Here is a 55,345-nt window from a genome sequence, read left to right as displayed (position 1 = left end):
CGCGGCAGCTTCTCCACCGGGACCTGCGGGGAATCCGCCAGCACCCAGGTGTCCTTGGATCCGCCGCCCTGGCTGGAGTTCACGATCAGTGAACCTTCCTTCAGGGCAACGCGGGTGAGGCCGCCGGGAAGGACCCAGACGTCGTCGCCGTCGTTGATGGCAAACGGCCGGAGGTCGACGTGGCGGGGGCCGAACTTGTCGCCGCTGAGCGTGGGCACCGTGGACAGCTGCAGGACGGGCTGGGCAATCCAGCCGCGGGGGTCGGCGATGACCCGCTTGCGCAGGGCCTCGAGTTCGTCCTTGGACGCGTCCGGGCCGATCACGAGGCCCTTTCCGCCTGAGCCGTCCACGGGCTTGACCACGAGTTCGTCCAGCCGGTCGAGGACGTGCTCGCGGGCTTCTTTTTCCTCAAGGCGGAAGGTGTCGACGTTGGCGATGACGGGCTCTTCGCCGAGGTAGTAGCGGATCAGGTCAGGGACGTAGCTGTAGACCAGCTTGTCGTCGGCCACGCCGTTCCCCACGGCGTTGGCGATGGTCACGCCGCCGGCGCGGGCGGCGTTGACCAGGCCAGGGCAGCCGAGCATGGAGTCCGAGCGGAATTGCAGCGGGTCCAGGAAGTCGTCGTCGATCCGCTTGTAGATGACGTCGACGCGCTGCTCGCCGTCAGTGGTGCGCATGTACACGCGGTTGCCGCGGCAGATGAGGTCGCGGCCCTCGACGAGCTCCACGCCCATGAGGCCGGCGAGGAGGGTGTGCTCGAAGTAGGCGCTGTTGAAGACGCCCGGGGTGAGCACCACAACCGTGGGGTCATCGACGCCGGAGGGCGCTGTCTTGCGCAGGGCGGACAACAGCCGGCGCGGGTATTCCTCCACCGGACGGATAAGTTGCTGGCCGAAAGCCTCCGGCAGGCCCTTCGCCATGGCCCGCCGGTTTTCCAGCACGTAGCTGACGCCGGACGGCACGCGGACGTTGTCCTCAAGGACCCTGAACGTCCCTGCGGCATCGCGGACCACGTCGATGCCGGAGATATGCACACGGACGCCGCCGGCCGGTTCGAAGCCGTGGACCGCGCGGTGGAAGTGCGCGCTGGTTGTGACAAGCTGCCTGGGGATCACGCCGTCGGACACGACCGTCATTTTGTCGTAGACGTCGTTGAGGAACGCCTCCAGTGCCCGCACACGCTGGGCCACGCCGCGTTCCAGGACGTCCCACTCGTCAACCGGGATCACGCGCGGAACGATGTCCAGGGGGAAGGGACGCTCCTCCCCCGCGAAGTCAAAAGTCACGCCGCGGTCCAGGAACGTCCGCGCCATCGAGTCAGCGCGCGCGCTGACATCGGCAAGCGAAAGCTCCCGGAGGGCGCCGGCGACCTGCCCGTAGGATTTGCGGGCCAGTTGCCCGGGGGCAAACATCTCGTCATAGGCACCCGTGCGGGCAGCCGCCTCGGAGTAATCCTGGAATAGGTCAGACATGCTCATTAGCCAACCACCTTTTTGTCGCAAATTCATTTCCGGACCCGTCCTGGCGTGTTGGCGGGCCCTCCGGTTGGTCTTTTACCGCCACTGTCCGGCATGGTTGGGACGTGCCAGACTTCCGATCCCCGACGACGCCGCTGCCGCGGCCGCGCAGGGTGGTGCACCAGAACCTTACCCGGAATCTTCCCGGCCTGCTGACCGCGGTGGTGGCGCTCGCCGCTGCCTTCCTGATCCATGCCGCCATTCCTGCCCTTCCGGCAATGACGTTGGCCGTGGTCCTCGGCCTGCTGGCGGCCAATCTGCCGTTCGCTGCGGTATGGACGGCCGGCCGGGCCAGGCCCGGACTGGACTTCGCAGGGAAGCACCTGATGCGCGGCGGCATCGTGCTCCTTGGACTCAAGGTCGGCATCGCAGACGTGCTGGGACTCGGCTGGACCTCCCTGCTGCTCATTACGGCCGTGGTGCTGGCCAGCTTTGCGGGCACCTATGGGATATCGCGCCTCTTCAGGCTTCCGCGGGAGGCCTCCCTCCTGATAGCCACAGGGTTTTCCATCTGCGGTGCCTCGGCGATCGGCGCCATGGCGGCGGTGAGGCGGATCAGGCACCCGGACACCGTCCTGCCGGTGGCGCTCGTGACCCTCTGCGGCACGCTGGCCATCGGGGTGCTGCCGCTGCTCGTCCATCCGCTGCGCCTCAGCCCCGAGGTTTTCGGCGCGTGGACCGGCGCCTCGGTCCACGACGTCGGCCAGGTCGTGGCCACAGCGCAGACCGCGGGCCCCGCGGCACTGGCGATCGCCGTCGTCGTTAAACTGACGCGCGTCATCCTGCTGGCTCCCATGGTGGCGGCAGCGGGAGTGGAACAGCGGATCGTTTCCCTGCGCCGGGCTCGCCGCACGGCGCAAGCACAGATCGGCAATAAGGCAGGAACCGACGCCGGGACACTGCGCGTGGTACCTGAGGCGCTGCCGCCCGTGGTCCCCTTGTTCGTCGTCGGATTCGTGGCGATGGTGGCGCTGCGGTCCACCGGATGGATTACTGAAGGCTGGCTTGACGCGGCGGCCGGGCTGCAGGACATCCTGCTGGGGGCTGCGCTCTTCGGGCTCGGATCCGCCGTCCGCATCCACACTCTGCTGCACACCGGACTCCGGGCCGTGATGGCGGCGCTCGCATCGTGGCTGCTGATAGGCGTTCTTGGCCTGGCCGCAGCGGTCCTCATGATTCAATAGCGGAGTGTCGAATAAGAACCTCCAGCGTCATGAAGCGGCAGCACGGTCGGCCCTGGTCACGACGCACGCGTACGACGTCTCCCTCGACGTCCGCAACGCGCCCGATCCGGAGGCTCCCGGCTACACCAGCCGGAGCACCATCACCTTCTCCGCGAACGAACCCGGAGCGTCGACATTCCTGGACTTCATCGGGGAGGTCGAGAGCGTGGTCCTCAACGGCGTTCAGCTGCCCGTCCCGGAGGCCGTGGCGGGTTCACGCATCCGCCTGGACAACCTGCAGGCGGAGAACGCCGTCACGGTCACTGGCACCGCCTTCTACAGCCGGTCCGGCGAGGGCATGCACCGGTTCTTCGATCCGGCAGACGGACAGTGCTACCTCTACACCCAGTACGAGCCCGCCGATGCCCGCCGCGTGTTCGCCAATTTTGAACAGCCCGACCTCAAGGCCTCCTTCACCTTCCACGTCACCGCCCCCTCGGGGTGGCACGTGGCCTCCAACGGGGCGGAGGCCCGGCGGACCGCGCTGGCGGAGGATCCGGCGGCGAGCCGCTGGGACTTCGTTCCCACGCTGCCGATGTCCACCTACATCACCACCGTACTGGCGGGACCCTACTTCAAGGCGCAGGATCTGTGGAGCAGGGAGTCCGACGACGGCACGGGGCTTGACGTCCCACTGGCACTGTATTGCCGCGCCTCCATGGCGGATTCCTTCGACACCGCCGAACTCTTCAAACTCACCAAGCAGGGGCTGGAGTTCTTCAACCGGCTCTTTGACTACCCGTACCCGTGGGGGAAATACGACCAGGCCTTCGTGCCCGAATACAACCTGGGCGCCATGGAGAACCCCGGCCTGGTCACCTTCACGGAAAACTATGTCTTCACCTCCCGTGCCGCCGATTCGCAGTACCAGGCCCGCGCCAACACACTCATGCACGAGATGGCCCACATGTGGTTCGGCGATCTAGTCACCATGCAGTGGTGGGACGACCTGTGGCTGAAGGAGTCCTTCGCGGACTACATGGGAACGCTCGGCGTGGACCGCGCCACGGGCTGGGACACGGCCTGGGTCAACTTCGCGAACAACCGGAAGGCCTGGGCCTACGTCCAGGACCAGCTGCCCACCACCCACCCGATCGTGGCGGACATCCCCGACCTCGAGGCAGCCAAGCAGAACTTCGACGGCATCACCTACGCCAAGGGCGCCTCCGTCCTGAAGCAGCTCGTGGCGTATGTCGGCTTTGACGCCTTCATCGCCGGGTCCCGGCAGTATTTCAGGGACCACGAGTATGCCAACACCAGCCTTGCCGACCTCCTCGGCGCCCTCAGCCGCGCGTCCGGCAGGGACCTTGCGGCATGGGCCCGGCAGTGGCTCCAGACTTCCGGCATCTCCACGCTCAGCATCGAGCTGGACGTCGCTGAAAAGGTACCGGGCCGGCCCACTCTGGAGCGGGTCATCCTCAGGCAGGATGCCCCGGACCCCGCGACCGGCCGGCAGGAACTGCGCCCGCACCGCCTGCGGATCGGGCTCTACAACTTCAACGACACCGGCATGCTGGTCCGCACCGACTCAGTGGAGACGGACCTGTCCGGGGCAGAGGAGCTGGTGACCGAGCTGGCCGGCAGGGCCCGGCCGGCCCTCCTGCTGGTGAATGATGAGGACCTTAGCTACGCCAAAGTCCGGCTGGATCCCGTCTCTGAAGCCACGGTGCGCGGTTCGCTGGACAGGATCAGCGACCCCATGGCCCGCGCCCTGTGCTGGAGCGCACTGTGGAACTCCGCCCGGGACGGCGAGACCCCTGCCGCACTGTACGTGGAGGCCGTGCAGCGCTTCGCCCCGGCCGAACCGGGGATCGGCGTGCTGCTGAATATTTTGGGGAATGCCTCCACCGCGCTGGAACACTACGTCCCGGCGGACGAACGCGATGACCTCCGGGAGGCGTTTGCCACCGCTGCTGCCGGGGAGTTGCGCGCGGCTGAGGCAGCCTCGGACCAGCAGCTTGCCTGGGCGCGCACCCTTGCCACGCTCAGCCGGACAGACGGCAGCCAGTTGCCGCTGCTCCGCGGCCTGCTTGAAGGCACGGCCGAGATCCCGGGACTGGCCGTGGACGCGGAGCTCCGCTGGAGCCTGTGGCATTCCCTCGCCGCTCATGGCCAGGCCAGCGAGGCCGAGCTCCACGCCGAGCTGGCGCGGGACACCACCGCATCGGGACGGGCAGGGCATGCCACGGCGCTCGCGGCCCGGCCGGAAGCCGCTGTGAAGGCAGCAGCGTGGGATGCGGCGGTGCGCGGCACGGAGCTGAGCAACCAGCTGCTCAGCGCGACCATCGCCGGCTTCAACACCGGCCCGGCAGAACTGCTGGATCCCTTTGTGGAGCCGTACTTCGACTGCCTGGAGACGGTCTGGGCCGAACGGAGCATCGAAATCGCCACCCGGATTGTCCGAGGGCTGTACCCCGGTTCGCGCGACCTGACGCCTGGCGACGGCTCCGCTGACCAACACCCGGTTATCGCCCGGACCGACGCCTGGCTGCAGTCCCACGAGGGCGCGCCGCGGGCATTGCGCCGGATCATCATCGAGCAGCGGAGCCACCTGCACCGTGCGCTCACGGCCCAGTCCGCCTCGCTTAGAACACCATCGACTGCTCCATAACTGCCTTTATGACCCGTCAAAACGGCGTTTAAGCAGCAATCGATGAGTTTCTACGGCAGTCGTTTCTACGGCACGCGGTGTAGCCACTCTTCCGTGCCGAACTTCGCGGCGATCCGTTCACGTGCCGTCTCGAATTCCTTTGCCGTGACTTCTGAGGGAGTGGCTCCGTACCGTCCGGCGAACACGTCCATCATGGCGGCGACGATGTCGGTGCGCGCCAGTCCGGTTTGGCGCCGTAGCGGGTCCACCCGCTTCTTGGCGCTCGTGGTTCCCTTGTCCGAGAGCTTCTCCTTGCCGATCCGGAGCACGTCCACCATCTTGTCAGCGTCGATGTCGTAGCTCATGGTGACGTGGTGCAGCATCCCTCCGTTGGCGAGCCGCTTCTGGGCGGCCCCGCCGATCTTGCCCTGGTCCGTGGCGATGTCATTGAGTGGTACGTAGAACGCGGTGATGCCGAGCTGTTTCAGGGCTGCCATCGCCCACGCATCCAGGAAGGCGTAGGAGTCGGCGAAGCTGACGCCATCCACCAGCGTCTGGGGCAGATACAGCGAGTAGGTGATGCAGTTGCCCGCTTCCATGAACATCGCTCCCCCGCCGCTGATCCGGCGTACCACGGTGATGCCGTGCCTTGCCACGCCGGCAGGATCCACCTCGTTGCGGTAGGACTGGAAGCTGCCGATGATCACCGAGGGCTCCTCCCAGTCCCAGAAGCGTATGGTCGGGTTGCGGCGGCCTGCCCCGACTTCCTCCGTGAGGACCTCGTCCAGTGCCACGTTCAGGTGCGTTGGCAGCACCGTGGGGGCAATGATGTTCCAGTGGTGGTCGTACCAGGCCGTGGCTTTGGACAATGCCCTGCGGACGGCGACCGCCACGGCGTCCGCCGAGAAGCCGAACATCACGGCGTCCGGCGGCAGGCACGACTCCACGGCGGCGGCGATATCGGCCGCCGTCGAACTTTCCGGAAGTCCCTCCAGCGCCGCGTTGATATCCAGCAGCGCCTCATCGGGTTCGAGGAAGAAATCACCGCTGACGGAAACGCCGGTGAAGGTGCCGTCGTGGACATGGAGGTCCACGACCACGAGCTTGCCGCCCGGCACCTTGTACTCCCCGTGAAGGCGGGGAGCGCCGTCGTCGTCTGCGGAAAATGGCGTGGCGGTCATGCCTTCCATCCTGCCCCACAAACGCAAAAAGCCCGCACCGTTGCCGGTGCGGGCTTTTCCAAAGAACCTTGGGGAGAAGTGAATTACTTCTTGCCGCCGAAGCCCTTGAAGCGAGCGTTGAAGCGCTCGACGCGGCCTGCGGAGTCCATGATGCGCTGCTTGCCCGTGTAGAACGGGTGGGACTCGGAGGAGATTTCGACGTCGATAACCGGGTAGGTGTTGCCGTCTTCCCACTCGATGGTCTTCTTGGAAGACACGGTGGACTTGGTCAGGAACTTGACGCCGGAAGCCAGGTCGTTGAATACAACAGCTTCGTACTTCGGGTGGATATCAGACTTCATAATGGGACCTTTGTTCGCAGCGCTGGATTTTGCCAGCTGCCAGGTATGAATGGGATGGCCGCTCTCTGCCTCAAGGCAAGCCAAAAGCGCAGTGCAACCAGCTATCAATAATAGCCGATCTGCCGGACGGTGACGAACAGCGGCCGGTGCCGGCTGCTTCAGGCGGATGCCGCCAGCTGGCCGTACTCGACGGCGGCACGGGTCTCGTCGGCGATGAGGTCGGCGTTGATCGCCGCTGCGGCAGTGGACCCGGAAGCTGCGGCAAGCATGACCTGCGCCATGAGGTTCGTAACGTTGCCGGCCGCCCAGACGCCGGGTACTGCGGTGGCGCCGGTTGCATCTGCTGGAACTGCCGTCCCGATCAGGAGGTCACCGAGGTACTGCTCAGCTGCCTCCAGTCCGAGGCCGGAGAGGAATCCAGCACGGGCTGCCATGCGGGTCCTGACCACGAGTACCTGTCGATCAATTGTCTTGCCGCTTGCCAGCAGGACTGCCTTCAGCCCGTCCTCAGCGGCCTCCACAGCAATCACTTCCCCCGTCACGACGACTATGCCCCGCGCGTCCAGCTGTGCCCGCTGTTCTTTGCTGGGGTCCTGGACTGTGTGCTGGAAGACGACTACGTCATCGCTCCACTGCCGCCACAGTAGCGCCTGATGCGCGGCTGTCGCGGCGTCGTCGGTGGCCAGGATCCCGATGGCCTGCCCCCGAACTTCCCAGCCGTGGCAGTACGGGCAGTGCAGCACGTCTTTACCCCACCGTCCGGGCAGCCCCTCGATCGCCGGCAGTTCATCGGTAACGCCGGTTGCCACCAGTAGCCGGCGAGCACGCACCCTGAGTCCGGTTGCCGTCTCCACTTGGAAATTTCCGTCAATGTCGCGGAATGCCGCCGTCACCGTCCCGTCCGCAAAGTGCCCGCCGTAGCCTGCCACTTCCGTCCGACCCGCGGAATATAGGTCCGAGGGTGGCGTACCATCGCGTCCGAGGAAGTTGTGCAGGTGGGCAGAGGGTGCGTTGCGGGCAGCGCCCGAATCGATGACCAGCACCGAGCGGCAGGCCCGTACCAGGGCGAGGGCCCCGCTGAGTCCGGCGGCACTGCCGCCGATGACCACCACGTCATACGTAGCATCGCTGTCGTTCAAATCTCCAGGTTCCATTGCCGTTCTCCCTGTCCGTCGAATGTTCCCTGCAGCCGGTGGCAGCAGGAAGTCATTCGAGTGTCGGACCGGGGCGCAGCAGGCTGCAATTTATTTTGCCGAACTGGCAAACAGTGGATGGTGGCCGTTGGCGCTGAGCTCTCCACGTGAGCAGGGCCCTGCCTGCAGGCGCCGCCCGGATTCTTACCCTTCCGGGCGGGATTTCTGAGGATCGGCGCCGCCAGCGCCCAGCGGGCGTGCCCGCAGATGGGCACGCTGCCCCTCAGGACTGAACAGTGCGAGAAACTCGACCGGTTCTGTATCCGCATTTCCCATCCAGTGCGGGGTCCGTGTGTCGAATTCTGCCGACTCTCCGGGCAGGAGCACCAGCTCCCGGTCTCCCAGCACCAGCCGCAGCCGGCCGCTCAGGACGTGGAGCCACTCGTAGCCCCGGTGTATTTGCGGATCCGGCTCCGGCGGCCTCCTGACCGCCGGCAGGATGTGCTTGTATGCCCGCAGTCCGCCGGTGCGCTGGGTCAGCGGAATGATGGTCGCACCGTTGAACCGTACCGGACGCAGATGGACCCGCGGGTCGCCGGTGGACGGCGCATCCACCAGTTCGTCCAGCGGGACACCATGGGCCCGGGCAAGTGGCAACAGCAGCTCCAAAGTAGGGCGTCGACCGCCGGACTCCAGCCGCGACAGGGTACTGACGGAGATTCCGGTGGCTGCGGAAAGTGCTGACAGTGTGGTGCCGTTCGCGGTGCGCAGCTCGCGCAGGCGCCGTCCCACACCCTCCAGCGCCGTGCCCAGATCGTCTTCCATGGCGACTACTTTCCCGGCCCGCCGGACGCCGCCAGCTGGCTAGCCGCGCTCAAGCTTCGGCCCGCTTCGACGTCCAGCCTTGGGTGTGAAGCCGCTCAAAACCGTCGAGGAGCAGGTCGAGCGCGAACTCGAACTCGAACTGGTCGTCGCAGCCGTGTCCCACCACAGATTGGTCGTCGTGGGCGGCTGAGGCAGCAATCGCCACGATGTTCGGGTACCGATCAGCCATCTGCCGGAGCATGGCTGCCGGTGCCTGGGGCGGAATCTCGGCCGGCACGCTCCCATTCGGGCTGCGCGAGTCGTCGAACAGCTCCTGGGTGAACCCCCACATGCGGCCCCCGAGGGCGTGCATGACGTGATGCGTGAGATCCACGGACAAGCCGCCGGCCAGGAACATCCCGGTGAATGAGTCCATGTAATCAAGGACTGCCGGCGTCTTGTTGGTGCGGGATTCGAGTGCTTGCCGGGCCCAGGGATGACGCTGCAGGGCCTGCCGCGCAGAAAGAACCCGCAACCGGACCGCGTTCTTCCAGTCGCTGCCCGGGAGCGGAGGATCGATCTCGCCAACGATGACCTCGACCATCCCGTCGAGAAGTTCCTCCTTGTTTGCCACGTGCTTGTAGAGCGCCATCGGAACCACACCGAGTTCCTGGGCAAGCCGGCGCATGCTGAATGACTCGATCCCAGCTTCGTCGGCGAGTGAAACGGCGGCCTCCAGCACCCGCTCCCGGCTCAGAGGGATCCGCCGCGCGGCCTGCACCTGCCGAGCCATCCGGACCGCCTTTCGTCGAGGAACTTTCCGTTGACAAGTGTACAACGTACACCTATCGTCAGACCCCAGAGGTGTACGCCGTACACCATTTGAGCGAAGGATCCGAGATGCCAACGGTAACAATCACCGCCCCGTCCCCCGTCCGGCACTCCCGACCCCACTGGCCGGTCCCCACGGCATTGATCCTCCTCAGCCTCATCCCGGTAATCGCCGGAGCGTCGCGCCTGACAGAACTAACGGGCGGTGCCGCCATCACACCGCAGAATGCCCGATTCTTTGCATCGCCAATCCCCGTCGTGATCCACATTGTCAGTGTCACCATTTACAGCCTGCTCGGCGCGTTCCAGTTCCTTCCCTCACTCCGGGGCAGGCGCCGCTGGCACCGCGTTGCCGGAGGCATCCTCATCCCGGCCGGCCTGCTCGCCGCCCTCTCCGGCCTGTGGATGTCCGCGTTTTACCCCCTCCCGGATGGCACCACCGATGTCCCGATTCGGCTGTTCTTCGGCTCTGCCATGCTGGTGAGCATCATCCTGGGCATCCTGGCAATTCAGCGCCGCGACTTCGTCCAGCACGGTGCATGGATGACCCGCGCATACGCCATCGGCGTGGCCGCCGGCACCCAGGCCTTCGTGATCCTCCCCTGGATAGTTCTTGCGGGCCCTCCCAACGAGCTGACCCGCGCCCTCCTGATGGGGGCCGCATGGGTGATCAACCTGGCAGTTGCCGAGTATGTCATCCGTCGCCGCGCTCGGCTGTCCGGCCGAACATCCCGCCCTTCTCGCCGACCCGTACGGCCGCAGTTGCTGTGACTGCTTCCTGCATCAGGCCACGGGGCTTTCCGCGGGCCTTTGAATGCTCCCCTCAGTTGCAGGCCATTGCGCCTGTTGATGCCCGGTTATGACCCGGCGGCCCCTGATCAAGAGCCAGAAAATGAGCGCTGTTTCCCCGACGAAAACGAATTGGGCGAAGCTGAATGAGTAGTCCGACACCAGGACAACGGCGAATCCGTCCGCGATGTAACCGATTCCGTTTATCACGAGCAGCATGCCGAAGATCGATGCCATAAACCTGGACCGGTACGCCAGATATCCGATCAGCATCAGATGGAAGCCGAAGAGAATGAGGCCTACCTTCCAAACGGTGTTGAATCCATCGACTGCATGCAGCACGCGCTCCCCATCGTCCAGCAGTGCGGGAACCTCCAGGAGCCGGCAGATCGCGACCAGGAAAACAGCTGAGTATGCGAGCCTGAACCAGGCAGCCATCATCGAAAGACTACGGTTCACGGAGGCGAAAACCTCGAACAGCGCCGCGGCGATGACGGCGTCGAGAACGACGGCGGCCACCAGGGCAGCAATGCCCATACGGAACAGCATCCCGGAACCGGAAATTTCTGCCGCTGTTCCGGCTCCATCCCCCTGGCTAATGAGGTTTTCCAAGACAGCGAAGTTGCCAAAGACGGAAAGTGCGACCAAAAACAGCAGGGCGGATCCGGCAATCAGACTCGGTGTACGCAGGGATCTGGCTGCTTCATTCCCGACGGCCTGAAAGGATCCGTTCGGCGTTGTTAGTGACATGGATTGCTTCCTTAACGACTAGAGACGCGTAGCTTGCTGGATGGGCGTTGCGTGGGCAGTCCGGGGTTCAGATGGTGACGGCGATTTTCCCCCGGGCTTTTCCGGCGTCGAAGTAGCGCATGGCTTCCTGACCCTGCTCGAGGGGAAAGGCCCGGTCGATGGCCGGGTTGAGGGTTCCTGCTTCGATGAGTCCGGCGAGGTGCTCGAGGTCTTCGCTGCCCTCGTGGTTGACGAGCATGGTAAACCGCTGGCTGATGAACGGGGACAGGGCCAGCGCCCGGAACGCCCGGTCAATGCTGCCGGTCAAGGACCCGCCTTCCTCCCCGCCCGCGATGACAGCCGTGCCGGAGGGTGCGAGCGCCCGGCGCAGGCGTCCCAGGGTGGGGTTCCCGGCGATATCCAGGATGAGGTCGTAGTGTCGACCGGCGTCAGCGAAGTCCTCGCGGGTGTAGTCGATAACGTGGTCGGCCCCGAGCGAGCGCACCAGATCGATCTTGGAGCTGCTGCAGGACGCGGTGACCTCCACCCCGGCTGCCTTCGCCAGTTGCACCGCGAAACTGCCGACACCTCCGGAAGCTCCCAGGATCAGCACCTTCTGCCCGGGCTTGATGCCCCCGGCGCGCAGGCCCTGCAGCGCGGTGCTCGCCGAGACCGGAACCGCCGATGCTTCCGTAAAGGAGACATTTCCAGGCTTGCGGGCGATCTTGTCCTGTCGCGCCACTGTGAACTCCGCGAACGTACCCTGTCCGAATCCGTAGACGTCATCCCCGGCACGGAATCGGGTAACTGCCGAACCGACAGATGCGACAGTGCCGGCAAAGTCCAGCCCGGGGACGAGATTCTTTGGTTTGCGGAGTCCGAAGATAAGGCGGAGCAGGTATGGCCGCCCTGTTGTCAGATGCCATGTGCCCCTGTCCAGGCCGGCCGCACGGACTCGGATCAGCACTTCGTTATCTTTCGGCTGCGGCCTGGGGATGCGGGCCAGCTGCAGGACGTCGTCGGACGAACCGTAGGCCTCCTGCACGATGGCCCGCATCAACTCCTGGCCCGCCGCAGTATTACCCACCGGCGTACCTTCCCCGGATGGAGCCTCAATGGATGGAGCCTCAGCAGCACGCTGGCCTTCAGATGTCATGGCCTGTTCCTTATCTAGGGGGATGTCCAGCTACAGAATTTCGTACACTGTACGAGAACCGTAGCGTACTATGTACGAAACAGCCATAGCCGGGAGTGCCGTTGCCGACCACCACCAAGGACCATCCGTCCAAACGCCCACAGCTCAGCCGGGAAAGGGTGCTCGGCTGCGCCCTGGACCTCGCCGACGAGTCGGGAATCGCGGCACTGACGATTCGTTCCCTGGCCGAGGCCATGGGAACCAAACCGATGTCGCTCTACCACTACGTTGCCAACAAGGATGAAATTCTGGATGGCATCGTGGACCTGGTTTTCAGCGAAATTAGCTTGCCGTCGCCCGGGGGTGACTGGCGGGCGGAAATGCTTCGGCGGGGACATGCTGTGCGCAGCGCCCTCAAGCGCCACCCGTGGGCGGTGGGACTGCTCGAATCCCGCACCTCCCCCGGCCCCGCGACATTGCGCCATCATGAGGCGACTCTTGCCACCCTGCGCGCCGCCGGATTCTCAATACAGCTGACGGCCCACGCGTACGCCCTGCTCGACAGCTATATCTACGGATTTGCACTACAGGAGGCCGCACTGCCCTTCGATGGCCCGGACACCGCCGCCGAGATCACAACGCCCATCGTTCAGCTGTTTTCCACCGGCCAGTACCCCTCCATGGTGGAAATCGCGACCGAGCACGTCCTCAAGCCCGGCTACGACTTCGGTGATGAGTTCGACTTCGGACTGGACCTCATCCTCGACGGCCTTGCCCAACGACTCGCCGGGGCCGGCGGGTAACTACCCGGACGGCAATGTCCTGATGAACCAGGAGGCTGCCCGATGCGAGACCTCTTCGAGTGTTCCTGGTTCCTCGAACAGGTGTGTGGCCCCGGGAACGATGGAGAGCTCATGTTCGACGGTCAATCGGTTTGCAGCTTGCCGATTAAGCTCGATGACATGCCTGTCGTTCTCGCCGACGAGCAGCAGAACGGGCGCCTGAACAGCCGCGAGGCGCTTCTCGGCCAGGTCAGGGCGTCCGCCACGGGATACCACTGAACGCACCAGCTCGGGACGGTTCGCCGCCGCGCCCAGGGCTGCCGCCGCCCCGGTGCTCGCCCCGAACAGCCCGATCGGCAGTTCGGATGTTGCGGTCCGCTCTGCAACGTCATCCACGACTGCCGTTAGTCGCTCCGTCAACATTTCGATGTCGAAGCGCAGGGAGGCATCGAGGGCGTCGCGGCTTTCCTCCGACGCAGTCAGCAGATCAAGCAGTAGTGTTGCGAGCCCGACGTACTGCAACGACTGGGCCACCTGTCGATTCCGGGGACTTTTTCTGCTGCTTCCGCTGCCGTGTGCGAAAACCACGATGCCTTGGGCGTCTTCGGGGACGCTCAAGTCTGCGGCGAGGTCCGCGCCTCCGTGGCTGATTGTGATGTGACTGATGCCGGCCATCACGCGTGGACCTCGTCCATGAGCCATCTCGCCTTCGCTTGGAGGGGCGCAGGAAGCGGTGCCATCCTGCCTGTCCGGCACCAGCCTACGGCGGATTCTGTGGCCTGCCCATGGACCAGCGGGCACGCCGGCCGCCATGGTCGTCGACACCGTGAGCCCATACGGGTACCGTCAGTGAGGAAGATCTCATGCGTATCGTCGCGAAATTAGTGGCTGTTCCCCTGCTGCTGCTGTTGGCAATTGGCCTCCACCCACCAGCAGAAGCCTATCCGCGCAGCATTGCCGCGCTGGGGGACTCCATCAGCCGCGCCTTTGCCGTGTGCTGCCAGTCGGATGAACAGCCCCACCGGTCCTGGTCCACGGGCACCAGCCGGTCTGGCGGCGCCAACAGCCACCTCCAGCGTTTGCACGCGCTGCGGCCGGGAATTACCGGACTCAACCATGCCGTCAGCGGAGCAAGGGTGGACGACCTTCCCCGTCAGGCCTGGGCCGCCGTTGCCCAAAAAGCGGGTTACGTCACCATTCTCATTGGCGCGAATGACCTCTGCGCTTCGTCGGCATCAGCCATGACGAGCCCGGAGGCCTTCGAAGCGGATATCACGAGCTCGCTCGCCGTCCTGCAGCAGGGCCTGCCCAGGTCCCGGGTGTTCCTCAGCAGCATCCCGGACATCCATCATTTGTGGTCGGTCTTGCAGGGCACGGAGTCGGCCCGCAGCGCCTGGGCCAGTGCAAACACCTGCCCGTCCATGCTCAACGGATCCAACACGGAGGCGGAGCGTCAGCTGGTTGTTCAGCGGCTGCAGGTATTCAACGAGATATTGGCCCAAACCTGCTCCCGGTTCGACAACTGCCGCTGGGACGGAGGAGCCGTGTACGGCTACAAATACTCGGCAAGCGAGGTCAGCACCGTGGACTTCTTTCATCCAAGTCTGGGTGGGCAGGCGGCTCTGGCCGAGTTGACGTGGAACGCCTCGTACTGGGCGGGTGAGTGATAAGCATTCCGTACCCGCGGCCTCAAGAGTAGAGTGATTCGCACCCCGTTTTTCCACGTCCCGGACAGGCGGAAGCCTTATCCGAACCCGGTTCGCTGCGGCGGACCGAACACCTTGTGGTGCATACCTGCAGAACCGACAAAACCGGCACCCCCGGGATTCGTCCCGGCAGCTGGGGCCGGCATCATCTTGATGAGGAATGTGTGGGACCCCATGACGATCACAGCCCCCAGACCCCGCCGGCACAAGCTCCGGGAATCGATCCCGGCCCAGCCGCCTGCACAGCCCAGATGCAGTGCGTGCGGCACCGACGCCTACCTGGAATTTACCGATTATGTCCCGGCGTCCTACGCCCCGGACCGGGAAAGCCTCCGGCTCCCTCTCGTCAGCTACAGCTGCAAACACTGCGGCAGGCACTACTCCCACAAAGTCCCCGAAGACTGGGTACCGCCCGGCTGGCAGTGGTACGCCTGAGGGAAACGTACAGGCCGAAAGCCATGTGCGGCAGATATGTGATGTCCAGGGCCACCGGTGACCTGCTTGCTTACTTTGATGCCCGGAAGGTGGAGGGCACTCCGCCGCCTCCCAGCTGGAACGTGGCGCCGACTGACGATGTCCCGATCATCACGGAAAGGCCTGAGCAGGACTCATTCGAGCGCCGGGTCCTGATCGCCCGTTGGGGTCTTGTGCCGTCCTGGGCGAAGGACGTGAAGATCGGCTCAAAGCTGATCAACGCCAGGAGTGAAACAATCCTGGACAAGCCCGCCTTCCGGAAGGCGGCCGTCAAGCGGCGGGCCCTGGTGCCGGCGGAGGGCTATTACGAGTGGGAGAAGACGGCTGACGGGAAGAAGATCCCGAACTACCTTTACTCCGAGAAGGATGACCTGCTGGCGTTCGCCGGGCTGTACGAATTCTGGCCGGATCCGTCCCTGCCCGAGGATGATCCGCACCGGTGGCTGCTCAGCTGCACAGTCCTGACCACCTCGGCCCATGATTCGCTGGGGCACGTGCACGACCGGGCGCCCGTGATCATCCCGCCGGACATGTACGCCGATTGGCTCGACCCAGGCATCACAGACAAAACCGAGGTGCAGCAGCTGCTCGACTCTATCCCCGAACTGGCCCTGACGCCGCGCGTGGTCAGCGACCGCGTGAACTCCGTCCAAAACGACGGACCCGAGCTTGTCGAACCGGCAGGATAGGCAGTAACCCGCGGGCATCAGCTGAGCCCGAGATTACGCCCGGGGCCGCAACTCCCAGAAGGCCACGGCTGACGCCGCTGCCGCATTCAGCGAATCAACCCCGGCGCGCATGGGATCTTGACGGCGAGGTCGACGGCGAGTTTCAGCGCTCATGCCGGCACCTTCGGTGCCCAGCACCAGCGCGAGCCGGTCCGGATTCCGTGCGTGGTTGGGGGTCGTGATGCATTGCGAGTGCACGAAGAGCCCAATTTCCCCTGTTGACGACCCGGCAACAAGTTTCGTCACCATGCACATTCCGCGCGCCTACAAGGCATCGGAGTTGATTGTGGCAAAGTTGCATCACACTGCCGTGTTCAAAAAACTTATGCGGTTCGAGGCCGGAAAGTGCGACCGGACAATCCCGCCCGGTATCGTCGGATCTGGAATATAAACACGCTTCGTGGGCGGTGCAGATCACAGTGACTCTTGAGCGGCTAACGCGCCAGCCGGGTCTCCTCCTCCAAGTGGCCGAGCTTGTCGGGGTTCCGCATGGCGAAGATCCGTGCGATTCTGCCGCCCTCCACCACCAGGCTGATGAGTGACGGACCGCCTGCTTCGTCGTCGATCCGGATGCCGAGACCGCCGTTGAGCCAGAGCAGAGCGATTTTCGGGTTGAGCGCGGCCTCTGGGAAGGACCGCAGCAGATTTGTCACCTTCTTCGCACCGTACACCGGCACCCGAACGGCCCGGGCGACGCCGCCGCCGTCGGCGATGAGTACGACGTCGGGGGCCAGCACGTCCATCAAGCCCTGCACATCCCCGGTGGTGACCGCCGCCAGGAACCTTTCGACGACTTCCTGCTGCTCGCTGCGGTCCACGCGCATGTGGGGACGCCGGGCGGCCACATGAGAGCGCGCACGGCTGACGATCTGGCGCACGGCGGCCGCTGACTTGCCCACGGCCTCAGCAATTTCCTCGTAGGGCACGTCGAAAACTTCGCGCAGTACGAAGACCGCCCGCTCCATAGGGGTGAGCGATTCGAGAATCGTGAGCATGGCGATCGAGACGCTTTCGGCCAGTTCCACGTCCTCGGCGACATCCGGCACGGTGAGCAGGGGCTCGGGCAGCCATTCCCCGACGTAATCCTCCCGCCGTCGTGACAGCGTGCGGAGGCGGTTGAGCGCCTGGCGGGTGACGATGCGAACGAGGTAGGCCCGCGGGTCGCGGACGCCCGCGCGGACGTCGGGGCCCAGTTCAGCCCACCGGAGCCAGGCCTCCTGCACCACGTCCTCGGCATCCGCGGCGGAGCCGAGCATCTCGTAGGCGACAGTGAAGAGCAGGCTGCGGTTGGCGACGAACGGGTCCGGCCTGTCAGTGGCGCCGAGGCTGCTCATGCCGCTCAGGCTACTCCGTGGCCGCTGCGCGCTGCGAGCGGCTTCAGCTCACAGGAATCCGCGAATCCCTCGGATTCGATGCCGAGGGCCACGTTGCTGCGGGTCGTGAGGTTGGCGAAGCCGATGACGCTGGTCAGTTCGATTAGCGCCGGCGCGCCCAATTGCTCGAGCAGCCGGGCCGACAGTCCGTCGGTCACCGAGACGGGCGTGGCGCTCATGGCCTCGGCATACTCCAAGACGTCCTGCTCGAGCGTCGTGAAGACGTCGGACTCGCGCCAGCACGGGATCTGCCGGGCCTTCTCCAGGTCCAGGCCGTGGTTATGCGCCATGAAGTAGTTGTAGTCCAGGCACCAAGTGCAGCCGATGAAGGAGGCCACGGCCATGTGAGCGTAGGACTTCAGCGACTCATCGCAGCTGTTCCACTTCTGCAGCTTCTGTCCGAAGCCCATGGATGCCTTGAGAACGGGCTGGTTGTGCCACATGACCCCCAGCGATTCCGGGACCTTGCCGAACATCTTCGCGCTGAACTTCTTGATGAGTGCGCCATAGAAACCGGTGATTTCTGAGGCCGGGATCCTGGTGGTCATGTCTCCTCCTACGGGTCGGTATTGGGTCCTACGACATGAAGACACCGCCCGCGCCCGATCTGTGACAGCGACGCCGTGAAACTGCCTGGGAAACGCCTGTTTGGCCGCGACCTGGTGAACCGCTGGGCCTGGAGTCGTGAACCCCTTACACCGTGATGCATAGGCACAGCCTGAAGATCGTCAGAGTCCGCACCAACTAATAACTCAGGGGTGGGTGACGAAAGTCCCCGCTGAACAGCCACTTTACTCAGGCATGCATCGCGGCAGGGCTGCGACACCAACCCCCTAACTTTCGCGGGGGAACGCGGTGAGGTGGCTGACCATGCTGACCATCACTGCAGTGTCGAGGTCAGCGCTCACCACTCGCACGTCGCCCACGGCGAGCCCGGGCAGCAGCTCTGCGGGCCCGGGATCGCTGTACCGGTAAGGGCGGCGGGTCGTCCTCGAACACCAACAAAGCAGGCCCGGGAACTATCGGATCGTCATGACGGACAGTGGTGCTCTTCGTCCCATCAGCCACAGCATCGTTATAGCGCTTGTTGAACCGAACGATGCGTTGCGCGTTCGTGTTCGGAAAAAAGTAGCTGTGGGCAAGCAGCTTGCGGATTGGCTGCAACTCCGCCAGTGAAGTGATAGACGTTGACTGCCCTGTAAACGTGGTGTGCGTCCGTGGACGAGGATGTCAGCGCCAGTCATCGATCACATAGGCGTCGGAGTGGCTATAGCCAGACTCGTTGGGCCGGTGCATGGTCACGCCCTGCAACCCGGTACGGAAACCGCGGGCGACCATGCGTTGATAGGCATCCTGGCGAGCCAGGCTCATCCCGGCCTCAAGCTGACCCAGTCCGCGCTCGATGGCCAGTTGCTCGCAGGCGTCGAGTAGCCGTTCGAATCGGTCACCGGCTTGCCTGCCGGGGCGAACTGCGCCGAACTTGACGAAGCAAACATCCGACCCGGCCTCCGATCCCGGTCCGCAGTGACACACGGCCAGCCCGTCGAGCCCCGACTCGCCCGGCAGCAGCACGGTGTCGCCAAGTCCCTGCGCCTGAACGGACGCAATCTCGCGTTCCAGATCCAGACCCGCATACACGGAGTCGGTCAAGGAGCGACAGGCAGCGAGGTACTCGGCCTGGTCGGCGGCGGACAGCTCGGCATACAACAGCCGGGTGGGAACCGGGCCACGGGCCGCCACCGGTTTACGCATGACGGCGGTCAGGAACCGGGGCCAGAAACCATACCGGCGGTAGAGCTCGACGTGCTTAGGACTGTGCGAGAAGGTGAACAGGCCGAGGTGGCCATTCCCCCAGGACTCGAAGCAGCCCATGATCGGCTCCATCAGGCTTTTACCGACGCCCTGATCCCATAGGTCAGGACGCACAGTCAACGGGCCGAAGAACCCGACGCTGCCCCAATTGGTGGCGAAGTTCGATCCGACGAGCTCGCCGTCCACCATCGCGGCGAAGGCGGCATGCGGATCGGCGGCAAAGCGAGTCCTGACATAGTCGGCGGTCCCGAACAGATCGGGGATCCCGAGGAACGTCCCAAACGCCTCCCTGAGGATCTTGTCAGCACGATCAAGGTCTGCTTCGCCCAGCGGACGGACCGTTACAGGGCCCACAACACTCTTGGGTCCGGTTTCTTGTGCGCTCATGAGTTTCTGCCTCCATTACTTCTTGTGGCATCGAACGACCAGACGAACCCCATCGCGAAACAAATTCGACGCCCCCGGCAGAGCCCGTGGAGTGGGGCAAATCGTTGTGCACATTGCTTATGGTGTGACGCATTATCCTGTCAGGTGTTCCGTCCAGCAAGAGTCTGATCACGCCACGTGGATCCGACGAACAGAAAGCGCGAACGTGCCGGCGCGCGCTGTCATCGGTTCGCTCGTCGGATCGTTGCTATCCGGGGGATGGGGAATACCTACCGCTTCGAACAACGGACTCCGCCAGGTGCCTGCCTGAACTAATCCTCGATGACGTGCAACTCCCAGAGCACCTGTCCCGCTAGAAGGAGGCGGCCGAAGTCCCTCTGGAGCTCGGCGAGCCCGGCATGCCCTTCCGCATACATGGGGCCATGACTCAAACCACTGATGCCCCACATCCCGGCGCAGGCACGACCTTTTACGGCTACGTCCAGGCCGACTCCCGCAGCTTCCGAACAACCTCTAATGGGAGGGCGGTCTTCGAGCCGATCAACAGCTTCTACGGCACCGTCCACCCCACAGCCCAACCGGGGAGCGGTGACTTGGCAGTGGAGTTCGACTTGGTCGACGGCGAGTACTTCCAAGTCCGCGAGGAGATCGACAAATCCGAAGGCAGGATGGGCACACGGCCGGCCGGCAACTTTCTTGCGTCATCACTTGGAATGCCGACGAGATCCGTCCCTGGGTCACGGCGACGAATCCGGGCATTCTTGGCGACGGCTCGGACCGGAAGACTCTCTCCCACGATCTCGACCCGATAGTCGTAGAGGCTCTGAGGAGCCTGACGCTCACGATCAATCACAACAACACGGTTTCGGCCGGCTTTGAGAAGGATCAGGTCGTCGGGGTACTCCTGGCACTGCGCGACGCCAGGATCCCGATGGACGCTGACGCGATGCAAGGCTGGGCCCTTGCTCACGGGTGGGCCGGCAAGAACCCGGAGGGGCTCGCGCAGTACGTCCGGGACATCAACGGCGGGAAGCGCCCGCGAGCCCGGCACGTGCTCCGCTCCGACTACGTCGACTATCTGCGGCAGGGCTGGCATCGGGCGACGATCCAGACGCTAAGGACTAAGAACCGAAGTCAGCCGCGCGGTTCCGCTTACCTCGTTGCGTAGAACGCCACAGCCGACGACGCAGCAACGTTCAGCGAATCCACGCCGTTCATCATCGGAATCGTCACCCGGGCGTCGAGCAATCGATCAGTCTCGGGCTGCAGCCCGTCGCCTTCGGTACCGAAGACCAGCACCAGATTCTGATGATCCTGGGCCACCAGCTCATCAAGAGTGATGGCTCCCTCCCCCAGAGACATGCCCGCTACAAAATAGCCCGCCTCTTTCAGCTGTTCGATACTGGCTGGCCACGGGTCGATCCTCGTCCACGGAACCTGGAAGACGGTGCCCATACTGACCCTGATCGAACGGCGGTACAACGGATCAGCACATTGCGGCGTGACCAACACAGCATCGACACCGATCGCTGCGGCGCTGCGAAAAACCGCACCTACGTTCGTATGGTCGGTAAGGTTCTCAAGGACTGCGATTCTCGATCGTCCTCGCAGACGAGCGCGATCGGACTCTTGTACTTTGCAACCACTCACGTTCGTATGGTCCACGATGTCCTCCAGCACCGCCACCCTGCCGGCTCCGGCCAGCAGCTCGTGCAGCGGCACCGGCGCCGGGCGCTGCATGGCGGCCATGGCGCCGCGGTGCAGGTGGAAGCCGGTGATTTCCTCCAGGAGCGCCGAACTGCCGATGTATGCGGGGACATCCGGATGCTGCTCAAAGATGTCGGCAAGGTCCGGGAGCCATTTCTCCGCGAGGAAGAACGAACGGGGCTTGTGGCCCGCCGCGAGTGCCCGCCGGAGCACCCTGGAGGATTCCGCGATGTACATGCCCTCGGCAGGCTCGCGGACCTTACGCAGGTGCACGTCCGTCAGCTGCGTGTAATCCGAGACGCGCGGGTCTGCGGCGGATTCGAGATAGTGGAAAGTCACCGGCCGATTATTTCAGCAGATTGGCGATCAGGAAGCCCAGGGCGACCAGCCCGAGCGTAAAGATGACGCCCCTGAGGACGGGGGGCGAGAGCCTGCGGCCGACCTTGGCGCCGAAGAGTCCGCCAATGAGCGAGCTCACAGCGATGATTGCCACCACGATCCAGTCGATCCGGCCGAAGGCGAACAGCACATACGACGTTGCCGCGATCAGATTGACCCCGAGCACCAGGATGTTCTTCATCGCGTTGGCGTTCTGGATGGTGCCCGTCATGAAGACGCCGAGGATGCCCACCAGCAGGATCCCCTGTGCGGCAACGAAGTAACCGCCGTAAACGCCGGCAAGATAAACAAGCACCACCAGGAGAATCCTGTGGTGCTTGTCGCGCAGCGCATGTTCCGGGTTCTCTTCCCTGTTCCGTACCCAGCGCTGCAGCCGCGGCTGGAACACCACCATCAGCAGGGCCAGCACAATCAGGGCAGGCGCCGCGTAATGGAAGACCTTTTCGGGGAGATGAAGCAGGAGCCAAGCGCCGGAAATTCCCCCGAGGAGGGACGCGGGGAGCAGCTTCAGCAGCTGCCTGCCACGGCCTTTGAGTTCACGGCGGTACCCCCAGGCTCCGGCTGCACCACCTGCCACGAGCCCCATGGCATTGCTCATGGAAGCGGTCACCGGTGCGAGACCCAAAGCAATCAGCACCGGGAAGGTCACCAGGGTGCCTGAGCCGACCACGCTGTTGATGGTGCCGGCCCACAGGCCGGCGAAGAACACAAGGATGCCGCTGAAAAACTCCACGCTGTGCCGCTCGCCCCGCTAGCGGCGGGCGGTGGCTGTGTAACGCCCGGCGTTGACCATGACCTCCAGCGGCAGGCCGAAAGTCTCACTGAGGTTGCCGGAGGTGAGGACCTCGTCGACCGGACCCGAGGCGACGACTTCACCGTCGCGCATGAGCATGGCATGGGTAAAGCCCGGAGGAACTTCCTCGAGGTGGTGCGTGACAAGCACGATTGCAGGAGCGTCGTCGTCGCGGGCCAGCTCGCTGAGGCGGTGCACCAGGTCCTCACGGCCGCCGAGGTCGAGACCGGCGGCGGGCTCGTCCAGCAGCAGCAGCTCGGGGTCGGTCATCAGCGCGCGCGCGATCTGGACGCGCTTGCGCTCACCTTCGGACAGCGAGGCAAAGGGACGGTTCAGCAACGGGCCCATCCCCCACTCGTTGAGCAGTGCGAAGGCGCGGCGTTCATCGTCCCTCTCGTAGCCCTCGCGCCAGCGCCCAGTGACGCCATAGGCCGCGGTGACCACGACGTTGAGCACCTTCTCGTGCTCGGGGATCTGATTCGCCAGTGCGGCCGAGGAGAGCCCGATCCGCGGCCGCAGCTCGAAGACGTCTACAGAGCCGAGAATTTCCTCCAGGATGCCGGCCATGCCGCTGGTGGGGTGAAGCCTGGCGGCAGCGATTTGCAGCAGAGTGGTCTTGCCCGCGCCGTTGGGTCCGAGGATCACCCAGCGTTCGCCTTCCTTGACCTGCCAGTCAACCTTGCTCAGGAGCGTTTTGGCTCCGCGGACAACGCTGACGGCGGCCATTTCAAGAACATCACTCATAGGAGTAGACACTAGGACAAAACAGGGTGTGACTGATAACTGAAACGCCTGCCCCTTCCCCGCGCACACACCGTGCACTGAGGCGGCGAAACGAATTCGGGTGGCCACCCCTGCGCTGGCTAAGATTACAGCCATGACTTCGAACGTGACTGCGGTCAGCTACGGCGTGAAATTGTCCCCCTCGGAACCGGATAACCTCCGGTCCCTGCTGGCGGGCTCCGGCACCACTTTCGAAGCAGCTTCCAGCAGCGGCGACGGCCGTTATGACGTGTGTGCCGTTGACTTCGCTGTGCCCTCGGGTTCCAGCGCCGAGATCGCCGCCCTGCGGCACCGCATCGCAGCGTCGAAGCAGGCGGCGGAACGTGACGGCGTGGATACTGCCATCGTGCCCGCGGAGCTGAGGAAAGCGGAACGCAAGCTCCTCATCATGGATGTGGATTCGACGCTCATCCAGCAGGAGGTCATCGAACTTCTCGCTGCATACGCCGGCAAACGCGACGAAGTCGCTGCCGTCACTGAAGCCGCTATGCGCGGCGAACTGGACTTCGCCCAAAGCCTCCACGCACGGGTGGCGGTGCTCGCGGGGCTGCCGGCCGCCGTCGTCGACTCCGTGCGCGCTGAAGTGAAACTCAGCGAGGGCGCCGCGGATCTGGTGGCGGCGTTCAAGGCTGCCGGCCATGTGGTGGCTGTCGTGTCCGGCGGCTTCAACCAGATCCTCCGGCCCATCGCGGAGGACCTTGAGCTGGACTATTGGATTGCCAATGAGCTGGAAATTGTGGAGGGCGTCCTGACCGGCAAGGTGCTCGGAGCGGTCATCGACCGCGCCGCGAAGGAGAAATACCTGCGCGAATGGGCGGCCGCCGAAGGAATCGCGATGGAGCACACCATCGCCGTGGGTGACGGCGCCAACGACCTTGACATGCTCGGCGCGGCGGGTATCGGCGTTGCCTTCAACGCCAAGCCCGCCGTCCGCGCCGTGGCAGACGCCGCGGTCAACATGCCCTACCTGGACGCCGTACGGCACATCGCCGGGGTATGACGCGGCGACGGCGCGAATCCCGGTGCAGCCTCCTGGCTGAGGCCCGGCTATTCCCGGTCCGGTGCCCTGCCCGTCCCCCGAAGATAGGTCAGGACGGCCAGCACCCGCCGGTGGTCCTCCGGCTCAGGCCTCAACTCAAGCTTCAGGAAGATACTCCGGATGTGTGCCTCCACGGTCCGCTCGCCCAGGAACAGGGCCTTTCCTATTGCCTGATTCGTGCGCCCTTCCGCCATGAGCTCGAGCACGCTCTTCTCCCGGCTGGATAAATCATCGCCAAGCTGGTGGCCCTCGTGCGGGCGCGACACCAGCCGGGTGACAAGTTGCGGATCGATGGCTGTTCCGCCGGCAGCCACCCGGTGCAGCGCGTCAATGAATTCGTCAATATCGGAGACCCGTTCCTTCAGCAAATAGCCCAGGCCTTTGGCCCCGTTTCCCAGCAGGGCCATTGCGTTTTCGGTTTCGACGTACTGCGACAAGAGCAGCACGCCTGTCTCCGGATGCCTGCTCCGGATGGTCTCGGCGGCCTGGATCCCTTCAATCGTGAAGGTCGGCGGCATTCGGATGTCCACAACGGCAACATCTGCCCCCTGGCTGTCAATCATTTCCACGAGTTCAGAACCGTCAGACGCCTCGCCCACGACTTCCAGGCCTTCGGATTGCAGCAAGGCGGCCAGGCCCCGGCGCAGAAGCGCCGAGTCATCTGCAATCGCCACCCGCAGGTTCACGGGACGTCGCTTTCCGGATCGGTCTGGAACGGAAGCACGGCCCGTACGGCAGTCCCCCGTCCCTTAGGACTTTCAACAGACAGGGTCCCGCCAAGCGCTGCCGCACGGTCGGCAAGCCCGAGCAGCCCTCCGTCCGGTCCGGTCTGGGCCCCGCCAATCCCGTTGTCGGCTATTTCGAGCCGCAACTCCGTGCCGTTGCCGTCGATGCCGATCCGGGCATGTGACGCCCGCGCGTACTTGACGGCGTTGGTGACCGCTTCTGCACAGATGAAGTAGGCGGCCAGCTCCACCGGGGGTGGAGGCCTGTGGAGCATGGTGACCTTCAGCTCCAGCGGAAGCGGCGACCGTTCCGCCAGAGCCGTAAGGGACCCCTCGAGGCCCCTTTCCCGCAATGACGGCGGATACACACCCCGCGCCAGTTCACGCAGCTCGTCGAGCGCGACGGCCAGATCATCGCTGGCCTGTTCGAGGAGCTTCCGCGATTCCTGCGGATCCGCAGTTCGTCTGGCCCGGACCAGCTCCATCGACACGGCAACCAGGCGTTGCTGGGCGCCGTCATGAAGATCCCGCTCCAGCTGTCGCCGTCTGGAATCCCCCGCCGTCACTATCCGTTCCCGGGACCGGCGTACCTCGATGAGCTGCTCGCGAAGCTGTTGTTCCATCTGCTGGTTCTCCAATGCAAGTGAAGTAGCGCTGCGCACAGCGGCGAGCAGCTGCGGCTGGTCTTGGAGGGCCTCGTCAAATACCAGGGCGCCAACGGGCGTCCCATGGCGTTCCAGCACCATGGAAGCGCGGCCGCTGGAGCTGTCCGGCAGATTTCGTGGCGTGCCCGAATCGTCAACAAACTGCCCCTTGTCGCCCGACCAGCGCAGCAAGGCGAGGGTCGGGTCATGGACCGAACGGCGAAGTGCGCCAATGAGCCTGTCGCTCACCGGTGCAGCGCCGATTTCGACCATGAGCTCACCCAGCGCGCCGCGTGCGAAGCGGTACCGCCACAGCCCGAACAGTACGGCCAGCGGAACGATGGCTGTTGCTGGATACTGCCAGAGCAGGGCCTCGGAGGACAGCCTTCCCGACACCTCGATCACTGCCAGCGATACCCAGATGGTGGCCGCGGTCTTGATGATTACAGCAAGCCACAACGGGAGGATCGAGGAACGATAAGCCTTGGTTCCGGCGAGCCACCGGGCAAACAGGAACGCAACAATAGCGGCCCCTACCGAGATCTGAAATATCCGGATGGCGTTCCCGGTGGCGTGCATCAGGGGCGGGCTGTCCCACAGAAGCAGGAGGTTCCGGGAGGTGGACTCCCCCACTGCGATGTGCTGGCGCGGGTCGAAAAACGCCCAGCCGGCTGCTGCAGCAACCAGCCAGGAGACGAAGAAAAATGTTACGGCGCCCTTTTCTGCCCGGGTGCGCAGGACGCCTGAAGGAAAGCTAAGCGCCAACTGCAGTAGCGGTGGCTGGTACATCAGCGTCAGCGTTATGCCGATCGTAAACGCCACCGGGTCACTGGAGCGGCGGATCCCGGAGGCAAGCCACAACCATCCCGCCAGCACAAGCAGCAGGCCGGGGTTCCGGGTGGGCTGGCTCCGCCACGCTGCAATGCCAGCGAGAATGAACGACAAGCCCACGCCCAAAAAGAGTGTCAGTTCGAAGACTGAAAAGGGAAGCCGCTCCGGGTGCTCACCCCATCTGAGCACGCCTTGGGCATTGAGGCCCAGTGTCCGGGCCGGGTCCTGCAGGGCCACGGGTGACCAATCAATGCAGGCCACGACAACGGCCACCATGCCCGCCGTCACGGCCAGCACCAGAACCAGCTGTTTTGGAGTCATTCCATGTCCCCAACGATCCTCAAGGACCTTCTCGCGGCAGACTATGAAACCGTTCTAGCACCGTGCAGGACAAAAGCGAAAGGCCCGGTGCTGCTGCACCGGGCCACGCTGTGGCATTGGAGTTAAGACTAACCGGCGCTCTTGCCGAAGTAGTCGGCGCCGCCGGCGTACTCGGTGTGGCCGGACTCGACGTCCGCGGTGGCCATGGCGGCGACCACTTCAGCAAACTCTTCGACGGAGTACAGCTTGCCGGCCTCCGCACGGCGGGCCTCGATGGCGCCCGGGTTGGAGCGGTCCAGCAGGGTGGCCGTCACGGTGCCCTCGATCATGTCGCCGGACACGACGACCAGCGAGATGCCTTTTTCCGCCAGGTTCGGCAGCAGCTCCCGGAGTGCGTCCTCACCGGCGCGCTTGCTGCGGGCAACCGGCTCGTACTCCGGCATGGTGGGAACCGAGTTGATGAAGTGCGCCTGGTGGCTGGTCACGAACACCACGCGGGAGCCCTCCTTCATGAGGGGCACGGCGGCGTTGAGCATGTTCACCTGGGCGTCGCGGTTCAGCTTGAGGGCGTAACCCTCTTCCATGCCCGACTCCATGCCGCCCGATGCGTTGAGGACCAGGATGTCCAGGGAACCGAAGTTCTCCATGGCGGCGCTGGCCAGCGCGTGGACGCCCTCGGCGGTGGTGAGGTCGGCGCCGACCGCCACGGCGCGGCCGCCCGCCGCCTCAATTCCGGCCACCACCTTATTGGCGCGCGGCGCCTTCTGGCGGTAGTTAACGACGACGGCGGCACCCTCGCCAGCGAGGATCTTCGCCACTTCGGCACCGATTCCCCGCGAGGATCCGGTCACGATGGCGGTCTTGTTGTCCAGCAGGCCCATACGAGCTCCTTTTGTTCGAAACGTCTAAATCGCTGTAGGTCTGCAGTCCATCATGCCAGCGCAGACTCCCGATCCCGTTGTTTGACTTCCACAAAGAAGCCCGGGCCCGATAGTTCAGCAGACGGCCTGTTGGCTGCCAGCGGCGGGCGTAATCTCCCGCGTGAGTGGTAGGCGCTAGTGGCCCATGCCAAGGCCGCCATCGACGGGAATGACGGCACCCGAAATGTAGGAGGCCTCTTCGCTGGAAATCCAGCGGACAACGTTGGCCACCTCGGAGGCGTCAGCGAACCGGCCCGCGGGCACCTTGGCAAGGTAGTCCTTCTGGGTTGTCTCGGGCAGCTCGGCCGTCATGTCGGTATTGATGAACCCCGGGGCTACGACATTCGCGGTGATGCCGCGGGAGCCGAGTTCCCGGGTGAGCGAACGCGCGATGCCAACGAGCCCGGCTTTGGAGGCGGAGTAGTTGATCTGGCCCGGCGCGCCGTAGAGGCCGGAAACCGAGGAGATGAGGACCACGCGGCCCTTGCGGAGCCGGATCATGCCCTTGGAGGCGCGCTTGATGACCCGGAATGCGCCCGTGAGGTTGGTGTCGATGACGGACGTGAAGTCGTCCTCACTCATGCGCAGCAGGAGGGTGTCCTTGGTGATCCCGGCGTTGGCCACCAGCACCTCAACGGGACCGTGGACATTCTCGACCTCGGTGAACGCGGCGTCGACGGAGGCTTCATCCGTCACGTCTGCCTTGACCCCGAGGATGCCGTCGGGCAGCTCGGATTCGCTCCGGTAGGTCACAGCCACCTTGTCCCCGTTGGCCAGGAAGGCCTCTGCAATGGCGAGGCCGATGCCGCGGTTTCCGCCGGTGATGAGGACACTTCGGGCATGGGTGGCTGCTTCAGACATGAGTTCTCCGGATTTCTGCGGAGCCTGGCTCCGCGGTGGTGACTGGATTTTTACTGCCTCCGATCTTAGCGCCCGTTTGGGCGGCTCCCCTGGATGGTGAGAGAATTAGATGAGCCATTGGAGCGTGATGAGATAGCCGTGACACCCCACCACCAGCCCGGACAGCCGATGCCCGAGAAGCCTGGCACCGCATCCGGTCATTCGGAGGTGCACAGCATCACGGACGCCGCTGCAGCGCACTCCGAGGACATGCGGGAGCGCATGATCAAGTACGCGCTGGCCATGGGAATCCGCATGGTCTGCCTGATCCTGATCTTCGTGGTGGACGGCTGGCTCAAGCTTGTCGCTGTTGCGGGGGCTGTGTTCCTGCCGTGGATCGCCGTAGTGATCGCCAACGGTTCGGACAAAGCCGAGGTCCACAGCGACTCGCTCCTTGACTATGCGCCATATGCCGAACTTGAAGCATCTGATGACCTGGGTTCCGGGGACGCCGAGAGCCAACCGCCGACGGTGCTGCAGGGCGAGCTAATCAACGATGACGAAGACGACGACGGCCGGGAACAGAAAGCTTCATGAACATTTTCAACCTGGGCGGCGGCGCGGGCGAGACCACCGGCCCGGCGTCCACTGCCATGTGCTCACGCAAGGCCTGCAGGGCGGATGCGTCCTGGCAGCTGCTCTGGAATAACCCAAAGATCCACACGCCAGACCGCCGTAAGGTGTGGCTGGCGTGTGGCGAGCACAAGGAATGGCTCGAAGATTACCTGCAGACCCGCGGGCTGTGGAAGGAAACTGTTCCGCTCGATGCCGCCGCGACACCAGGCGGGACCCGCTGAATGTACCGTTTCCTGTTCTCCAGCAAGTGGCTGGGTTACCTCCTGCTTGCCGCAATCTTTGCCACCGGCTGCGTTTTCCTGGGCCGCTGGCAAATGGACCGCCGTGCGGAAACGCTGGCTGAGATCCAGCGGGTCACGTCCAATTACTCGGCCACGCCGATCAGCTTTTCGACAGCAAGGGATGAGTTCGTGCAGCTTGATCCTGCGCGGGAGTGGACGCAGGTGGAACTGCGGGGCAGCTATGACGTCGCCGGGCAACGGATCGTCCGCAACCGCCCCCTCAACGGCCAGCCCGGCTACGAGATCGTGGTCCCGTTCAGGCTGGTCTCCGGCGAAACCGTGGTGATTGACCGCGGCTGGCTGCCGATCGGCAACAACAACCCCGGCCGCCCCGACTACATACCGGCGCCCCCGTCCGGGCAGGTCACGGCCGTGGTCCGGCTCAAGCACAGTGAACCGACCCTGCAGCGCGGCGCTCCGGAGGGTCAGCTTGCATCCATCGACCTGCCGGCGTACTCGGCCGAGCTGGGATATCCCCTCCTGACCGGCGCCTACGGGCAGCTCGCCTCCGAGACACCTCCCGCCTCGCAGATGCCGCAGGCATTCCCCATGCCCTCGGTTGAAGAAGGCACCCACCTGTCCTATTCGCTCCAATGGTTCGCGTTTGGCATCCTCATGTTCGTCGGCTTCGGATACGCCGCGCGCCAGCAGGCCAGGAACGCCGCGATTGACGCTGAAGACGCCGAGCTGGCTGGCACCGCCGGTGAGCCCGGCAACGCAGCCGCGGGAGCCCGCCGTCGTCCGCCCGTCGTGCGCAAGCGGAAGCGGGCCACGGCGGAAGAGGAGGAAGACGCAATTCTGGATGCACAGGGCTACTGACGACAGGAGGAGGGACATCCTTCCCGATCCTGTCGCAAACGTTAGGCGCGCCCTCACCGAGGCCGGCGTCCGCGACACAGTCACGGTCCTTCCGGGCAAAGTCCCGACGGCGGCCGCCGCAGCCGCCGCGCTCGGCTGCGACGTCGCGGCGATCACGAACAGTCTGGTGTTTGAACTCGACGGCGCTCCCCTGCTCATCCTGGCCAGCGGCGCGGCGAGAGTGGATACGCGCTACGTCTCAGAGCAGCTGGGATCAGGAAGGATTCGGCGTGCCTCGCCCGCCTTCGTCCTGGAGCATACCGGACAGGAAGTGGGCGGCGTGGCACCGGTGGGCCATCCCGAGAAAATCCGCACCCTCCTCGACTCGTCGCTGGAAGAGCACGGGACGCTGTGGGCCGGTGCGGGAGACCACCACTCGATGTTCTCCATCACTTACGGCGAGCTGCAGAGGATCACCGGCGCCCACGCGCTGCAGGTGCGCTAGGACGATCATGCCGACGTTCCGGCCAGACGCTCCGCCGCTGTGGAGATGTTCCCGAGACCCATTGCTGGCCTGCCGCCGGCCTGCCATTCTTGGGGCATCCCCACTGCCGGAAGCGAACGAAGGGAAAGCCAATGCCGCTCTATCTGTCGAAGTTCAGCTACACGCCAGAGACCTGGGCCAGGTTGATCAGTAACCCGGAGGACCGCGGAAAAGCCGCCCAGGCATACATCGAGTCGGTAGGCGGAAAGCTTCACGGGTTCTGGTACGCCTTCGGCACCCACGACGGCTATAACCTGTGGGAGGCGCCCGACAACGTGTCCATGGCCGCTGTGGCCCTGGCAATCAGCGGAGGCGGTGCGTTGAGCAATTTTGAAACGACGGTGCTGTTGACCGTGGATGAAACCATGGCTGCCCTGCAGCTGGCCGGCGATGTCAAGTATCGGCCGCCCGGCGCCTAACCACAGAGGCCTTGTACGCATCAGTGAGTCGCCCTAGCGTGGAAGTGAGGCCCAGGGCCTGGAATGATGCAGGGCCGGCCGATAGCTGAAGGAGCGATTCAGTCATGGCCAAGGTGCAGGAATCCATCGATGTCAACGTCCCGCTGAGCCAGGCCTACAACCAGTGGACCCAGTTCGAGGAGTTTCCCCGGTTCATGTCGGGCGTGGACTCCGTCTCGCAACTCGACGAAACCACCGTGCATTTCAGAACCGACATTGCCGGAATCAAACGCGACTTCAACGCCCGGATCATCGACCAAGTCCCCGATGAGCGGATCACCTGGGAAAGCGTGGACGAGCCACACAATTCCGGGATTGTCTCTTTCCAGGCACTGAGCCCGACGGATACCCGGGTCAGCGTCGACGTAACCTGGGAACCGGACTCAGCCGTCGAGCGCGTGGGGGCATCTCTGCATCTCGATGACCGTCAGATCAAGAATGACCTGCAGCGTTTCAAGGAGTTCATCGAGGGCCGCGAGGTTGAAACCGGGGCCTGGAGGGGAACAATCGCGGACGGCAAGGTCGAAGACTAGGACCCCTTGACAGGAATCCGACATCTCCGACCCCCCGGCCGCCCATATCCTCCAGGGAGTCGCATAGGCTAAGACACATAGGCTACGACACAACGTCTTCTTCCACCGCCGGGGAGCGCGCCATGGACACTGAATTCGCCCAGGTCAACGGTCATGATGTCACCACGATCACCTGCGTCTGCGGCAACACGGTCAGCGACGAAGGGCTGATTCAAGCCAATTCGCAGGGCATTCCCGTTCACGCTGGCGGCGACACCCCTGTACCGGACGGACTGGCTGAATGGCCGGACGATGAGGACCTTTACACTCTCTGCCCGTCGTGCGGCCGCGTGTACCGTGACGGGGTCATCGAAGAGACCGGGACAGCGCCCGTTGCGTTCCGGGTGGACGTCACCGCCGGGCCTGTTGCCGCGGCCATCCGAATCCACTGGGACCTCGATACCGAAACGGAACTATGACCCTGAAAGGATGACGGCATGAAGATCACCCGACAGATCGTCGTCTTCGATGCAGCAGACCTGACCGCCGAGAGCACCTTCTGGGCCGGTCTCCTGGGCGGAACGGTGGACGCCGATGGTGACTGGCACACCGTGTATGTCGACGGGGAACCGCGGCTGGGCTTTCAGCTGGCGCCCAACCATGTTCCGCCTGAGTGGCCGGACGGGACGCCGCAGCAGATCCATCTGGATTTGTACGTCGATGACCTGGCAGCCGCCCATGACCATGCGATGTCACTGGGCGCCCGGCTGCTGAAGCTGGCGGATGACACCGAGTCCCCTGAGGGCTTTCAGGTCTACGCGGACCCCGCAGGGCATCCCTTCTGCCTCTGCTGGGGCTGACGAAGTGGCTTAGGCCAGCGTGATCAGGTCCAGGTAGTCCTCGTTCCAGAGGTCCTCGACGCCATCGGGCAGCAGCACCACCCGCTCAGGGTTGAGGGCCTCGACGGCGCCCTCGTCGTGGCTCACCAGTACGACGGCGCCGCTGTAGTTGCGCAGGGCACCCAGGATTTCGGCGCGGCTGGCGGGATCGAGGTTGTTGGTGGGCTCATCGAGCAGGAGCACGTTGGCGCTGGACGCCACGATGGTGGCCAGCGCCAGGCGGGTCTTCTCACCGCCGGACAGGACACCGGCGGGCTTGTCGACGTCGTCGCCTGAAAACAGGAATGAGCCGAGGATTCCGCGGACCTCCGCATCCTTCATGTCAGGGGCAGAGGAGCGCATGTTTTCCAGCACCGTCCGGTTAACGTCCAGGGTTTCGTGCTCCTGGGCGTAGTAGCCGACCTTGAGGCCGTGGCCCGGAATGACGTCGCCCGTATCGGGCCTGTCGACGCCGGCGAGCATGCGCAGGAGGGTCGTCTTGCCTGCACCGTTGAGGCCCAGGATGACCACCTTGGAGCCGCGGTCGATGGCGAGGTCCACGTCCGTGAAGATCTCGAGCGAGCCGTAGGACTTGCTAAGGCCCTCCGCGGTAAGCGGGGTCTTGCCGCAGGGCGAGGGGTCCGGGAAGCGCAACGCAGCCACCCGGTCGTTCTCGCGCACCGCCTCCAGGCCGCTCAGCAGACGCTCCGCACGCTTGGCCATGTTCTGCGCGGCCACTGCCTTGGTTGCCTTGGCGCGCATCTTGTTGGCCTGATCGAAGAGGACCTGCGCCTTCTTCTCGGCGTTGGCACGCTCGCGCTTGCGGGCGCGCTCGTCCGTTTCGCGCTGCAGCAGGTAGCGCTTCCAGTCCATGTTGTAGAAATCGATCTGCGCCCGGTTGGCGTCCAGCAGGAAAACCTTGTTCACGGTGGCTTCGAGCAGTTCGGTATCGTGGCTGATCACGATCAGCCCGCCCTGGTGGTTCTTCAGGAAGTCGCGTAGCCAGGAAATGGAGTCGGCGTCGAGGTGGTTGGTGGGCTCATCCAGGAGCATGGTTTCAGCTCCGGAGTACAGGATCCGGGCGAGCTCCACGCGGCGCCGCTGGCCGCCCGAAAGGGTCTTCAGCGGCTGGTTCAGGATGCGGTCCGGCAGGGCAAGGTTGGATGAAATGGCTGCCGCTTCCGCCTCCGCGGCATAGCCGCCGCCCGCCAGGAACTCGGTCTCCAGCCGGTCGTAGCGGTTCATTGCCTTCCGCTGGATCGCCGCGTCCTCACTGGCCATTTCCTCGTGTGCCTGGCGCAGCTTCCCGACCACGACGTCGAGCCCGCGGGCGGAGAGAATCCTGTCCCGCGCCAGCTGTTCCATGTCGGGCGTCCGCGGATCCTGCGGCAGGTAACCGATCTCACCGCTGCGGGTCACCTTTCCGGCGGCCGGCAGGCCCTCCCCCGCCAGTACCCTGGTGAGAGTGGTCTTGCCTGCACCGTTGCGGCCGACAAGGCCGATCTTGTCTCCCTTGTCGATCCGGAAGCTCACCTGGTCCATGAGCAGCCGGGCGCCGGCGCGCAGTTCAAGATCCTGGACAGTAATCAAAGCAGGTAAGGCCTTTCACAACAGGGAGCGCAGCGGCACAGCGGATGGAATCTGGTGGGTGCCGGGGCGGTGCGGCCGAGAGAACGGCCTCTACAAGTCTACCGGCCGCGGGCCTTTTCCATAACCTGAAGCTAACCGGACGGCCGGGGGCGCTTTGTGCGCTGCGATGGTCTCCGGCTGGTCCCCCTTGTAGAAGAGCTACAAAATGGACCTGGGTCAGGGCCGGTAACGTCAACTTCAGCCAATAATTGTTTGTGCCCCTTCGACAGGACCTCCCATGACCCAGACCCATCCCGCGACCACACCCCGCGCGAAGCGCAGCCGCTGGAACGCCACCGACCTCGGGCTTATCGCCGTCTTCGCCGCACTGGTGGCGGGTTCCGCGCTCGTTGCTGCCATTCCCGTCGGCGGACTCGGCGTCCCCATCACGCTGCAGACGCTCGCCGTGATGCTGACCGGGCTGGCCCTCGGCCCCGGCAGGGCATTTGCCGCCGTCGGGCTTTACACCCTGCTGGGGCTCGCAGGACTTCCCATCTTCAGCGGCGGACGCAGCGGGCTGGGCATCCTGGCTGGCCCTTCGGCCGGCTACATCATTGCCTTCCCCTTGGCCGCGGCCGCCGTGGGCTGGCTCGCAGCCATCGTCATCCGCCGCACCGTGAAGTACCGCGGACTGTTCCTATTCGCCGCGGCCATGGCCACCAGCATCGTCGTTATCCACGGGCTCGGCGTGCTGGGCATGATGGTCAACGCCAAGCTGGATCTTTCCAAGGCCTTCCTCGCCGACCTTGCCTTCTACCCGGGCGACATCATCAAGAACGTCCTGGCGGTCACGGTGGCCCTGGCCCTCCACAAGGCCTTCCCCGACCTGCACGTCCGCCGCGTCCGGCCCCCTGCGGAGAAAGCCGCCGCCCGGCCGTGAGCATGATTTCGCTCACCAGCGTGGGAGTCCGGGTGGCCGTTGACGGCCACCTGGAACCCAAGGTGCTGCTTGAGGACGTCACGCTCAGCCTGACTGAACGGCGCATCGGCGTGATCGGCGCCAACGGCTCCGGCAAATCCACACTCCTCCGCCTCCTGAACGGCCTCGTGGCGCCCAGCGAGGGCAGTGTGACCGTGAACGGCTCGGATACCGTCCGGAAAGTGCGGGCTGTCAGGCAGCAGGTGGGCTTCGTCTTCACCGATCCCCTGTCGCAGCTGGTCATGCCGACCGGCCGGGAGGACGTTGAACTGTCCCTTCGCCGCTCCATTCGGAACGGCGCAGAACGCCGCGAGAAAGCCGACGCCGCCCTGGACCGCTTCGGCCTGCTGCCCTTGGCGGACCAGAGCATCTATGAGCTCTCCGGCGGCGAGCGGCAGCTGCTGGCCCTGGCCGCCGTGCTGGCCGTGGAACCCGATGTCCTGGTCCTTGATGAGCCGTCCACCCTCTTGGATCTCCGGAACCGTGAACTCCTGCGCCGCACCATCACCGGTCTCCGCCAGCAGATCATCATGTCCACCCATGACCTTGAGCTCGCCCTCGACATGGACCGTGTGCTGGTGGTCGAATCCGGGCGGATAGTGTTCGACGGCGACGCTGCCGCCGCCGTTGCACACTACCGCTCTCTCTGCGCGGCCGGCCCTGCGGTTCGGGATGGCTCCGAGGTTCCGAACAGCGCTGCTGCCAGTGGGGAGGACCGGTGAGGGGCCACGGCTTCCTGCTCGCCAACTACGTCCCAGGCACGTCGCTGCTCCACCGCACGCCGCTGTGGCTGAAGTTCCTGGTGGTGGTGGGTTGCGGCATGGCGTCGTTCCTGATCGTCGACTGGCGGCTCGCCGCTGCAGCCCTTGCCCTGATGTGCGCGCTGTTCCTGCTCAGCGGGGCGGGACCGGCCCGGCTCTTGCGTGCTGTCCGCCCGCTGCTTCCCGTCCTGCTGGTCATCGGCCTCTTCCAGTGGTGGCAGCTCGGGGCGCCCGTGGCCGCGCGCATCGTCCTGAACATCCTGCTGTGCGTCGTGGCAGCGTCACTGCTGACCGCAACAACACCGCTGCAGCGCCTGTTGGACGGGGTGGTGTCCCTGGCCCGGCCGTTCACGCGTTTCGGGGCCGATCCCGAACGGTTCGCCCTCACCATCGCCATCATGCTGCGCAGCATCCCCTTCATTGCCGGGGCCTATGCGGACGTCCGCGACTCGGCCCGGGCCCGGGGGCTGGAACGCAACCCGCGGGCGCTCGTCCTGCCGGTGTTCATCACCACCGTTGCCTATGCCCGCCACACCGGGGACGCGTTGGCTGCCCGCGGCCTGGGCGAACCCGCGGACGATTGACTCCGGCACTCCTGACTCCGGAAACAGGCTCCGGCGGACGGCGACAGGCAACGTTGCGGCCTAGAGCCGGGCGTACCTGAACAGGGCGGCCGTGCCCATGCCCCCGGCAATGCTGATCATCGCCAGGGCGAGCTGCTCCCGGTCCGGCGTCCGGCGGGCCTGCGCCAGCAGCCTCGTTACCAGGACGGCACCGGACGCCCCGAACGCATGACCGAGCGCCAGCGCACCGCCGTCGGCGTTGGCCCGCAGCGGATCAATGCCCAGCTGATCCAGGCATGCAAGGGTTTGGGAGGCGAACGCCTCGTTGAATTCCACGAGATCCACGTCGGCGGCGGTCTCGCCCCGCGACGCCAGCAGCCGCGCGGCGGCGGAGGCGGCCCCGATGCCGAGGAGCCGGGGCTCCACACCGGCCGTCTCCGTTCCCAGGACCACCAACGCGTCCGGAGCGCCCAGTTCCCGGGCGCGCGCGAGCGAGGTGATGACGACGGCGGCGGCCCCGTCCGCGTCGAAGCAGGAGTTTCCGGCGGTGACCGTTCCGGATTCCACGAACGCGGCCGGGAACCTGGCCAGCAGGGATTCGCTGAGCCTGGGCCGCGGGCCGTCGTCGGCTGTCACCTTGCCCGACGGCGTTTCCAGCGGAACGATCTCCCGGTCAAAGGCGCCTGCCGCGGCCGCTTCAACGGCCCGGCGGTGGCTGCGCAGCGCAAAATCGTCCTGCCGGCTCCGGCTGATGCCGAACTCTGCCGCCACGTTCTCGGCAGCCACTCCCATGTCCGGATCGCCCAGGGTGTGGGGCGCAAACTGGGCCCGCTTGAAAAAGGTGGGATCGCCGTCGTCGTTGCGGTGCGCACGCAACGGTGCGGTGCTGGTGCTTTCCACTCCCCCGGCCAGGTACACCCCGCCGTCCGCCGCGACGAGGCGGGACGCGAGCACGATGGCGTCGAGGCCGGAGCCGCACTGCCGGTCGACGGTGAGGCCGGGGACCGTGACCGGCAGGCCGGCCTCGAGGGCTGCCAGCCGTGCCACGTTTCCGCCGCCGCCCACCGCATTGCCGATGACGACGTCGGACGGTTCGGAAAGGGCCACACCGGTTTCCGCCAGCAGCGCAGTGAGGAGCGGCGCGAGGAGTTCGTGGGCGCGGAGCTGTTTCAGTGTGCCGTTCGTGCGGCAGATGGGCGTGCGCAACGCGGCGATGATGACGGGCTGCCGCTCGGCGGGACGGGTCTCCTGTACCTGCAGATGCGCCCGGGCCGTCTCAGACCCGGAGGCCGTCTCAGACAAGGCGCCGTGCCCGGGAGTCGCGGGCGGTGATCCAGTCGAGCATGATGCTGCGGCTGACCTTTCCGCGGTCCGTGAGGGGAAGCTCAGCCAGAGCGAAATACTGCAGCGGCCTCTTGTCCTTTGGCAGGATCTCCTCAAGACCGGTCTTGAGCTGCATGGCCGTGATGGCACCGTTGGACGGAACGATCCCCGCCACCACCCGCTGCCCCCGGACGTCGTCGTCCATCCCGGCCGCCACAGCGGAGGCCACGCCGGGGACCGAAGCCAGCGCCAGCTCCACTTCGTGCGGGTAGACATTTTTGCCCGCCGTGATGATCATGTCCGAGCGCCGGCCCAGGATGTGGAGCTCGCCGTTCTCCAGGTATCCCTGGTCCCCCACCGTGAACCAGCCGTTGAAGCTGCGGAGCGCCTGCCCGTCGTCGCCCCACAGATAACCGTTGCTGACCATGCCGCTCCGGACGCAGATGTTTCCCGCTGCTCCGTCGGGCAGGACGTCGCCGGCATCGTCCAGGACCCTGACTTCCACGCCGGGAAACGGCCTGCCGATGCCGGTGCCGCCGGCGTCGAGCGGTTTGCCCGCCGGAAGACCTTTGCCGGAAACAAAACTCAGCTCGGAGGCGCCGTAGTACTCGAAAATGGTGGCGTTGGGCGCCCAGCGGCGGGCGGCGTCCAGGGTCCTGGCGTCCAGCTTTGAACCGGCACAGATGATGGTCCGGACGCCGGAGGCATCAACGCAGCCGGTCAGCCCGCGCTCACTGAGCAGGCGCAGCATGGTGGGGACCAGCACGAGCCGGGTAATGCCGTCGTGGCTGATGGCCGCGTGGACGTCGCCGACGTCGAAGGATTCAAGGCTGTGGAATTCTGAGCCTGCATAAAGGCATTCCGCCAGGGCGTAGAGGTTCAGGCTTGCGGCGAGCGGTCCCGGGGCAAGCGTCTTGTCCCCCTGGGCGAGCCCGAAAAACTCGATCGAGGCCTCGAAGGACTCCTGCCAGGAGCGCCGTGAGCGGGTGAACGCCTTGGGAATGGACGTGGTGCCCGACGTCAGGCCAATCAGGAAGGATGAGGCCGGGTCCCCGTCGGCCAATAACGCATCGGCACGTTGGGCCACAGCGAGGGCTGCAGCCGGTGCGGAAGCCGGAGATCCGGGTCGGATCCGGGGCGCGCCCGCGCGGGTACCGGCCTTCCCGGGGCCATCCTCTGCCGGGGGACCCAGCCGCCGGACAATCTCCTCGCGCAGCTGCTCCGGCCACGTGGGATCGAGGACCGCACATTGGCGCTCTCCTGCCACAGCCGCCGCGAAGGCGGCCGCGAAGTGGGTGGAGTTCCGCTCCGCAAGCACGGTGATGTCGGCAGTGCGGGTGGCCGCCAAAGCTTCCGCTGCATCGCGGAGACCGGACCAGCTGAGCCGCTGTCCAGCCACGACGACGGCAGTGTCGTCGGGACGTTCATCGGCCCAGCGCTGGAGTCTGTTGAGAAAAGGCATCGGATCAACTTTACCGGCGAAACCGGCCCCTCCCAGGACAGACGAGACTATTGTGACAGCATGAGTTTCAATGACGGGGTCGAACTGGACCCCTCCCAGGTGGAAGACCGGCGTGGCGGCCGGATGGGCCGCGGCACGAAAATCGGCGGAGGCATAGGCGGCGGGGTAATCCTCCTCCTGGCCGCGCTGTTCGGCATCAACCCGCAGCTCCTCGAGGGGCTGGTGGGCAGCGGTCAGGAACAGCCCGGCCAGAGCCAGGGAACGGCCCCCTCCTGCTCAACCGGCGCCGACGCAGACCAGCGCCTCGACTGCCGCATCACCGGAACGGTGAACAGCCTCAACGCCTTCTGGCCCGCCTATCTCGCGGAGTACAGCGTGGACTACCCCCGGCCCCGGACAGTGATCTTTACCGGCGGCACCGAGACCGGTTGCGGTGCCGCCACCTCCGCAGTCGGTCCTTTCTACTGCCCGGCGGACACCACCGCATACTTCGACCCCGGCTTCTTCCAGGACCTCGTGGACCGCTTCGGCTCCTCCGGCGGCCCGCTGGCCCAGGAGTATGTGGTGGCGCATGAGTTCGGGCATCACGTCCAGAACATTCTCGGTGACCTGGACGAAGCGCAGCGGGACCCACAGGGCGCCGAGTCTGGTGCCGTCCGCGTGGAACTGCAGGCCGACTGCTATGCCGGCCTCTGGACCCGCTACGCCACCACACAGAAGGACCCCAAGACAGGCATGCCCTTCCTGGAGCCACTGACGCAGAAGGACCTCAACGATGCGCTCTCGGCCGCGTCCGCCGTCGGTGATGACCGCATCCAGAAGGCGGCGACCGGACGGGTCACGCCCGAGGGCTGGACCCACGGGTCCAGCGCGCAGCGGCAGAAATGGTTCTACCGGGGTTACCAGACCGGCGACATCGCCCAGTGCGACACGTTCAACACCCCCAAGCTCTGACCCCACATCGATTGCTCCCTAAACGCCGTTTTCACGCTTGAAAAGGGCACGTGGGCCCACGCCTGGGCCCACGCAACTGAGGGGCCCCAATCGAGCTTTGCGAGATTGGGGAGGCAGCGGGGAGGGTTCCCTGGCCAACATGTGAGGCGAGGGGGCCGGTGGGGAGCAGTCGATGGGAGTACGACGGCGGCCGGCCACCTGGAAGGTGGCCGGCCGCCGTCGTACTCCTTAGGGACGCGGTGGGGATCAGATGTTGAAACCGAGGGCGCGCATCTGGTCCTTACCGTCATCGGTGATCCGTTCCGGACCCCATGGCGGCATCCACACCCAGTTCAGGCGCCACTCGTCCACGACGCCGTCCAGCGCCTGGCCGACCTGCTCCTCAAGCACATCGGTGAGCGGGCATGCCGCCGTGGTGAGTGTCATGTCGATCAGCAGGGCGCCGTCATCCTCCGAGTACTTCAGGCCGTACAGCAGCCCGAGGTCCACGATGTTGACCCCAAGCTCGGGGTCGATGACATCCTTGAGTGCCTCTTCGACATCCTCCAGCCCGGTGCGGGCTGCGTCGATTTCTGTCATGGCGTGTCCTTACTAGGCCTGAGCTGCGGCAGCAGCGGCAGCGATCGAGGCTGCTCCGGCGCCCTTGGCGTAGCGGTCGTAGCCTTCTTCTTCAAGACGGTCGGCGAGCTCCGGGCCGCCCTCTTCAACAACCTGGCCGTCAACGAAAACGTGGACAAACTCAGGCTTGATGTAGCGCAGGATGCGCGTGTAGTGCGTGATGAGCATGGTGCCCATCTTGCCCTCGGCGTGTGCGCGGTTGACGCCTTCGGAGACGATCTTGAGGGCGTCGACGTCGAGGCCGGAGTCGGTCTCGTCGAGCACGGCGAACTTGGGCTTGAACAGCTCGAGCTGGAGGATCTCCACGCGCTTCTTTTCGCCGCCCGAGAAGCCTTCGTTGACGTTGCGCTGGGCGAAGTCGGCATCGATGCGCAGCTGCTGCATGGCGGCCTTGACGTCCTTGGTCCAGGTGCGGAGGGCAGGGGCCTGGCCGTCGATCGCGGTCTTGGCGGTGCGCAGGAAGTTGGTCATGGTGACACCAGGGACCTCCACCGGGTACTGCATCGCCAGGAAGAGGCCGGCGCGGGCACGCTCGTCGACACTCATGGCCAGGACGTCTTCGCCATCCAGGGTGATGGTTCCGCCGGTGACGTTGTAGCGCGGGTGGCCGGCAATGGTGGACGCGAGAGTGGACTTGCCCGAGCCGTTGGGGCCCATGATTGCGTGGGTCTCGCCGGTCCGGATGGTCAGGCTGACGCCCTTCAGGATCTCCTTGGTGCCCTGCTCGGTGTCGATGCTGACGTGCAGGTCCTTGATCTCAAGAGTAGACATGTGTCTTGTTCTCCTCTGCACCGTGCCGTTTGGGGCAGCGGTGCGGTCTTTGGTCTGGAAGTTGTTAAGTTCTGGTACAGGCCGGGCTTTCGAAACAGGCCGGCGGCTAGCTGAAGTTCGGTGTCTCGGCGCCGTTGAGGACGTGGGTGAAGTCCACATAGACCTCGTCGCCCACGATTTCCACCGCGAACACGGGGACGGGGTCGTAGGCCGGCAACTGAAGCGGTTCGCCGGTGCGCAGGTCGAACTGCGAACCGTGGCCCCAGCATTCGATGGCACAGCCCTCGACCTCACCCTCGGAGAGGGAGATGTCCGCGTGTGAGCAGGTGTCGCCAATGGCGTGGATTTCTCCCATGGAGTCCTTGACGATCGCGACGGGGTAGTCGTCGATCAGGATCCGCAGGGCCTGCTTGGGCTGGATCTCGTTGACGTTGCAGACGAGCTCGCCCTTTGGCTGTTCAGTCATCCGTTGTCCTGTACTTTTCCGGGCTGCTTAGGAATTCGTTGCGGCGAGTTCACGCTCAACAGCCTCGGTCAGGCGCTCTTCGAGAGCCGGGACCTTGATCTGCTGGATGATCTCGTTGAGGAAGCCGCGGACGACGAGCCGCCGCGCCACTTCTTCCGGAATGCCGCGTGCCATGAGGTAGAACAGGTGTTCGTCGTCAAAACGTCCGGTGGAGCTCGCGTGTCCGGCACCCTCGATGAGACCAGTTTCGATCTCGAGGTTCGGAACCGAGTCCGCCCGGCAGCCGTCCGTCAGCACGAGGTTCTGGTTCTTCTCGTAGGAGTCGGTGCCCAGGGCCTGCTTCTGGATGAGGACGTCGCCCACCCAAACGGTGTGCGCATTCTTGCCCTGCAGGGCGCCCTTGTACAGCACGTTGGACTTGCAGTTCGGCTCGTTGTGGTCAACGAAGGACCGGTGCTCCAGGTGCTGACCGGCGTCGGCGTAGTAGAGGCCCAGCAGTTCGGCTTCGGCACCTTCACCCGAGAAACGGACGTTGGAGTTGAGCCGCACGATGGAGCCGCCCAGGGACACGGCGATGTGCTTGTACACGGCGTCCTTGCCCACCTGCGCGTCGTGCTGGCCCAGGTGCTTGGCGTCGTCTTCCCAGAGCTGCACGGAGATCACGGTGAGCTTTGCGCCCTCGCCGACGATGACTTCCACGTTGCCGTTGTGGTCGGCCGCACCGGTGTGCTCCACGATCACGACGCTGCGCGAGTTTGCACCCGCCTCAAGCACGAAGTGGGCGTTGGAGCGGCGTCCGGCACCGGCACCGTGGACCAGGATCCGCAGCGGCTCAGCCGGTTCGGCTTCCGCCGGGATGACCAGATGCAGGGCCTCGTCCGCGTTGGCGGAGGCGACGACGGCGGCACGGTCGGCCGGGGTCAGGACAGTTCCGCGCGGTGCGGCACCGGGTGCCAGCGGGGTGCGGAGGTAGCCTTCCGGCGCGTCCACGGTGAAAGCGGCAGCGGGCTCCGGGTCAAGAGCCGTCGCGGTGTCCGACAGCAGGTTGGCCAGCGCGCGGACCGGGCTGAAGCGCCATTCCTCCTCGCGGCCGGTGGGCAGAGCGAAGTCAGCGACGTCGAAGCTCGTTAGCCGTTCGGCGCGCGAGGACATCACGGTGACGCCGTGGTTGTGGCTGTGGTCGACCTTGGCGGAGACCAGTCCCTCGCCTTCCTCGGTGAAACCTGCGATGGAAGGGGCGCCGATGCGGGCCTTCTCAGTAGTAATTTCGGCAGTCATTAACCGACGGATCCTTCCATCTGGAGTTCAATGAGGCGGTTCAGCTCGAGGGCGTATTCCATCGGCAGCTCACGGGCGATCGGCTCGATGAAGCCGCGCACGATCATGGCCATGGCTTCGTCTTCACGCATGCCGCGGGACATGAGGTAGAAAAGCTGCTCTTCGGAAACGCGCGAGACAGTTGCCTCGTGACCCAGCTGGACGTCATCCTCGCGGATGTCGATGTACGGGTAGGTGTCCGAACGGCTGATGGTGTCCACGAGCAGGGCGTCACAGCGCACGGTGTTGGCCGAGTGCTTGGCGCCTTCGCGGATCTGGACCAGGCCGCGGTAGGCTGCGCGTCCGCCGCCACGGGCCACGGACTTGGAGATGATGGAGCTCTTGGTGTTCGGCGCGATGTGGACCATCTTGGAGCCGGTGTCCTGGTGCTGGCCTTCGCCGGCGAACGCGATGGACAGGGTCTCGCCCTTGGCGTGCTCGCCCGTCAGGTAGACGGCAGGGTACTTCATGGTGACCTTGGAGCCGATGTTGCCATCGATCCATTCCATGGTGGCGCCTTCTTCGCAGATGGCACGCTTGGTCACCAGGTTGTACACGTTGTTGGACCAGTTCTGGATGGTGGTGTAGCGGACGCGGGCGCCCTTCTTGACCACGATTTCCACGACGGCCGAGTGCAGCGAATCCGAGGTGTAGATCGGGGCGGTGCAGCCCTCAATGTAGTGGACGTAGGAGTCCTCGTCCGCGATGATCAGGGTGCGTTCGAACTGGCCCATGTTTTCCGTGTTGATGCGGAAGTAGGCCTGCAGCGGAATGTCCACGTGGACGCCCTTGGGGACGTACACAAAGGAACCGCCGGACCATACCGCCGTGTTCAGGGATGCGAACTTGTTGTCGCCCACGGGGATGATGGTGCCGAAGTACTCCTGGAAGATTTCCGGGTGCTCGCGCAGCGCGGTGTCCGTGTCCAGGAAGATGACGCCCTGTGCCTCAAGGTCCTCGCGGATCTGGTGGTAGACGACCTCGGACTCGTACTGGGCGGCCACGCCGGAGACCAGGCGGCTGCGCTCAGCTTCCGGAATGCCGAGCTTCTCGTACGTGTTGCGGATGTCCTCAGGCAGGTCTTCCCAAGTGGCGGCCTGCTTCTCGGTGGAACGCACGAAGTACTTGATGTTGTCGAAGTCGATCCCGGACAGGTCCGCGCCCCAGGTGGGCATGGGCTTGCGGTCGAAGTACTTCAGGCCCTTGAGACGCAGATCAAGCATCCACTCCGGCTCGCCCTTCTTGGCCGAGATGTCGCGGACGACGTCCTCATTCAGACCGCGCCGGGCGTTGGCGCCGACGTCGTTCTTGTCGGCCCAGCCGTACTCGTAGGTGCCGATCCCGTGCAGTTCGGGATTCTTCTCCAGAATCTCCGAAATGACAGCAGTCTCCGCAACCGTGTTCTCTGATAGTTGGTCCGTCATAGCGGCCTTTCTTGCAGATGGTTGGATACTTCGTTCAGGGTGTCCTGCCCCGCTCCGGGGGCATGGGCCTCCGTCGCGGCCGGACGGCCTGTGGGTATGTGGGTGGTGCAGACGTGGCCCCCGCGTGCCAAGGTGGACAGGCGCCTCACGTCCACGCCGACCAGCCGGGAGAAGGTTTCCGTTTCCGCGTCGCAAAACACCGGGAACTGCGAGGCCAGCTGCTGGATGGGGCAGTGGCCCTGGCAGAGCTGGACGCTGGAAAGTGCGGCCGGCAGCGGGGACTTGGCCTCGATGGAGGCCGTGGAGGCGACGTAGCCGTCCCGGGACAGGGCGGCGGATAGCGCCTGGGCGCGGGCCGTGATGTCGGTTCCGGCCTGGTCCACTTCAGGGGCGTAGCGGCGTTCCATGTCGGCAAAACGCTCGACGGCGAACTTGCGGACCGCTTCGGCGCCCGCCATTTCCTCGAGCTGCTTGAGCGCCGAACTGGCAATGTTCAGATAGTCATCACCCAGTGTGGACTGGCCCTGGGAGCTCAGGACGTAGCGGCGGGCCGGACGGCCGGCGCCCGCACCGGCACGGGCAACGCGCTTGACCTCGATGACCCCGGCACGGGACAGATGGTCCAAGTGGCGGCGGACGGCAGCCGGAGTAAAGCCGAGCAGATCGCCCAGTTCCGCGGCGCTGACGGGGCCGTGTTCCAGCACAGCGCTGAGGACGCGATCGCGCGTGCGCTCATCGGAGTCGGCGGCCGGCGACGGTGCGCCCTGGGCAGCCGGCTTTCCACCGCGCAGCACGCTGATTCGCGCGCCAGACCCGGCCGAAGGCAGGGAAGTGGAGTTCGTCATGGAATACACAACACAATCATGTCGTAATTTACTCCACCCATCCAGCAAGGCTTGGCTAACCTACGGTCACCTGCCCGGCTCAGGAAAGGACTCAGGAAAGACAGTACTACTTCACGTAGAATGCTGGGGTGCGATCCCCCAAATCCCCCGTTCTTGCCATCAACGGGCTCATTAAGGACGTCGGTCCGCTGCCCACCCTCGATGGCAGGATGCTGAGGGTGGTGAGTGACGTCTCACTCATCGCCGGACGCGGCGAGGTGACGGCCCTCCTGGGCGCCAACGGCGCCGGCAAAACCACCACCATCGAATGCGCCCAGGGCCTGCAGAAGCGGTCCGGCGGAACGATCTCCCTCCTCGGCCAGGATCCCGGCAACGCCGGTGCCGACCTGCGTTCCCGCGTAGGTGTCATGCTCCAGGAAGGCGGCCTCCCGCCGTCGGCCCGTCCCCTCCCGCTCCTCCGCCACATCGCCGGGATGTACCGGAACCCAATGCCCTTGGATGATCTGGTGCAGCGGCTCGGCATCGACGCGTTCAGCCGGACCACCGTGAGGCGGCTGTCCGGCGGACAGAAACAGCGGCTTGCCCTCGCGGCAGCACTCATCGGCAACCCGGAGGTCCTCTTCCTCGATGAACCGAGCGCCGGGCTTGATCCCCAATCGCGCCAACTGGTTTTCGGGCTGATCTCAGAACTCCGGGACAGCGGGATGGGCATCATCCTGACCACCCACCTGATGGACGATGCCCAGCGGCTCGCTGACTATGTCTACATCATCGACGCCGGCAGGAACGTTGCCGAGGGCACCGTAGCCCAGCTTCTGCAGCACCGGACTCCAGAGACAACCCACAAGGGCCATGTCCGCACGCTGCACTTTGAGGCGCTGCCCGGCCTCGACTTCACCGGCGTGCTGCCCGCCGAGGTGGAGATCGTGGAAACGCGGGCCGGAAGCTACTCGGCCACCGGCGCGCTCACACCGGACGATCTCGCCGCCCTGACCGCCTGGTGGGCTGAGCATGGCGTGATGCCTGGATCGATGAGCATGGAGGCGCGAAGCCTCGAAGACGTTTTCCTCGACATTTCCGGAAGGGACGTCCGATGACGCCCACGCTCAGCGGCGCTCCCGCTCCCCTGCTCCGCCGCATCATGCTGCAAGGCAAATACGAAGCCGTGACAATGCTCCGGAACGGCGAACAGCTGATTCTGGCGGTCGTGCTTCCGCTGCTGGCACTGGTCGGCCTGACCGTCACCCCGCTGCTGGACGGAATGGGCGACACAAGGATCAACGTGGCCGTGCCCGGCATCCTCGCCCTCTGCGCGATGTCCACGGCATTCACGGGGCAGGGAATCTCGACCGGCTTTGACCGCCGCTACGGGGTACTGCGCTTCCTCTCCACCACCCCGCTGGGCCGCACGGGCCTCATTGCCGGCAAGATCCTCGCTGTCCTCGCCGTGCTCGCCCTGCAGGTCCTCGTGGTCACGGCCGTTGCCCTCACCCTCGGCTGGCATCCTGATGCGTCAGGCTGGATTCCGGGTCTGGGCCTGCTGGTTCTCGGGGCCGCCGCCTTCACGGCGCTCGGCCTGCTGGTTGCGGGCACAGTCCGGCCCGAGGCCACCCTCGCCATCACCAACCTGCTGTGGATTCTCCTGGGCGCCCTAGGCGGCATCGTGATCCCCGCGCAACGGCTGCCGCAGCTGGCGCAGGACACCGTTCACCTTCTGCCCTCGGGGTCGCTCGGTGAGGGAATGCGCGATGCGTTCCTGCACGGGGCGGTCAACGGCAACGCCGTCCTAATCCTGCTGCTGTGGCTGGCTCTCGCCGGCGCCGCAGCCATCCGTTGGTTCAAGTGGAATTGAGAAAACCGTGAGCACGGCTTCGCGCCTCCCCCAGATCGTCAGCCGCATTGCGTCCAGGCTTCCGGTCAGCGTTGATTCGACCATCCGCCGCCTCGCCGTGCTGTCCCTGATCGGGCAGACACTCCTGGTGGTCACAGGCGGCGCCGTCCGGCTGACCTCGTCCGGGCTGGGCTGCCCCACCTGGCCGCGCTGTACGGAAGCATCGCTGGTGAACACGCCGGAAATGGGTATCCACGGCTTCATCGAGTTCGGCAACCGGCTCCTGACGTTTGCCCTCGCCGCTGTCGCGGCGATGATGCTGGTCTACCTGTGGAACATGCGCAAGGAACGCAAGGACCTGTTCCTGCTGGCCGTGGGCCTCCTGGCCAGCATCCCGGCGCAGGCGGTCATCGGCGGGATCACCGTGCTCACGAAACTGAACCCGTGGGTGGTGGGGCTTCACTTCCTCGTCTCCATGGCACTGGTGGTCTTCGCCACGCTGCTCGTGAACAGGGCCTACGGCCGGACGGGACGGTTCATGGACCGCCCCCTGCCCGCACTGCCGGGAGTCGCGCGTCCGCTCATGACCGCCGTCGCGGTGTTCTCCGCCGTGGCCGTCATGCTCGGTGTTGTGGTCACAGGCGCCGGCCCCCACGCCGGTGATGCCGAGGCACCCCGCAACAACCTCGACTGGGACCTGTTCTCCCACATCCACGCAGTACCTGCCTACCTGATCACCGCCGGGACCCTGTTTGCCTGCTACCTGGTGCTTCAGCGGCGGATCCCCGGGCCGTTCCGCACGGCCGTCCTGATGCTCCTGGGTGTGACCCTGCTGCAGGCCGTCATCGGGTTCACGCAGTACTACAACGGCATCCCGGTGCTCCTCGTGGGCGCCCACATGTTCGGTGCCGCACTGCTGATGAGCGCCGCCACCAACGCGGCGGACATCGCCCGCTCCAGCCCGGCCAGGTAGGACTGGGCGCGCAGCACTCCCTCGGAAGCAAACCCTCCCGCAGATCCCGCCGCCTCACGCCAAACCCTCCCGCAGATCCCGCCGCCTCACGCCAAACCCTCCCTCAGACCCGGCCGCCTCACACTAAACCCTCCCGCAAACCCGGCCGCCTCACGCCAACCCCCCGCGGACCCTGCACCGGAAAAGCAAACGCTCCCTCACGACGTGAGGGAGCGTTTGCTGTATGAACGCGAAATCTGCGGGAGCGTTGGTCATAGCCGCCCGGGATCTGCGGGAGCGTCGGTTATCGTGCCGCGAGAGGTGAGGGAGCGTCGGTTATCGTGCCGCGAGAGGTGAGGGAGCGTCGGTTATCGTGCCGCGAGAGGTGAGGGAGCGTCGGTTGTGGCTAGCCGCCGATGATGGCCGAGCCCACGAACGGGTCGACGGCCAGAGCGATGAACAGCAGCGTCAGGTAGCTGATGGAACCATGGAAAACCTTCATGGCCCCCTTGTCGGACAGATCCCCGCCCTGTGCCCGGTTGTACAACGCATGCGATTCATAAAGGAACCAGGCGCCTGCGAGCACGGCCGTGACCGTGTAGACCCAGCCCGCGCCGCCGGCCGGAACCATCAGCAGCGAACACGCCACCATGGCCCACGCATACAGGACAACCTGCACGGAGACCACCCGCGCGCCGGCGATGGCTCCCAGCATGGGGACGTTCGCATTGCGGTAATCCTCGCCGTAGCGCATGGACAGCGGCCAATAGTGCGGCGGCGTCCAAAGGAAGATCACCATGAACAGCACGACGGCGGGCCACTCGACTGTGTTGGTGACCGCTGCCCAGGCGATAAGTACCGGGAAGCAGCCCGCCGCGCCGCCCCAGACGATGTTCTGCGCCGTGCGCCGCTTCAGGATCATGGTGTAGATCACGACGTAGAACACGATGGCTCCGAACCCGAGCCAGGCCGACAGCGGGTTTGCACCGAACCAGAGAATGGCAATGGCGGCCGCACCAAGGAGCCAGGCGAAGATCAGGGCCTCGCGCGGGGTCACTTCACCGGTCACCAGGGGGCGCTTTTCCGTGCGGTGCATCAGCTTGTCGATGTCGCGGTCGATGTAGCAGTTGAAGGCCCCCGCGCTGCCCGCCGCGAAGGCACCGCCTACGAGCGTGGCAAGGATGAGGCCGAGGGACGGAAAGCCGCGCTGGGCGTAGATCATCGTGGGGAGCGTGCTGACCAGCAGAAGTTCAATGACCCGCGGTTTGGTGAGAGCGACGTACGCCTTCGCCTTGCGGGCTAGTCCGGCTCTTCCGTGAACCCGGGATGAGGTCAGCGGCGTATCTGTTGTGCTCACGTTGGCAGTCACTCTGTTCTGTCTGGCTGTGTTCTCTGACTGATCTGCCCGAATCCTGAGTCCGGAATGATCCCTCAACGGCGGTTGACAGGCTAGGAGTTCCGCTGTGCGGAGCCGGCCTGTCCGCCGGTGGCCTCCCGATATCATACCGCGGTCCTGCATCCGTCCGTGGCATCGCCGCCTCGGGGCAATTCACTGAAAATGATTCGTTCGAGCCCGCTTCGATCACGTTAACGCAGCGCGCGAAAAAAGGTCATTCATAAAACAAAAATTGCGTCCAACTGCTGAGATTTCCGCTATCCGAAGTGTGGAATAGAGCTAAGCTGTCTGCAGATCAGCGCGCAGTGGGAGAACGCGAGAAACCGCATTCCCAGACCGCCCAGCGACTGAATGAGGATCAACGTTTCAATGGTGAACGGCTGGTAGACAAGAATGCAGCGGGCACCAAACTGTGCCCTCTCGCGACATGTCCGTACCGCCTGCCGTCAGCACAGAGAGGGGCTCGGTTTTCGTGCCACATTTGGAAGAGCAAGAACTGTCATGGACCACTTTGGACCAGCGCGCGGTTGACACTGTTCGTGTCCTCGCCGCCGACGCCGTCGAGAAGGTGGGCAATGGCCACCCCGGCACTGCAATGAGCCTGGCTCCGGCCGCATACCTTCTCTTTCAGAAGATGATGCGCCACGATCCCCGGAACCCGGACTGGATCGGGCGTGACCGCTTCATCCTGTCGCCGGGCCACACGTCCCTCACGCTCTACATCCAGCTGTTCCTGTCCGGCTATGGCCTGGAGCTGAAGGACCTGCAGGCGCTGCGGACCTGGGGCTCGCTGACGCCGGGCCACCCGGAGTACAAGCACACTGCCGGCGTGGAAATCACCACCGGCCCGCTGGGCCAGGGCCTGGCGTCCTCGGTGGGCTTCGCCTACTCCCAGCGCCGCCAGCGCGGCCTGTTCGACGCCGATGCCGCCCCCGGCACGTCCCCGTTCGACCACACCATCTGGGTCATCGCTTCCGACGGCGACCTGCAGGAGGGTGTCACGTCCGAAGCTTCGTCCCTCGCTGGCCACCAGGAGCTCGGCAACCTTGTCGTGATCTACGACGAGAACCACATCTCCATTGAAGACGACACCGACATCGCCTTCACCGAAGACGTCCTGAAGCGCTACGAGTCCTACGGCTGGCACACCCAGCGCGTGGACTGGACCAAGACCGGCGAATACAAGGAAGACGTCCAGGAGCTCTACTCGGCGCTGCTGGCGGCCAAGGCCGAGACGTCCAAGCCTTCCATCGTCTCGCTGCGCACCATCATCGGCTACCCGGCCCCGAAGAAGCAGAACACCGGAAAGATCCACGGCTCTGCCCTGGGCTCGGAGGAAGTCGCCGCGCTGAAGAACGTCCTGGGCTTCGACCCGGAGAAGTCCTTCGAGGTGGACGAGGACGTGCTGGCCCACGCCCGCGGCGTCGTGGACCGTGGCGCCCACGCCCGCAAGGCATGGGAAGAGTCCTTCGCCGCCTGGCAGTCCGCCAACCCCGAGGCCGCTGCCCTCCTGGAGCGCGTCGAAGCCCGCGAGCTGCCGTCCGAGCTCGACGGCGCCCTGCCGGTCTTCCCGGCCGGCAAGGACGTCTCCACCCGTGCCGCCTCCGGCAAGGTCCTGAATGCTATCGGTCCGGTCATGCCGGAACTGTGGGGCGGCTCGGCTGACCTCGCGGAGTCGAACAACACCACGATCGAAGGGTCACCGTCGTTCGTTCCGGCCTCCAAGCAGACCGACGCCTGGTCCGGAAACCCGTATGGGCGCGTCCTGCACTTCGGCATCCGTGAGCACGCTGCCGCCTCGATCGTCAACGGCATCGCCCTGCACGGCAAGACCCGGGCGTTCTCCGGCACGTTCCTGATCTTCAGCGACTACCAGCGCCCCGCCATCCGTCTCGGTGCGCTCATGGGTGTGCCGTCCCTGTACGTCTGGACGCACGACTCCATCGGCCTGGGCGAGGACGGCCCCACCCACCAGCCGGTCGAGCAGCTGGCGTCCCTCCGGGCCATTCCGGGCCTGGACGTCGTCCGCCCCGGCGACGCCAACGAAGTCGCTGCAGCGTGGAAAGCCATGCTGGAAAATCACGACAACCCGGCCGGCATCGTCCTGACGCGCCAGAACATCCCCACCTACGCCCGGGGCGAAGGCGAAGCCCAGGGTGACGCCTTCGGTTCCACCGCCGGAGTGGCCAAGGGCGGGTACGTCCTGGCCGAAGCCTCCAAGGACGGACAGACCGCTGACGCCCAGGTCATCCTGATCGGCACCGGTTCGGAAGTCCAGCTCGCCGTCCAGGCCCGCGAAGCGCTCCAGGCCGAGGGCATCGCCACCCGCGTAGTGTCCATGCCATGCGTTGAGTGGTTCAACAAGCAGGACGCCGCTTACCGCGAGTCGGTCCTGCCGGCAGCGGTCAAGGCCCGCGTCTCGGTCGAAGCCGGCCTGGCCCTGGGCTGGAAGGAGTTCGTCGGCGACGCCGGACGCTCCGTCAGCCTCGAGCACTTCGGCGCCTCGGCAGACTACAAGCGCCTCTTCCAGGAATTCGGCATCACCGCGGAAGCTGTCGCCGCCGCCGCCAAGGATTCCCTCGCCGCACTCTAGTCCTGACAGCACCCCACAGTTTCAAGGAGAAAATGAAATGACTACCCCCACTCAGCAGCTCTCCGACGCCGGTGTCTCCATCTGGCTCGATGACCTCTCCCGCGGCCGCCTCAAGACCGGCACGCTGAAGAAGCTGATCGAGGAGAAGAACGTTGTCGGTGTCACCACGAACCCGTCCATCTTCCACGCCGCGATCACCACCGGCCACGACTACGACGCCGTGATCGCCAAGGAGGCAGCGGCGGGCGCCAGCATCGAAGAGACCATCTTCGAAATCACCACCACGGACGTCGCCGACGCCTGCGACCTGTTCGCACCGGTCGCCGCGGCAACCAACGGCGTTGACGGCCGCGTTTCCATCGAGGTGGACCCCCGCCTCGCCTGGGACACCGCAGCCACCATCGCCGAGGCCAAGCACCTCTACAAGAAGGTCGGCCGGGACAACGTCCTCATCAAGATCCCCGCCACCCTCGAAGGCCTCGAAGCCATCACCGCCACCCTGGCCGAGGGCATCAGCGTCAACGTGACACTGATCTTCTCGCTCGAGCGCTACCGTGCGGTCATCAACGCCTTCCAGTCCGGTCTGGAACAGGCCAAGGACAACGGCCACGACCTCTCCAAGATCCACTCCGTGGCTTCGTTCTTCGTCTCCCGCGTGGATTCGGAAATCGACAAGCGCCTCAACGCCATCGGCACCGACGAGGCCAAGGCCCTCAAGGGCAAGGCCGGCCTGGCCAACGCACGCCTGGCCTACCAGGTCTACCAGGAGCAGTTCTCCACCGAGCGCTGGGCCGTCCTGGCCGAAGCAGGCGCCCTGCCGCAGCGTCCGCTGTGGGCCTCGACCGGCGTGAAGGACCCGGCCTACCCGGACACCCTTTACGTCACCGAGCTCGTCGCCCCCGGTGTCGTGAACACCATGCCGGAGAAGACCCTGGACGCCACGTTCGACCACGGAGTCGTCACCGGCGACACCGTCACGGGCACCTACGAGGAATCCAACGCCACGCTCAACGCACTCGAAGGCCTCGGGATCTCCTACAACGACGTCGTCGCGGTCCTTGAATCCGAAGGCCTCGACAAGTTCGTCGCCAGCTGGAAAGAACTCCTCGCCGACGTCGAGGGCGCCCTCGCCAACGCACGGAAGGCTTCCTAGTCCACAATGAACACACTCAGCTACGACGCCACCGGTGCCGCCCGGAAGGCCCTTGAGCAGCACCTGCCCGCCCTGGTGGAGGACCGCATCGCCACCCGGATCTTCGCCAAGGACCACACTCTGTGGGGTCCCGATGCCGAGGCCGAGTCATCGATCCGCCTGGGCTGGGTGGAGGCGGCTACAGTCTCCCAGCCCCTCGTGGACGGGATCCTGGAACTCCGCGATGCGCTGAAGGCCGAAGGCGTCACCCGTATTGTCCTTTGTGGAATGGGCGGCTCCTCCCTCGCTCCGGAAGTCATTGCCGGTACCGCTGGCGTTGAGCTGACCGTGCTGGACAGCACCGACCCCGAACAGATCGGTGCTGCCCTCGCGGACCGCCTCGAGGAAACCGCCATCGTGGTTTCGTCGAAGTCGGGGTCAACCCTGGAAACGGATTCGCAGCGCCGGATCTTCGAGCACGCTTTCACCGCAGCGGGCATCGATGCGAAGAGCCGGATCATCATCGTCACCGACCCCGGATCGCCGCTGGACAAGGCTTCCCGGGAGGCTGGCTACCGTGCCATCTTCAACGCCGACCCCAACGTGGGCGGGCGCTACTCTGCACTGACCGCCTTCGGACTCGTTCCGTCCGGCCTGGCCGGCGTGGACATCCAGTCCTTCCTCGACGAGGCCGAGGAAGCCGCGGAAATCCTCAACGAGGACGCACCGGAGAACATCGGCCTGGCGCTGGGAACGGCCCTTGGCGGCACAAACCCGCTGCGGGACAAAATCGTCATCGCCGAGGACGGTTCGGGGATCGTCGGCTTTGCCGACTGGGCTGAGCAGCTCATCGCCGAATCGACCGGCAAGCTCGGCACCGGCATCCTGCCGGTGGTCGCCGGCCCCTCCGCGCCGGAGGTCACCTCCGGCGCGGAAGACGTCCTGGTGGTGCGGCTGGTAGGCGCGGATGCCGACGTCGAACTCGGTGAAAATGAAGTTGCCATTGCCGGCGGCCTCGCCACCCAGATGATGGTGTGGGAGTTCGCCACCGCCGTAGCCGGGCGCCTGCTCGGCATCAACCCCTTCGACCAGCCCGATGTGGAGGCCGCCAAGGTAGCTGCCCGCGGCCTGCTGGATGCGCAGCCGGAACCGACGCCGGCCGCCTTCACCGACGGCGCCATTGAGGTCCGCGGCGGTGAATGGCTGGGCAATGCCGGCACGGCAGCCGAGTCGGTCGCGGCCCTGCTCTCGCAGCTGGACGCCAACGGGTACCTCAGTTTCCAGGCCTACTTCGACCGCCTGGCGTACTCTCAGCTTGAGGGCATCCGCGACGAACTCGCCCGGGTGAGCCGCCGGCCGGTCACCTTCGGCTGGGGACCGCGCTTCTTGCACTCCACCGGGCAGTTCCACAAGGGCGGACCGGCAATCGGCGTGTTCCTGCAGGTCACGGCCGCGTCCAGCGAGGACCTGGCCATCCCGGACCGCCCGTTCACCTTCGGGGAGCTCATCGCCGCGCAGGCTGCCGGCGACGCCCAGGTCCTGAGCGAACACGGCCGTCCGGTCCTCCGTCTGCACCTCACCGACCGCGCAGCGGGCGTGGCCCAGCTGCAGGAGATTGTTTCCGCTCTTGCCAGCCGGGCATCATCCGCCACTGAAAGCTAAGGCACCGAACCAACCATGCCAGAAACCCTATTCGGCAAAAAGACAACAGCAGGCAGGAGCGGGAACCCGTTGCGGGATCCGCG

Annotated in this window: 57 protein-coding genes (1 of these 57 cut by a window edge); 27 read left to right on the top strand and 30 right to left on the bottom strand. The window is 65.3% G+C overall.

Translation table 11 applies throughout. From position 1 onward, the window contains the following. A protein-coding gene (locus J7E80_RS21795; protein ID WP_215054308.1) for a circularly permuted type 2 ATP-grasp protein crosses the window boundary here: on the bottom strand, nucleotides 1–1,472 show its 5' portion. The gene continues 85 nt to the left of window position 1, outside the view; the window shows 1,472 of its 1,557 coding nt (coding positions 1–1,472); its start codon is at nucleotides 1,470–1,472; its stop codon lies beyond the left edge, outside the window. 158 nt (nucleotides 1,473–1,630) lie between these two features. On the opposite strand from J7E80_RS21795, the gene J7E80_RS21790 reads away from it, so the two are divergent. After that, the gene (locus J7E80_RS21790) at nucleotides 1,631–2,701 is read left to right on the top strand and encodes a putative sulfate exporter family transporter (protein ID WP_215054307.1); all 1,071 of its coding nucleotides are present in this window, start codon (nucleotides 1,631–1,633) and stop codon (nucleotides 2,699–2,701) included. Nucleotides 2,702–2,705: 4 nt separating this feature from the next. Beyond that, entirely contained in the window at nucleotides 2,706–5,351 is a 2,646-nt protein-coding gene (pepN, locus tag J7E80_RS21785) for an aminopeptidase N (protein ID WP_215054299.1), read from the top strand. 65 nt (nucleotides 5,352–5,416) lie between these two features. On the opposite strand, the gene J7E80_RS21780 is transcribed toward pepN, so the two are convergent. The 5 genes from J7E80_RS21780 to J7E80_RS21760 all read right to left on the bottom strand — a co-directional run bounded on the left by J7E80_RS21780 (nucleotide 5,417) and on the right by J7E80_RS21760 (nucleotide 9,582). Beyond that, nucleotides 5,417–6,511: a biotin/lipoate A/B protein ligase family protein gene (locus tag J7E80_RS21780; protein ID WP_215054298.1), complete on the bottom strand. Its 1,095-nt coding sequence runs from the start codon at nucleotides 6,509–6,511 to the stop codon at nucleotides 5,417–5,419. An 83-nt stretch (nucleotides 6,512–6,594) separates the two neighbouring features. Then, nucleotides 6,595–6,852: a type B 50S ribosomal protein L31 gene (locus tag J7E80_RS21775; protein WP_028267311.1), complete on the bottom strand. Its 258-nt coding sequence runs from the start codon at nucleotides 6,850–6,852 to the stop codon at nucleotides 6,595–6,597. Nucleotides 6,853–7,010: 158 nt separating this feature from the next. Beyond that, entirely contained in the window at nucleotides 7,011–8,006 is a 996-nt protein-coding gene (locus J7E80_RS21770) for an NAD(P)/FAD-dependent oxidoreductase (protein ID WP_215054297.1), read from the bottom strand. Between the two features lie 183 nt (nucleotides 8,007–8,189). After that, complete coding sequence (locus tag J7E80_RS21765; RefSeq protein ID WP_215054296.1) at nucleotides 8,190–8,810, bottom strand: helix-turn-helix domain-containing protein; 621 nt, start codon at nucleotides 8,808–8,810, stop codon at nucleotides 8,190–8,192. Between the two features lie 49 nt (nucleotides 8,811–8,859). Then, nucleotides 8,860–9,582 (bottom strand): TetR/AcrR family transcriptional regulator C-terminal domain-containing protein, encoded by a 723-nt coding sequence (locus J7E80_RS21760; RefSeq protein WP_215054295.1) that lies wholly within the window; start codon nucleotides 9,580–9,582, stop codon nucleotides 8,860–8,862. Between the two features lie 107 nt (nucleotides 9,583–9,689). On the opposite strand from J7E80_RS21760, the gene J7E80_RS21755 reads away from it, so the two are divergent. Next, nucleotides 9,690–10,391 (top strand): DUF2306 domain-containing protein, encoded by a 702-nt coding sequence (locus J7E80_RS21755; RefSeq protein WP_215054294.1) that lies wholly within the window; start codon nucleotides 9,690–9,692, stop codon nucleotides 10,389–10,391. Nucleotides 10,392–10,403: 12 nt separating this feature from the next. Here the strand turns inward: J7E80_RS21755 and J7E80_RS21750 are convergent, their stop codons facing one another. Beyond that, nucleotides 10,404–11,159, bottom strand: coding sequence for a DUF4386 domain-containing protein (locus J7E80_RS21750; RefSeq protein ID WP_215054293.1), 756 nt, complete (start codon nucleotides 11,157–11,159; stop codon nucleotides 10,404–10,406). Between the two features lie 67 nt (nucleotides 11,160–11,226). Continuing rightward, nucleotides 11,227–12,294: an NAD(P)-dependent alcohol dehydrogenase gene (locus tag J7E80_RS21745; RefSeq protein WP_215054292.1), complete on the bottom strand. Its 1,068-nt coding sequence runs from the start codon at nucleotides 12,292–12,294 to the stop codon at nucleotides 11,227–11,229. Nucleotides 12,295–12,395: 101 nt separating this feature from the next. Here J7E80_RS21745 and J7E80_RS21740 point away from each other — a divergent pair, with 101 nt between their 5' ends. Then, the gene (locus tag J7E80_RS21740; RefSeq protein WP_251037216.1) at nucleotides 12,396–13,076 is read left to right on the top strand and encodes a TetR/AcrR family transcriptional regulator; all 681 of its coding nucleotides are present in this window, start codon (nucleotides 12,396–12,398) and stop codon (nucleotides 13,074–13,076) included. Here the strand turns inward: J7E80_RS21740 and J7E80_RS21735 are convergent, their stop codons facing one another. After that, nucleotides 13,077–13,730 (bottom strand): dienelactone hydrolase family protein, encoded by a 654-nt coding sequence (locus tag J7E80_RS21735; protein WP_215054291.1) that lies wholly within the window; start codon nucleotides 13,728–13,730, stop codon nucleotides 13,077–13,079. A gap of 188 nt (nucleotides 13,731–13,918) precedes the next feature. On the opposite strand from J7E80_RS21735, the gene J7E80_RS21730 reads away from it, so the two are divergent. The 3 genes from J7E80_RS21730 to J7E80_RS21720 all read left to right on the top strand — a co-directional run bounded on the left by J7E80_RS21730 (nucleotide 13,919) and on the right by J7E80_RS21720 (nucleotide 15,924). Beyond that, on the top strand, nucleotides 13,919–14,722 hold the full coding sequence (locus J7E80_RS21730; RefSeq protein ID WP_215054290.1) for an SGNH/GDSL hydrolase family protein: 804 nt from the start codon (nucleotides 13,919–13,921) through the stop codon (nucleotides 14,720–14,722). 213 nt (nucleotides 14,723–14,935) lie between these two features. After that, nucleotides 14,936–15,196 (top strand): hypothetical protein, encoded by a 261-nt coding sequence (locus tag J7E80_RS21725; RefSeq protein WP_215054289.1) that lies wholly within the window; start codon nucleotides 14,936–14,938, stop codon nucleotides 15,194–15,196. 23 nt (nucleotides 15,197–15,219) lie between these two features. After that, nucleotides 15,220–15,924, top strand: a complete 705-nt coding sequence (locus J7E80_RS21720) for an SOS response-associated peptidase (RefSeq protein WP_215054288.1) — start codon at nucleotides 15,220–15,222, stop codon at nucleotides 15,922–15,924. Between the two features lie 33 nt (nucleotides 15,925–15,957). Here J7E80_RS21720 and J7E80_RS21715 read toward each other — a convergent pair whose 3' ends face one another. The 4 genes from J7E80_RS21715 to J7E80_RS21700 all read right to left on the bottom strand — a co-directional run bounded on the left by J7E80_RS21715 (nucleotide 15,958) and on the right by J7E80_RS21700 (nucleotide 19,535). Next, nucleotides 15,958–16,212 (bottom strand): TrmH family RNA methyltransferase, encoded by a 255-nt coding sequence (locus J7E80_RS21715; protein WP_396020831.1) that lies wholly within the window; start codon nucleotides 16,210–16,212, stop codon nucleotides 15,958–15,960. A 185-nt stretch (nucleotides 16,213–16,397) separates the two neighbouring features. Then, nucleotides 16,398–17,297: an RNA polymerase sigma-70 factor gene (locus J7E80_RS21710; protein ID WP_215054287.1), complete on the bottom strand. Its 900-nt coding sequence runs from the start codon at nucleotides 17,295–17,297 to the stop codon at nucleotides 16,398–16,400. A 5-nt stretch (nucleotides 17,298–17,302) separates the two neighbouring features. Then, nucleotides 17,303–17,884: a carboxymuconolactone decarboxylase family protein gene (locus J7E80_RS21705; RefSeq protein WP_215054286.1), complete on the bottom strand. Its 582-nt coding sequence runs from the start codon at nucleotides 17,882–17,884 to the stop codon at nucleotides 17,303–17,305. Between the two features lie 682 nt (nucleotides 17,885–18,566). Continuing rightward, nucleotides 18,567–19,535 (bottom strand): GNAT family N-acetyltransferase, encoded by a 969-nt coding sequence (locus J7E80_RS21700; RefSeq protein WP_215054285.1) that lies wholly within the window; start codon nucleotides 19,533–19,535, stop codon nucleotides 18,567–18,569. Nucleotides 19,536–20,466: 931 nt separating this feature from the next. Between J7E80_RS21700 and J7E80_RS21695 the strand changes: the two genes are divergently transcribed. Further along, nucleotides 20,467–20,703: a hypothetical protein gene (locus tag J7E80_RS21695; RefSeq protein ID WP_215054284.1), complete on the top strand. Its 237-nt coding sequence runs from the start codon at nucleotides 20,467–20,469 to the stop codon at nucleotides 20,701–20,703. Here the strand turns inward: J7E80_RS21695 and J7E80_RS21690 are convergent. From J7E80_RS21690 to J7E80_RS21680, 3 genes are read right to left on the bottom strand one after another with little or no spacing between them, the layout of a single operon-like run. Then, entirely contained in the window at nucleotides 20,688–21,581 is an 894-nt protein-coding gene (locus J7E80_RS21690; protein ID WP_215054283.1) for an RNA methyltransferase, read from the bottom strand. The two genes, J7E80_RS21695 and J7E80_RS21690, sit on opposite strands and share 16 nt — an antisense overlap. A gap of 7 nt (nucleotides 21,582–21,588) precedes the next feature. After that, a complete protein-coding gene (locus tag J7E80_RS21685) occupies nucleotides 21,589–22,374 on the bottom strand; it encodes a sulfite exporter TauE/SafE family protein (RefSeq protein WP_215054282.1) in 786 nt (261 codons plus the stop codon). A gap of 18 nt (nucleotides 22,375–22,392) precedes the next feature. After that, on the bottom strand, nucleotides 22,393–23,178 hold the full coding sequence (locus J7E80_RS21680) for an ABC transporter ATP-binding protein (RefSeq protein ID WP_215054281.1): 786 nt from the start codon (nucleotides 23,176–23,178) through the stop codon (nucleotides 22,393–22,395). A 133-nt stretch (nucleotides 23,179–23,311) separates the two neighbouring features. On the opposite strand from J7E80_RS21680, the gene serB reads away from it, so the two are divergent. Then, a complete protein-coding gene (gene serB, locus J7E80_RS21675) occupies nucleotides 23,312–24,217 on the top strand; it encodes a phosphoserine phosphatase SerB (RefSeq protein WP_215054280.1) in 906 nt (301 codons plus the stop codon). 47 nt (nucleotides 24,218–24,264) lie between these two features. Here the strand turns inward: serB and J7E80_RS21670 are convergent, their stop codons facing one another. The 4 genes from J7E80_RS21670 to J7E80_RS21655 form a co-directional block, all read right to left on the bottom strand. Next, on the bottom strand, nucleotides 24,265–24,942 hold the full coding sequence (locus J7E80_RS21670; protein WP_215054279.1) for a response regulator transcription factor: 678 nt from the start codon (nucleotides 24,940–24,942) through the stop codon (nucleotides 24,265–24,267). Beyond that, nucleotides 24,939–26,777, bottom strand: a complete 1,839-nt coding sequence (locus J7E80_RS21665) for a histidine kinase (protein WP_215054278.1) — start codon at nucleotides 26,775–26,777, stop codon at nucleotides 24,939–24,941. The genes J7E80_RS21670 and J7E80_RS21665 overlap by 4 nt, the downstream gene beginning before the upstream one ends. A 128-nt stretch (nucleotides 26,778–26,905) precedes the next feature. After that, nucleotides 26,906–27,658, bottom strand: coding sequence for an SDR family oxidoreductase (locus tag J7E80_RS21660; RefSeq protein ID WP_215054277.1), 753 nt, complete (start codon nucleotides 27,656–27,658; stop codon nucleotides 26,906–26,908). Nucleotides 27,659–27,832: 174 nt separating this feature from the next. Then, the gene (locus J7E80_RS21655; protein WP_215054276.1) at nucleotides 27,833–28,558 is read right to left on the bottom strand and encodes a beta-ketoacyl-ACP reductase; all 726 of its coding nucleotides are present in this window, start codon (nucleotides 28,556–28,558) and stop codon (nucleotides 27,833–27,835) included. Nucleotides 28,559–28,696: 138 nt separating this feature from the next. Between J7E80_RS21655 and J7E80_RS21650 the strand changes: the two genes are divergently transcribed. The 8 genes from J7E80_RS21650 to J7E80_RS21615 all read left to right on the top strand — a co-directional run bounded on the left by J7E80_RS21650 (nucleotide 28,697) and on the right by J7E80_RS21615 (nucleotide 32,626). After that, the gene (locus J7E80_RS21650; protein ID WP_396020829.1) at nucleotides 28,697–29,134 is read left to right on the top strand and encodes a DUF3099 domain-containing protein; all 438 of its coding nucleotides are present in this window, start codon (nucleotides 28,697–28,699) and stop codon (nucleotides 29,132–29,134) included. Then, nucleotides 29,131–29,394 (top strand): hypothetical protein, encoded by a 264-nt coding sequence (locus J7E80_RS21645; protein WP_215054274.1) that lies wholly within the window; start codon nucleotides 29,131–29,133, stop codon nucleotides 29,392–29,394. The genes J7E80_RS21650 and J7E80_RS21645 overlap by 4 nt, the downstream gene beginning before the upstream one ends. Then, complete coding sequence (locus tag J7E80_RS21640; RefSeq protein WP_215054273.1) at nucleotides 29,395–30,273, top strand: SURF1 family protein; 879 nt, start codon at nucleotides 29,395–29,397, stop codon at nucleotides 30,271–30,273. Continuing rightward, entirely contained in the window at nucleotides 30,257–30,757 is a 501-nt protein-coding gene (locus tag J7E80_RS21635) for a YbaK/EbsC family protein (protein ID WP_215054272.1), read from the top strand. The genes J7E80_RS21640 and J7E80_RS21635 overlap by 17 nt, the downstream gene beginning before the upstream one ends. A gap of 131 nt (nucleotides 30,758–30,888) precedes the next feature. Next, nucleotides 30,889–31,215, top strand: coding sequence for a GYD domain-containing protein (locus tag J7E80_RS21630; RefSeq protein ID WP_215054271.1), 327 nt, complete (start codon nucleotides 30,889–30,891; stop codon nucleotides 31,213–31,215). Between the two features lie 104 nt (nucleotides 31,216–31,319). After that, complete coding sequence (locus J7E80_RS21625) at nucleotides 31,320–31,787, top strand: SRPBCC family protein (protein ID WP_215054270.1); 468 nt, start codon at nucleotides 31,320–31,322, stop codon at nucleotides 31,785–31,787. A gap of 122 nt (nucleotides 31,788–31,909) precedes the next feature. After that, a complete protein-coding gene (locus J7E80_RS21620) occupies nucleotides 31,910–32,245 on the top strand; it encodes a hypothetical protein (protein ID WP_215054269.1) in 336 nt (111 codons plus the stop codon). 18 nt (nucleotides 32,246–32,263) lie between these two features. Continuing rightward, complete coding sequence (locus tag J7E80_RS21615) at nucleotides 32,264–32,626, top strand: VOC family protein (protein ID WP_215054268.1); 363 nt, start codon at nucleotides 32,264–32,266, stop codon at nucleotides 32,624–32,626. Nucleotides 32,627–32,635: 9 nt separating this feature from the next. Here the strand turns inward: J7E80_RS21615 and J7E80_RS21610 are convergent, their stop codons facing one another. After that, entirely contained in the window at nucleotides 32,636–34,234 is a 1,599-nt protein-coding gene (locus J7E80_RS21610) for an ABC-F family ATP-binding cassette domain-containing protein (protein ID WP_215054267.1), read from the bottom strand. 277 nt (nucleotides 34,235–34,511) lie between these two features. Here J7E80_RS21610 and J7E80_RS21605 point away from each other — a divergent pair, with 277 nt between their 5' ends. The 3 genes from J7E80_RS21605 to J7E80_RS21595 are packed head-to-tail and all read left to right on the top strand — an operon-like array spanning nucleotide 34,512 to nucleotide 36,537. Then, complete coding sequence (locus J7E80_RS21605) at nucleotides 34,512–35,153, top strand: biotin transporter BioY (RefSeq protein WP_215054266.1); 642 nt, start codon at nucleotides 34,512–34,514, stop codon at nucleotides 35,151–35,153. Further along, the gene (locus J7E80_RS21600; protein ID WP_215054265.1) at nucleotides 35,150–35,914 is read left to right on the top strand and encodes an energy-coupling factor ABC transporter ATP-binding protein; all 765 of its coding nucleotides are present in this window, start codon (nucleotides 35,150–35,152) and stop codon (nucleotides 35,912–35,914) included. Before J7E80_RS21605 ends, J7E80_RS21600 begins: the two co-directional genes overlap by 4 nt. Then, nucleotides 35,911–36,537: an energy-coupling factor transporter transmembrane protein EcfT gene (locus J7E80_RS21595; RefSeq protein WP_215054264.1), complete on the top strand. Its 627-nt coding sequence runs from the start codon at nucleotides 35,911–35,913 to the stop codon at nucleotides 36,535–36,537. Before J7E80_RS21600 ends, J7E80_RS21595 begins: the two co-directional genes overlap by 4 nt. A 60-nt stretch (nucleotides 36,538–36,597) precedes the next feature. Here J7E80_RS21595 and J7E80_RS21590 read toward each other — a convergent pair whose 3' ends face one another. Both J7E80_RS21590 and J7E80_RS21585 read right to left on the bottom strand, forming a co-directional pair. Next, complete coding sequence (locus J7E80_RS21590) at nucleotides 36,598–37,818, bottom strand: thiolase family protein (protein ID WP_215054263.1); 1,221 nt, start codon at nucleotides 37,816–37,818, stop codon at nucleotides 36,598–36,600. After that, complete coding sequence (locus J7E80_RS21585; protein ID WP_215054262.1) at nucleotides 37,811–39,301, bottom strand: class I adenylate-forming enzyme family protein; 1,491 nt, start codon at nucleotides 39,299–39,301, stop codon at nucleotides 37,811–37,813. The genes J7E80_RS21590 and J7E80_RS21585 overlap by 8 nt, the downstream gene beginning before the upstream one ends. 60 nt (nucleotides 39,302–39,361) lie before the next feature. On the opposite strand from J7E80_RS21585, the gene J7E80_RS21580 reads away from it, so the two are divergent. Continuing rightward, nucleotides 39,362–40,255 (top strand): neutral zinc metallopeptidase, encoded by an 894-nt coding sequence (locus J7E80_RS21580; protein WP_215054261.1) that lies wholly within the window; start codon nucleotides 39,362–39,364, stop codon nucleotides 40,253–40,255. Between the two features lie 246 nt (nucleotides 40,256–40,501). Here J7E80_RS21580 and J7E80_RS21575 read toward each other — a convergent pair whose 3' ends face one another. The 6 genes from J7E80_RS21575 to J7E80_RS21550 form a co-directional block, all read right to left on the bottom strand. After that, nucleotides 40,502–40,834 carry a metal-sulfur cluster assembly factor gene (locus tag J7E80_RS21575; protein WP_215054260.1) on the bottom strand — a complete coding sequence of 111 codons (333 nt, stop codon included), beginning with the start codon at nucleotides 40,832–40,834 and terminating at the stop codon, nucleotides 40,502–40,504. Between the two features lie 12 nt (nucleotides 40,835–40,846). Continuing rightward, nucleotides 40,847–41,644, bottom strand: a complete 798-nt coding sequence (gene sufC, locus J7E80_RS21570; RefSeq protein WP_215054259.1) for a Fe-S cluster assembly ATPase SufC — start codon at nucleotides 41,642–41,644, stop codon at nucleotides 40,847–40,849. Nucleotides 41,645–41,750: 106 nt separating this feature from the next. Next, a complete protein-coding gene (locus tag J7E80_RS21565) occupies nucleotides 41,751–42,110 on the bottom strand; it encodes a non-heme iron oxygenase ferredoxin subunit (RefSeq protein WP_215054258.1) in 360 nt (119 codons plus the stop codon). Nucleotides 42,111–42,137: 27 nt separating this feature from the next. Then, nucleotides 42,138–43,388 (bottom strand): Fe-S cluster assembly protein SufD, encoded by a 1,251-nt coding sequence (gene sufD / locus J7E80_RS21560; protein ID WP_215054257.1) that lies wholly within the window; start codon nucleotides 43,386–43,388, stop codon nucleotides 42,138–42,140. Continuing rightward, nucleotides 43,388–44,851, bottom strand: coding sequence for a Fe-S cluster assembly protein SufB (sufB, locus tag J7E80_RS21555; protein WP_215054256.1), 1,464 nt, complete (start codon nucleotides 44,849–44,851; stop codon nucleotides 43,388–43,390). Before sufB ends, sufD begins: the two co-directional genes overlap by 1 nt. Next, the gene (locus tag J7E80_RS21550) at nucleotides 44,848–45,696 is read right to left on the bottom strand and encodes a helix-turn-helix domain-containing protein (protein ID WP_215054255.1); all 849 of its coding nucleotides are present in this window, start codon (nucleotides 45,694–45,696) and stop codon (nucleotides 44,848–44,850) included. The genes sufB and J7E80_RS21550 overlap by 4 nt, the downstream gene beginning before the upstream one ends. Nucleotides 45,697–45,824: 128 nt before the next feature. On the opposite strand from J7E80_RS21550, the gene J7E80_RS21545 reads away from it, so the two are divergent. Genes J7E80_RS21545 through J7E80_RS21535 form a run of 3 tightly spaced genes read left to right on the top strand, consistent with a single transcriptional unit; the run spans nucleotide 45,825 to nucleotide 48,500 of the window. Further along, a complete protein-coding gene (locus J7E80_RS21545) occupies nucleotides 45,825–46,793 on the top strand; it encodes an ABC transporter ATP-binding protein (RefSeq protein ID WP_215054254.1) in 969 nt (322 codons plus the stop codon). After that, nucleotides 46,790–47,548 carry an ABC transporter permease gene (locus J7E80_RS21540; RefSeq protein ID WP_215054253.1) on the top strand — a complete coding sequence of 253 codons (759 nt, stop codon included), beginning with the start codon at nucleotides 46,790–46,792 and terminating at the stop codon, nucleotides 47,546–47,548. The genes J7E80_RS21545 and J7E80_RS21540 overlap by 4 nt, the downstream gene beginning before the upstream one ends. Before the next feature lie 7 nt (nucleotides 47,549–47,555). Further along, complete coding sequence (locus J7E80_RS21535) at nucleotides 47,556–48,500, top strand: COX15/CtaA family protein (RefSeq protein WP_215054252.1); 945 nt, start codon at nucleotides 47,556–47,558, stop codon at nucleotides 48,498–48,500. Nucleotides 48,501–48,885: 385 nt separating this feature from the next. Here the strand turns inward: J7E80_RS21535 and J7E80_RS21530 are convergent, their stop codons facing one another. Next, nucleotides 48,886–49,848, bottom strand: coding sequence for a heme o synthase (locus tag J7E80_RS21530; protein ID WP_215054251.1), 963 nt, complete (start codon nucleotides 49,846–49,848; stop codon nucleotides 48,886–48,888). Between the two features lie 454 nt (nucleotides 49,849–50,302). Between J7E80_RS21530 and tkt the strand changes: the two genes are divergently transcribed. From tkt to J7E80_RS21515, 3 genes are read left to right on the top strand one after another with little or no spacing between them, the layout of a single operon-like run. Continuing rightward, nucleotides 50,303–52,468 carry a transketolase gene (tkt, locus tag J7E80_RS21525; protein ID WP_396020828.1) on the top strand — a complete coding sequence of 722 codons (2,166 nt, stop codon included), beginning with the start codon at nucleotides 50,303–50,305 and terminating at the stop codon, nucleotides 52,466–52,468. Between the two features lie 37 nt (nucleotides 52,469–52,505). Then, complete coding sequence (gene tal / locus J7E80_RS21520; RefSeq protein ID WP_215054250.1) at nucleotides 52,506–53,621, top strand: transaldolase; 1,116 nt, start codon at nucleotides 52,506–52,508, stop codon at nucleotides 53,619–53,621. 6 nt (nucleotides 53,622–53,627) lie between these two features. Next, on the top strand, nucleotides 53,628–55,262 hold the full coding sequence (locus J7E80_RS21515; protein WP_215054249.1) for a glucose-6-phosphate isomerase: 1,635 nt from the start codon (nucleotides 53,628–53,630) through the stop codon (nucleotides 55,260–55,262). Nucleotides 55,263–55,345: the final 83 nt, after the last annotated feature.

The organism is Arthrobacter sp. ISL-28, assembly GCF_018613875.1.
In the GTDB taxonomy this organism is placed as follows: domain Bacteria; phylum Actinomycetota; class Actinomycetes; order Actinomycetales; family Micrococcaceae; genus Arthrobacter.
Note: the sequence above shows the minus strand (reverse complement) of the source record. Positions and strands in the feature narration are given on the sequence as shown.

Coding starts and splice junctions, on each gene's coding strand:
- J7E80_RS21780 (WP_215054298.1), bottom strand. CDS start 6,511: ATGACCGCCACGCCATTTTCCGCAGACGACGACGGCGCTCCCCGCCTT.
- J7E80_RS21775 (WP_028267311.1), bottom strand. CDS start 6,852: ATGAAGTCTGATATCCACCCGAAGTACGAAGCTGTTGTATTCAACGAC.
- J7E80_RS21770 (WP_215054297.1), bottom strand. CDS start 8,006: ATGGAACCTGGAGATTTGAACGACAGCGATGCTACGTATGACGTGGTG.
- J7E80_RS21765 (WP_215054296.1), bottom strand. CDS start 8,810: ATGGAAGACGATCTGGGCACGGCGCTGGAGGGTGTGGGACGGCGCCTG.
- J7E80_RS21760 (WP_215054295.1), bottom strand. CDS start 9,582: ATGGCTCGGCAGGTGCAGGCCGCGCGGCGGATCCCTCTGAGCCGGGAG.
- J7E80_RS21755 (WP_215054294.1), top strand. CDS start 9,690: ATGCCAACGGTAACAATCACCGCCCCGTCCCCCGTCCGGCACTCCCGA.
- J7E80_RS21750 (WP_215054293.1), bottom strand. CDS start 11,159: ATGTCACTAACAACGCCGAACGGATCCTTTCAGGCCGTCGGGAATGAA.
- J7E80_RS21745 (WP_215054292.1), bottom strand. CDS start 12,294: ATGACATCTGAAGGCCAGCGTGCTGCTGAGGCTCCATCCATTGAGGCT.
- J7E80_RS21735 (WP_215054291.1), bottom strand. CDS start 13,730: ATGGCCGGCATCAGTCACATCACAATCAGCCACGGAGGCGCGGACCTC.
- J7E80_RS21730 (WP_215054290.1), top strand. CDS start 13,919: ATGCGTATCGTCGCGAAATTAGTGGCTGTTCCCCTGCTGCTGCTGTTG.
- J7E80_RS21725 (WP_215054289.1), top strand. CDS start 14,936: ATGACGATCACAGCCCCCAGACCCCGCCGGCACAAGCTCCGGGAATCG.
- J7E80_RS21720 (WP_215054288.1), top strand. CDS start 15,220: ATGTGCGGCAGATATGTGATGTCCAGGGCCACCGGTGACCTGCTTGCT.
- J7E80_RS21715 (WP_396020831.1), bottom strand. CDS start 16,212: ATGGTGACGAAACTTGTTGCCGGGTCGTCAACAGGGGAAATTGGGCTC.
- J7E80_RS21710 (WP_215054287.1), bottom strand. CDS start 17,297: ATGAGCAGCCTCGGCGCCACTGACAGGCCGGACCCGTTCGTCGCCAAC.
- J7E80_RS21705 (WP_215054286.1), bottom strand. CDS start 17,884: ATGACCACCAGGATCCCGGCCTCAGAAATCACCGGTTTCTATGGCGCA.
- J7E80_RS21700 (WP_215054285.1), bottom strand. CDS start 19,535: ATGAGCGCACAAGAAACCGGACCCAAGAGTGTTGTGGGCCCTGTAACG.
- J7E80_RS21695 (WP_215054284.1), top strand. CDS start 20,467: ATGGACGCTGACGCGATGCAAGGCTGGGCCCTTGCTCACGGGTGGGCC.
- J7E80_RS21680 (WP_215054281.1), bottom strand. CDS start 23,178: ATGAGTGATGTTCTTGAAATGGCCGCCGTCAGCGTTGTCCGCGGAGCC.
- serB (WP_215054280.1), top strand. CDS start 23,312: ATGACTTCGAACGTGACTGCGGTCAGCTACGGCGTGAAATTGTCCCCC.
- J7E80_RS21665 (WP_215054278.1), bottom strand. CDS start 26,777: ATGACTCCAAAACAGCTGGTTCTGGTGCTGGCCGTGACGGCGGGCATG.
- J7E80_RS21660 (WP_215054277.1), bottom strand. CDS start 27,658: ATGGGCCTGCTGGACAACAAGACCGCCATCGTGACCGGATCCTCGCGG.
- J7E80_RS21655 (WP_215054276.1), bottom strand. CDS start 28,558: ATGTCTGAAGCAGCCACCCATGCCCGAAGTGTCCTCATCACCGGCGGA.
- J7E80_RS21645 (WP_215054274.1), top strand. CDS start 29,131: ATGAACATTTTCAACCTGGGCGGCGGCGCGGGCGAGACCACCGGCCCG.
- J7E80_RS21640 (WP_215054273.1), top strand. CDS start 29,395: ATGTACCGTTTCCTGTTCTCCAGCAAGTGGCTGGGTTACCTCCTGCTT.
- J7E80_RS21635 (WP_215054272.1), top strand. CDS start 30,257: ATGCACAGGGCTACTGACGACAGGAGGAGGGACATCCTTCCCGATCCT.
- J7E80_RS21630 (WP_215054271.1), top strand. CDS start 30,889: ATGCCGCTCTATCTGTCGAAGTTCAGCTACACGCCAGAGACCTGGGCC.
- J7E80_RS21625 (WP_215054270.1), top strand. CDS start 31,320: ATGGCCAAGGTGCAGGAATCCATCGATGTCAACGTCCCGCTGAGCCAG.
- J7E80_RS21620 (WP_215054269.1), top strand. CDS start 31,910: ATGGACACTGAATTCGCCCAGGTCAACGGTCATGATGTCACCACGATC.
- J7E80_RS21615 (WP_215054268.1), top strand. CDS start 32,264: ATGAAGATCACCCGACAGATCGTCGTCTTCGATGCAGCAGACCTGACC.
- J7E80_RS21605 (WP_215054266.1), top strand. CDS start 34,512: ATGACCCAGACCCATCCCGCGACCACACCCCGCGCGAAGCGCAGCCGC.
- J7E80_RS21585 (WP_215054262.1), bottom strand. CDS start 39,301: ATGCCTTTTCTCAACAGACTCCAGCGCTGGGCCGATGAACGTCCCGAC.
- J7E80_RS21580 (WP_215054261.1), top strand. CDS start 39,362: ATGAGTTTCAATGACGGGGTCGAACTGGACCCCTCCCAGGTGGAAGAC.
- J7E80_RS21575 (WP_215054260.1), bottom strand. CDS start 40,834: ATGACAGAAATCGACGCAGCCCGCACCGGGCTGGAGGATGTCGAAGAG.
- sufC (WP_215054259.1), bottom strand. CDS start 41,644: ATGTCTACTCTTGAGATCAAGGACCTGCACGTCAGCATCGACACCGAG.
- J7E80_RS21565 (WP_215054258.1), bottom strand. CDS start 42,110: ATGACTGAACAGCCAAAGGGCGAGCTCGTCTGCAACGTCAACGAGATC.
- sufD (WP_215054257.1), bottom strand. CDS start 43,388: ATGACTGCCGAAATTACTACTGAGAAGGCCCGCATCGGCGCCCCTTCC.
- sufB (WP_215054256.1), bottom strand. CDS start 44,851: ATGACGGACCAACTATCAGAGAACACGGTTGCGGAGACTGCTGTCATT.
- J7E80_RS21550 (WP_215054255.1), bottom strand. CDS start 45,696: ATGACGAACTCCACTTCCCTGCCTTCGGCCGGGTCTGGCGCGCGAATC.
- J7E80_RS21540 (WP_215054253.1), top strand. CDS start 46,790: ATGACGCCCACGCTCAGCGGCGCTCCCGCTCCCCTGCTCCGCCGCATC.
- tkt (WP_396020828.1), top strand. CDS start 50,303: ATGTCCGTACCGCCTGCCGTCAGCACAGAGAGGGGCTCGGTTTTCGTG.
- tal (WP_215054250.1), top strand. CDS start 52,506: ATGACTACCCCCACTCAGCAGCTCTCCGACGCCGGTGTCTCCATCTGG.
- J7E80_RS21515 (WP_215054249.1), top strand. CDS start 53,628: ATGAACACACTCAGCTACGACGCCACCGGTGCCGCCCGGAAGGCCCTT.